Source organism: Halomonas sp. IOP_14 (genome assembly GCF_021021315.1).
Classification (GTDB): Bacteria; Pseudomonadota; Gammaproteobacteria; order Pseudomonadales; family Halomonadaceae; genus Vreelandella; species Vreelandella titanicae.
This window is the reverse complement of record NZ_JAINWD010000015.1, coordinates 1-56,230: the sequence shown is the minus strand read 5'-3', so window position 1 is coordinate 56,230 and position 56,230 is coordinate 1. Positions and strand designations below refer to the sequence as shown.

Annotated in this window: 50 protein-coding genes and 3 tRNA genes; 30 read left to right on the top strand and 23 right to left on the bottom strand. The window is 54.6% G+C overall.

Annotated elements, in window-relative coordinates:
• The first annotated feature begins 35 nt into the window (after positions 1-35).
• The 3 genes from K7H09_RS12885 (at position 36) to K7H09_RS12875 (ending at position 310) form a co-directional block, all read left to right on the top strand.
• Positions 36-112 (top strand) — tRNA-Val (locus K7H09_RS12885).
• 22 nt (positions 113-134) lie between these two features.
• Positions 135-211: transfer RNA gene (locus K7H09_RS12880), tRNA-Val, on the top strand.
• Between the two features lie 22 nt (positions 212-233).
• A tRNA-Val gene (locus K7H09_RS12875) sits at positions 234-310 on the top strand.
• Between the two features lie 93 nt (positions 311-403).
• On the opposite strand, the gene K7H09_RS12870 is transcribed toward K7H09_RS12875, so the two are convergent.
• The 4 genes from K7H09_RS12870 to K7H09_RS12855 all read right to left on the bottom strand — a co-directional run bounded on the left by K7H09_RS12870 (position 404) and on the right by K7H09_RS12855 (position 3,570).
• Positions 404-886 carry a GAF domain-containing protein gene (locus K7H09_RS12870; protein WP_027957467.1) on the bottom strand — a complete coding sequence of 161 codons (483 nt, stop codon included), beginning with the start codon at positions 884-886 and terminating at the stop codon, positions 404-406.
• Positions 887-983: 97 nt separating this feature from the next.
• Positions 984-1,775: a MetQ/NlpA family ABC transporter substrate-binding protein gene (locus K7H09_RS12865; RefSeq protein ID WP_007114419.1), complete on the bottom strand. Its 792-nt coding sequence runs from the start codon at positions 1,773-1,775 to the stop codon at positions 984-986.
• 102 nt (positions 1,776-1,877) lie between these two features.
• Positions 1,878-2,531 carry a methionine ABC transporter permease gene (locus tag K7H09_RS12860; RefSeq protein WP_022523240.1) on the bottom strand — a complete coding sequence of 218 codons (654 nt, stop codon included), beginning with the start codon at positions 2,529-2,531 and terminating at the stop codon, positions 1,878-1,880.
• Positions 2,512-3,570 (bottom strand): methionine ABC transporter ATP-binding protein, encoded by a 1,059-nt coding sequence (locus K7H09_RS12855; protein WP_022523241.1) that lies wholly within the window; start codon positions 3,568-3,570, stop codon positions 2,512-2,514. Before K7H09_RS12855 ends, K7H09_RS12860 begins: the two co-directional genes overlap by 20 nt.
• 565 nt (positions 3,571-4,135) lie before the next feature.
• On the opposite strand from K7H09_RS12855, the gene K7H09_RS12850 reads away from it, so the two are divergent.
• The 10 genes from K7H09_RS12850 to moaE all read left to right on the top strand — a co-directional run bounded on the left by K7H09_RS12850 (position 4,136) and on the right by moaE (position 12,019).
• Positions 4,136-4,765 (top strand): riboflavin synthase subunit alpha, encoded by a 630-nt coding sequence (locus K7H09_RS12850; RefSeq protein WP_230804825.1) that lies wholly within the window; start codon positions 4,136-4,138, stop codon positions 4,763-4,765.
• A gap of 228 nt (positions 4,766-4,993) precedes the next feature.
• Positions 4,994-6,292: an NCS2 family permease gene (locus K7H09_RS12845; RefSeq protein ID WP_009286934.1), complete on the top strand. Its 1,299-nt coding sequence runs from the start codon at positions 4,994-4,996 to the stop codon at positions 6,290-6,292.
• Between the two features lie 39 nt (positions 6,293-6,331).
• Positions 6,332-6,877, top strand: coding sequence for an adenine phosphoribosyltransferase (locus K7H09_RS12840; protein WP_022523244.1), 546 nt, complete (start codon positions 6,332-6,334; stop codon positions 6,875-6,877).
• A 6-nt stretch (positions 6,878-6,883) separates the two neighbouring features.
• Positions 6,884-7,363 carry a xanthine phosphoribosyltransferase gene (gene gpt, locus K7H09_RS12835; protein WP_009286932.1) on the top strand — a complete coding sequence of 160 codons (480 nt, stop codon included), beginning with the start codon at positions 6,884-6,886 and terminating at the stop codon, positions 7,361-7,363.
• 2 nt (positions 7,364-7,365) lie between these two features.
• The gene (gene ung, locus K7H09_RS12830) at positions 7,366-8,049 is read left to right on the top strand and encodes a uracil-DNA glycosylase (protein ID WP_009286931.1); all 684 of its coding nucleotides are present in this window, start codon (positions 7,366-7,368) and stop codon (positions 8,047-8,049) included.
• A gap of 95 nt (positions 8,050-8,144) precedes the next feature.
• Positions 8,145-8,774, top strand: a complete 630-nt coding sequence (gene upp, locus K7H09_RS12825; protein ID WP_009286930.1) for a uracil phosphoribosyltransferase — start codon at positions 8,145-8,147, stop codon at positions 8,772-8,774.
• 91 nt (positions 8,775-8,865) lie between these two features.
• Positions 8,866-10,098, top strand: coding sequence for a uracil-xanthine permease family protein (locus tag K7H09_RS12820; protein ID WP_009286929.1), 1,233 nt, complete (start codon positions 8,866-8,868; stop codon positions 10,096-10,098).
• A 70-nt stretch (positions 10,099-10,168) separates the two neighbouring features.
• On the top strand, positions 10,169-10,747 hold the full coding sequence (gene mobB, locus K7H09_RS12815; protein WP_035537673.1) for a molybdopterin-guanine dinucleotide biosynthesis protein B: 579 nt from the start codon (positions 10,169-10,171) through the stop codon (positions 10,745-10,747).
• A gap of 4 nt (positions 10,748-10,751) precedes the next feature.
• Positions 10,752-11,549, top strand: a complete 798-nt coding sequence (gene moaC / locus K7H09_RS12810; protein ID WP_009286927.1) for a cyclic pyranopterin monophosphate synthase MoaC — start codon at positions 10,752-10,754, stop codon at positions 11,547-11,549.
• Between the two features lie 2 nt (positions 11,550-11,551).
• Positions 11,552-12,019, top strand: a complete 468-nt coding sequence (moaE, locus tag K7H09_RS12805; RefSeq protein WP_223827940.1) for a molybdopterin synthase catalytic subunit MoaE — start codon at positions 11,552-11,554, stop codon at positions 12,017-12,019.
• Positions 12,020-12,062: 43 nt separating this feature from the next.
• On the opposite strand, the gene K7H09_RS12800 is transcribed toward moaE, so the two are convergent.
• Positions 12,063-13,673: a ribonuclease J gene (locus K7H09_RS12800; RefSeq protein WP_027957460.1), complete on the bottom strand. Its 1,611-nt coding sequence runs from the start codon at positions 13,671-13,673 to the stop codon at positions 12,063-12,065.
• 230 nt (positions 13,674-13,903) lie between these two features.
• Between K7H09_RS12800 and purU the strand changes: the two genes are divergently transcribed.
• Both purU and K7H09_RS12790 read left to right on the top strand, forming a co-directional pair.
• On the top strand, positions 13,904-14,758 hold the full coding sequence (gene purU, locus K7H09_RS12795; protein ID WP_027957459.1) for a formyltetrahydrofolate deformylase: 855 nt from the start codon (positions 13,904-13,906) through the stop codon (positions 14,756-14,758).
• Positions 14,759-14,797: 39 nt separating this feature from the next.
• Positions 14,798-15,469 (top strand): energy-coupling factor ABC transporter permease, encoded by a 672-nt coding sequence (locus K7H09_RS12790; RefSeq protein WP_009286924.1) that lies wholly within the window; start codon positions 14,798-14,800, stop codon positions 15,467-15,469.
• Positions 15,470-15,477: 8 nt separating this feature from the next.
• On the opposite strand, the gene lexA is transcribed toward K7H09_RS12790, so the two are convergent.
• A complete protein-coding gene (lexA, locus tag K7H09_RS12785; RefSeq protein WP_027957458.1) occupies positions 15,478-16,158 on the bottom strand; it encodes a transcriptional repressor LexA in 681 nt (226 codons plus the stop codon).
• 267 nt (positions 16,159-16,425) lie between these two features.
• On the opposite strand from lexA, the gene K7H09_RS12780 reads away from it, so the two are divergent.
• The 4 genes from K7H09_RS12780 to K7H09_RS12765 all read left to right on the top strand — a co-directional run bounded on the left by K7H09_RS12780 (position 16,426) and on the right by K7H09_RS12765 (position 19,398).
• Positions 16,426-17,118, top strand: coding sequence for a TetR/AcrR family transcriptional regulator (locus tag K7H09_RS12780; RefSeq protein WP_022523252.1), 693 nt, complete (start codon positions 16,426-16,428; stop codon positions 17,116-17,118).
• Positions 17,096-17,632 carry a L,D-transpeptidase gene (locus tag K7H09_RS12775; RefSeq protein WP_027957457.1) on the top strand — a complete coding sequence of 179 codons (537 nt, stop codon included), beginning with the start codon at positions 17,096-17,098 and terminating at the stop codon, positions 17,630-17,632. Before K7H09_RS12780 ends, K7H09_RS12775 begins: the two co-directional genes overlap by 23 nt.
• Positions 17,633-17,695: 63 nt before the next feature.
• Positions 17,696-18,733 (top strand): beta-N-acetylhexosaminidase, encoded by a 1,038-nt coding sequence (nagZ, locus tag K7H09_RS12770; RefSeq protein ID WP_041158503.1) that lies wholly within the window; start codon positions 17,696-17,698, stop codon positions 18,731-18,733.
• Positions 18,734-18,819: 86 nt separating this feature from the next.
• Positions 18,820-19,398, top strand: a complete 579-nt coding sequence (locus K7H09_RS12765) for a hypoxanthine-guanine phosphoribosyltransferase (RefSeq protein WP_009286922.1) — start codon at positions 18,820-18,822, stop codon at positions 19,396-19,398.
• Positions 19,399-19,438: 40 nt separating this feature from the next.
• Here the strand turns inward: K7H09_RS12765 and ppsR are convergent, their stop codons facing one another.
• Positions 19,439-20,272 carry a posphoenolpyruvate synthetase regulatory kinase/phosphorylase PpsR gene (gene ppsR / locus K7H09_RS12760; protein ID WP_022523255.1) on the bottom strand — a complete coding sequence of 278 codons (834 nt, stop codon included), beginning with the start codon at positions 20,270-20,272 and terminating at the stop codon, positions 19,439-19,441.
• 256 nt (positions 20,273-20,528) lie between these two features.
• Here ppsR and ppsA point away from each other — a divergent pair, with 256 nt between their 5' ends.
• Entirely contained in the window at positions 20,529-22,904 is a 2,376-nt protein-coding gene (gene ppsA / locus K7H09_RS12755) for a phosphoenolpyruvate synthase (RefSeq protein ID WP_027957454.1), read from the top strand.
• 110 nt (positions 22,905-23,014) lie between these two features.
• A complete protein-coding gene (gene ggt / locus K7H09_RS12750; protein ID WP_027957453.1) occupies positions 23,015-24,805 on the top strand; it encodes a gamma-glutamyltransferase in 1,791 nt (596 codons plus the stop codon).
• Positions 24,806-24,813: 8 nt separating this feature from the next.
• Here ggt and K7H09_RS12745 read toward each other — a convergent pair whose 3' ends face one another.
• From K7H09_RS12745 to acnB, 3 genes are all read right to left on the bottom strand, one after another.
• The gene (locus tag K7H09_RS12745; RefSeq protein WP_041158500.1) at positions 24,814-26,757 is read right to left on the bottom strand and encodes a glycerophosphodiester phosphodiesterase family protein; all 1,944 of its coding nucleotides are present in this window, start codon (positions 26,755-26,757) and stop codon (positions 24,814-24,816) included.
• A gap of 42 nt (positions 26,758-26,799) precedes the next feature.
• On the bottom strand, positions 26,800-27,294 hold the full coding sequence (rraA, locus tag K7H09_RS12740) for a ribonuclease E activity regulator RraA (protein ID WP_022523259.1): 495 nt from the start codon (positions 27,292-27,294) through the stop codon (positions 26,800-26,802).
• Between the two features lie 190 nt (positions 27,295-27,484).
• The gene (acnB, locus tag K7H09_RS12735) at positions 27,485-30,088 is read right to left on the bottom strand and encodes a bifunctional aconitate hydratase 2/2-methylisocitrate dehydratase (protein WP_009286917.1); all 2,604 of its coding nucleotides are present in this window, start codon (positions 30,086-30,088) and stop codon (positions 27,485-27,487) included.
• Between the two features lie 548 nt (positions 30,089-30,636).
• Here acnB and K7H09_RS12730 point away from each other — a divergent pair.
• The gene (locus tag K7H09_RS12730; RefSeq protein WP_022523261.1) at positions 30,637-31,320 is read left to right on the top strand and encodes a tRNA-(ms[2]io[6]A)-hydroxylase; all 684 of its coding nucleotides are present in this window, start codon (positions 30,637-30,639) and stop codon (positions 31,318-31,320) included.
• A gap of 27 nt (positions 31,321-31,347) precedes the next feature.
• Entirely contained in the window at positions 31,348-35,247 is a 3,900-nt protein-coding gene (locus K7H09_RS12725) for an AAA family ATPase (protein WP_027957451.1), read from the top strand.
• Between the two features lie 21 nt (positions 35,248-35,268).
• Here K7H09_RS12725 and K7H09_RS12720 read toward each other — a convergent pair whose 3' ends face one another.
• From K7H09_RS12720 to queC, 4 genes are read right to left on the bottom strand one after another with little or no spacing between them, the layout of a single operon-like run.
• Entirely contained in the window at positions 35,269-35,526 is a 258-nt protein-coding gene (locus K7H09_RS12720) for a YkgJ family cysteine cluster protein (RefSeq protein WP_022523263.1), read from the bottom strand.
• Positions 35,523-36,374 (bottom strand): 6-carboxytetrahydropterin synthase, encoded by an 852-nt coding sequence (locus K7H09_RS12715; protein ID WP_027957449.1) that lies wholly within the window; start codon positions 36,372-36,374, stop codon positions 35,523-35,525. The genes K7H09_RS12720 and K7H09_RS12715 overlap by 4 nt, the downstream gene beginning before the upstream one ends.
• Positions 36,374-37,030, bottom strand: a complete 657-nt coding sequence (gene queE / locus K7H09_RS12710) for a 7-carboxy-7-deazaguanine synthase (RefSeq protein ID WP_230804823.1) — start codon at positions 37,028-37,030, stop codon at positions 36,374-36,376. The genes K7H09_RS12715 and queE overlap by 1 nt, the downstream gene beginning before the upstream one ends.
• Positions 37,030-37,743 carry a 7-cyano-7-deazaguanine synthase QueC gene (gene queC, locus K7H09_RS12705; RefSeq protein WP_230804822.1) on the bottom strand — a complete coding sequence of 238 codons (714 nt, stop codon included), beginning with the start codon at positions 37,741-37,743 and terminating at the stop codon, positions 37,030-37,032. The genes queE and queC overlap by 1 nt, the downstream gene beginning before the upstream one ends.
• Positions 37,744-37,964: 221 nt before the next feature.
• Here queC and K7H09_RS12700 point away from each other — a divergent pair, with 221 nt between their 5' ends.
• Positions 37,965-38,381 carry an SRPBCC family protein gene (locus K7H09_RS12700; RefSeq protein ID WP_022523267.1) on the top strand — a complete coding sequence of 139 codons (417 nt, stop codon included), beginning with the start codon at positions 37,965-37,967 and terminating at the stop codon, positions 38,379-38,381.
• A gap of 37 nt (positions 38,382-38,418) precedes the next feature.
• Here K7H09_RS12700 and K7H09_RS12695 read toward each other — a convergent pair whose 3' ends face one another.
• The 9 genes from K7H09_RS12695 to K7H09_RS12655 all read right to left on the bottom strand — a co-directional run bounded on the left by K7H09_RS12695 (position 38,419) and on the right by K7H09_RS12655 (position 47,412).
• A complete protein-coding gene (locus tag K7H09_RS12695) occupies positions 38,419-38,658 on the bottom strand; it encodes a DUF2789 domain-containing protein (protein WP_027957446.1) in 240 nt (79 codons plus the stop codon).
• Between the two features lie 88 nt (positions 38,659-38,746).
• Positions 38,747-39,823, bottom strand: a complete 1,077-nt coding sequence (locus K7H09_RS12690; protein ID WP_009286913.1) for an asparaginase — start codon at positions 39,821-39,823, stop codon at positions 38,747-38,749.
• Between the two features lie 25 nt (positions 39,824-39,848).
• Positions 39,849-41,057, bottom strand: a complete 1,209-nt coding sequence (locus tag K7H09_RS12685; RefSeq protein WP_230804820.1) for a CynX/NimT family MFS transporter — start codon at positions 41,055-41,057, stop codon at positions 39,849-39,851.
• An 8-nt stretch (positions 41,058-41,065) separates the two neighbouring features.
• Positions 41,066-41,569, bottom strand: a complete 504-nt coding sequence (locus K7H09_RS12680; protein WP_138801483.1) for a hypothetical protein — start codon at positions 41,567-41,569, stop codon at positions 41,066-41,068.
• Positions 41,570-41,664: 95 nt separating this feature from the next.
• The gene (locus K7H09_RS12675) at positions 41,665-42,921 is read right to left on the bottom strand and encodes a DEAD/DEAH box helicase (RefSeq protein ID WP_009286911.1); all 1,257 of its coding nucleotides are present in this window, start codon (positions 42,919-42,921) and stop codon (positions 41,665-41,667) included.
• A gap of 272 nt (positions 42,922-43,193) precedes the next feature.
• The gene (locus tag K7H09_RS12670) at positions 43,194-43,700 is read right to left on the bottom strand and encodes a helix-hairpin-helix domain-containing protein (RefSeq protein WP_022523272.1); all 507 of its coding nucleotides are present in this window, start codon (positions 43,698-43,700) and stop codon (positions 43,194-43,196) included.
• A gap of 65 nt (positions 43,701-43,765) precedes the next feature.
• Positions 43,766-44,350, bottom strand: coding sequence for a PqiC family protein (locus tag K7H09_RS12665; protein ID WP_022523273.1), 585 nt, complete (start codon positions 44,348-44,350; stop codon positions 43,766-43,768).
• 10 nt (positions 44,351-44,360) lie between these two features.
• Positions 44,361-46,046: an intermembrane transport protein PqiB gene (gene pqiB / locus K7H09_RS12660; protein WP_039859017.1), complete on the bottom strand. Its 1,686-nt coding sequence runs from the start codon at positions 46,044-46,046 to the stop codon at positions 44,361-44,363.
• Positions 46,039-47,412 (bottom strand): paraquat-inducible protein A, encoded by a 1,374-nt coding sequence (locus K7H09_RS12655; protein WP_027957441.1) that lies wholly within the window; start codon positions 47,410-47,412, stop codon positions 46,039-46,041. The genes pqiB and K7H09_RS12655 overlap by 8 nt, the downstream gene beginning before the upstream one ends.
• Positions 47,413-47,757: 345 nt before the next feature.
• Between K7H09_RS12655 and K7H09_RS12650 the strand changes: the two genes are divergently transcribed.
• From K7H09_RS12650 to K7H09_RS12625, 6 genes are all read left to right on the top strand, one after another.
• On the top strand, positions 47,758-48,735 hold the full coding sequence (locus tag K7H09_RS12650) for a calcium/sodium antiporter (protein ID WP_141441030.1): 978 nt from the start codon (positions 47,758-47,760) through the stop codon (positions 48,733-48,735).
• A gap of 275 nt (positions 48,736-49,010) precedes the next feature.
• Positions 49,011-50,426 carry a cytochrome ubiquinol oxidase subunit I gene (locus K7H09_RS12645; RefSeq protein WP_141441031.1) on the top strand — a complete coding sequence of 472 codons (1,416 nt, stop codon included), beginning with the start codon at positions 49,011-49,013 and terminating at the stop codon, positions 50,424-50,426.
• A gap of 2 nt (positions 50,427-50,428) precedes the next feature.
• Complete coding sequence (cydB, locus tag K7H09_RS12640) at positions 50,429-51,430, top strand: cytochrome d ubiquinol oxidase subunit II (RefSeq protein WP_009286907.1); 1,002 nt, start codon at positions 50,429-50,431, stop codon at positions 51,428-51,430.
• 3 nt (positions 51,431-51,433) lie between these two features.
• Positions 51,434-53,107, top strand: a complete 1,674-nt coding sequence (gene cydD, locus K7H09_RS12635) for a thiol reductant ABC exporter subunit CydD (RefSeq protein WP_141441032.1) — start codon at positions 51,434-51,436, stop codon at positions 53,105-53,107.
• Positions 53,104-54,834, top strand: coding sequence for a thiol reductant ABC exporter subunit CydC (cydC, locus tag K7H09_RS12630; protein ID WP_141441033.1), 1,731 nt, complete (start codon positions 53,104-53,106; stop codon positions 54,832-54,834). The genes cydD and cydC overlap by 4 nt, the downstream gene beginning before the upstream one ends.
• Positions 54,835-54,861: 27 nt before the next feature.
• Entirely contained in the window at positions 54,862-55,854 is a 993-nt protein-coding gene (locus tag K7H09_RS12625; RefSeq protein WP_027957439.1) for an adenosine deaminase, read from the top strand.
• The last annotated feature ends 376 nt before the right edge of the window (positions 55,855-56,230 follow it).

Genomic DNA, 56,230 nt, shown 5'->3' with positions numbered 1-56,230 from the left:
CATCTCAGAAAGTGCAATAGAACAGATAGCGCAATAGAACCATAGCTCAGTTGGTTAGAGCGCCACGTTGACATCGTGGAGGTCGGCGGTTCAAATCCGCCTGGTTCTACCAGCCTTATGCCACACCTCTTTTCAGGACCATAGCTCAGTTGGTTAGAGCGCCACGTTGACATCGTGGAGGTCGGCGGTTCAAATCCGCCTGGTTCTACCAGCCTTATGCCACACCTCTTTTCAGGACCATAGCTCAGTTGGTTAGAGCGCCACGTTGACATCGTGGAGGTCGGCGGTTCAAATCCGCCTGGTCCTACCAGCTTTTATCAGAAACGCCCCAGGCAGTGATGCTTGGGGCGTTTTTGTGTGGGTGTTATATGGCGTTTTTTATTTTGTAGACTATGGCTTTTAACTAGCTCTTTTGAATTAGGTCGGGTAGGTCAGTTTGGCGCATAAACGTTGCTACCAGGGCCTCAATGCCTGCTTGGTCTTGTTGTGTGAAGCGCGCCTCCAGCGGGCTATCCAAATCCAGTACGCCCCATAGGTTGCCATCGACTACGATGGGAATCACCAGTTCAGAGCGAGAGTTGGCGTCGCAGGCAATATGGTCGGCAACCGCGTGTACGTCGTCCACTCGCTGGGTAGTTTGTTGGCGAGCAGCCGCGCCGCATACGCCTTTGCTAAAGGGAATCGGGTGGCAGGCGGGCTGCCCCTGAAAAGGGCCTAGACCTAACACATCAGGCTGGCGTTGAAGGTAAAAGCCTACCCAGTTTAAGTCGCTAAGCTGTTGGTGAATAAACGCACAGGTTTGCGCGCTGTTGGTGAGCCAATCACGTGTATCGAGCAGCGCTTCAAGCTGTCGATTGAGAAGAGGGTAGTCAACACTGTTTTGCATGAGGGATCCTTTGCTACAAACGCAACAGGCCGACACTTTTGCATTTGGGGTTACCTATGCGTGTCGGCCTGACGTCATCTATTGATGGCTTGCGGTATTACTCGATCCAGCCAGGAACTGCTGCGCCTTTGAATAGTTCTTCGGCTTTCTCGATCACTTCATCACGCTGATAGGCGTCGACCAGTTGACGAATCTCTTCACGCTCTTCGTCACCGCCGCGAACCGCGATCAGGTTGACGTAAGGAGACTCGGGGCCCTCTTTGATCAAGGCGTCATCCAGGCTTAGGCCAGCAGGCTGAGCGAAGGTGTTGTTGATGAACGCCATGTCGACATCGGGCAGCACGCGGGGGAGTTGGGCGGCTTCTATTTCGCGGAAACGGAAGTCGCGGGGGTTTTCAGCGATATCGATCGGTGTTGATTCGAGAAATTCTGGATCGTTAAGGGTGATCAGGCCTTCGTTGTGCATCAGGATCAGCGCGCGACCTTCATTTGAAGGGTCATTGGGCAGTGCGATTTGTGCGCCGTCAGGCAGGTCGTCGATACTGTCGTATTTTTCTGAGTAAGCACCAATCGGGTACACGAAGGTGTAACCAGCGATTGCCAGGTCATAGCCACGATCGTCGACCATCGACTGCAAATAGGGCTCATGCTGGTAGGCATTGGCATCTAGGCTGCCGTCTGCAAGGGCTGCGTTCGGGGTAACGTAGTCAGTGAACTCGATGATTTCTACATCAAGGTCGTACTCTTCTTTGGCAATGCGCGCTGCAACTTCCATCACTTCTGTTTCAGGGCCCGCAACGGTGCCCATTTTGATGCTGCGCGTTTCAGCATTGGCGACGTTAACGGCAAGCGCCAGGGCGGTAAGGCTGCCAATAATCAGTTTTTGCATGAATCTCTCCAGTGGCATTTTGATAGATGGTGCAATGATGCGGCAATAAAAAACTGTTGTCTAATGCATTTTAGTTATAATGGATGACAAATAAACGAGTGGCTACTTGCGATCGCTTTTGCGTACCAAGTAGTCGCCCAAGCTCTGAAAACCCTGCACCATGACGACCAAAATAACCACGGTAATCAGCATGATGGTTGGGTTGAAGCGGTTGTAGCCGTAGCGGATACCTAAGTCGCCGAGACCACCGCCGCCCACTGCGCCGGCCATGGCGGAGTAACTTACCAGCGTGACAACGGTAATGGTTAAACCCGTCATGATCCCGCCGCGAGCTTCCGGAATCAGCACCTTGCGAATAATTTGCCAAGGCGTTGCGCCCATGGCTTGGGCGGCTTCAATTAACCCTGGCGAGATTTCATTAAGTGCAGCCTCGACAAGCCGAGCGACAAACGGAATAGCGGCAATTGTGAGCGGTACCGACGCGGCATTAATGCCAATCGAGGTGCCCACCAACATGCGCGTAAAAGGAATGATCGCTACCATCAAAATAATAAACGGGATGGAGCGACCAACGTTGGTAATAATGCTCAGTACTTGATTAAGTACGGGCTTCGCCAATATTTGCCGTGGGCGTGTAACGTACAGCATTACCCCAAGGGGCAAGCCGACGAGGGTAGAAATAAGTCCTGAAACGGCCACCATATAAAGGGTATCCAGCGTGGCCTGTAAAATGAGATCAATCATTGCGCTGGACATGGCCGAGTACCTCCACTTGCAGTTGATGAGATTCGAGATAGTGCATGGCTTGCTGGGTTTGCGTCGGAGAGCCGAGTAGTTCCGCAATCATCAGGCCCAGGGTGCGCTCCTGAATCGACTCTACTTTTGCTTGTAAAATGCTGACATCGACCCCGCACTCTCGAGCAAGGCGGGAAATCAGCGGCGTCGAGACTGCATCGCCAGAGAAGGTTAGGCGTACCACAGGGTGGGTGTTTTCGCCTGGGGCATCAAGGAGTCTCTCAATCAGCTCTTTGGGCGGTGTTAGCTGGAGGAAGTCGTTAAGAAACTCACGACCAAGCTGGGTACGCGGAGCGGTAAAGAAGTCGCCGACTTCAGCGTCTTCCACCAGTTCGCCGTCCGAGATCAAACTCACCCGGTGGCAAATCGATTTGACCACTTCCATCTCGTGGGTGATCAGCAGGATGGTAATGCCCAGTTGGTGGTTAATATCGCGCAGCAGTTCCAGTATTGAACTGGTGGTTTGTGGGTCTAGCGCAGAGGTTGCCTCATCACAGAGCAACACCTGCGGCTTGCTGGCTAGCGCCCGGGCGATCGCCACACGCTGTTTTTGACCGCCGGAAAGCTGAGCAGGGTACTGGTTGGCCTTATCTGCCAGGCCTACCATCTCCAGGAGCGGAATAACGCGATCGCGGACGGTGTGGCGTTTTTGCCCCATTAGTTCTAGAGGCAGGGCAACGTTGTCGAACACCGTGCGTGTGGTCAATAGATTAAAGTGTTGAAAAATCATGCCAATACGGTGACGCGCACGATTAAGCGCGGCGTTACTCAGCTGGGTCATTTCCTGACCATCGACCGTGACGCTGCCGCTCGTGGGGCGCTCTAAGAGATTAACGCAGCGAATTAGCGTTGATTTACCTGCGCCGGAGAGGCCGATGACGCCGTGAATAGTGCCTTTGGGCACACTGAGAGTGGCATTTTTGAGTGCATGGACGGCATTTGCGCCGCTGCCCTTGTTGTTACTGAAATAGGTTTTACTGACGTTGCTAAGTTCAATCATAGCGTCTGCCTTAACGGTAGGCCGAAGACGGAGTGCGGGATGCGAGCTGGGGGAGGGCCAGTATCGAATAGAAAATAAAAAAGGCCACCCCAATGGGTGGCCATCAACGCTGGACACACCCGTTTAGCTGCACTTCACTCAATCAGTAGGCTAAATACTAAGCCATAGACTAGGTGGACGCCCGCAATCTGGGTACAAATCGGCGTCATTACATTTGCGGCAAAATTTTAGAGATAGGTCGCTGCCTTGTCAATTTTATCCATCTGATTTTATGTTGTAAGTCGCCGAGTCAGCATTATTTTCTGATTTTTATAAATATTTAAGTTTTTAGTTCTGTGCGTGCGTTTTTAAAGATGTGCAGCTGGATGAAGTTACCTTGAGTTGAAAGCAGCCATAGAAAAGTCAATGGCGTAGAATGGCGGGATCAAGAAACCCTCAAGGCAGAATGCACGGCGGTGAGGGAGCAGTAGGAAGCTTGCGCCATTCATTGAGCGCTTTTGCTACTTGCTCTTTACGACTTATTTGAATTACACGGCTTTTTTATTAGATGAGGAGAAAGCGCCTTATGTTTACTGGCATTGTGCAAGGGGTAGCCAGGGTTGTGGCGGTACGCGAGCTGGATGATTTTCGCGTGCATGTGTTGGAAATGCCCCCCGCGATGCGCGAAGGGCTTGAGGTCGGAGCGTCTGTTGCTCATAACGGCGTTTGCTTGACGGTAACGGCCATAGAGGGGGATAGCGTTAGTTTTGATTTGATGCGTGAAACGCTGCGATTGACTAATCTTGGTGCAATCACCCCTGGGCAATGCGTCAATATAGAGCGCGCGGCGCGCTTTGGTGATGAGATAGGCGGACACTCCATGTCAGGCCACATCATTTCCATGGCAGAAGTGGTGGCCATCGAAGAGGCGCCCAACAACCGTCGGCTATGGTTTTCGCTGCCGGAACGACTGCGCCGATTCGTGTTTGAAAAGGGCTATATCGGGGTGGACGGTATTAGTTTGACCATTGGGGATGTACGCCCCACTGAAAGTGGGGATGTGGAGTTCAGCGTCAATTTAATTCCTGAGACACTTTCGCGTACCACGCTTCAAGATCGAGCCCCCGGGGATCAGGTCAATATTGAAATTGACCCGCAAACCCAGGTGATCGTTGAAACCGTTGAGCGAGTGCTTTCTCAAAAAAGCGGCGTTTAGTAAGTGACGCGGCAATGGCAATAATCAGCTTTTTTGGTTAATGGGTTGACCGATCGGTTAGTTCATGGCCTAAAGATTGCTAGACATTAGGCGGCGGGCGATTTCCGCCAACATTGGTCGCTACGCTGAGGCGCTCGCATCACAGCGAGCGTTTCGGTAGTATGTGCGGCTTTTCTCAGCACCAGAACGCATACTCATGCGGCGTTAGCGCTAAGGATAAAAAGATTCATGAAACTTCTGGATAACTATTTCAAGCTCTCCGAGCACAAAACCAACGTGAAGACAGAAGTTATCGCCGGGATCACCACCTTCCTGACGATGGCCTATATCATCTTTGTCAACCCGAGCATTTTGTCTGAAGCGGGGATGGACTACGGCGCAGTGTTCGTCGCCACTTGCCTAGCGGCAGCGATTGGCTGTTTCGTCATGGGGATGTGGGCTAACTACCCGATAGCTCAGGCGCCAGGCATGGGTTTGAATGCCTTTTTCACCTACGGCGTGGTGCTGGGGATGGGCTATACCTGGGAAGCTGCGCTGGGGGCGGTGTTCTTCTCAGGTCTAACGTTCTTCTTGTTGAGTATTTTTAAAATTCGCGAGTGGATCATTAACTCCATTCCTATGACGTTACGGTTGGGGATCGCCGCTGGTATTGGCCTTTTCCTGGCAATGATAGCGCTTAAGAACGCCGGTATCGTGGTTGCCAACCCCGCGACCTTTGTTTCCTTAGGTGATCTTTCCCAACCCGCGGCTATTTATGCGCTGCTGGGCTTCTTTGTGATTACCGCGCTCTCTTACTTGCGAGTGACTGGTGCCGTCATGATCGGGATTTTGGGGATTACTATTGTTGCAATGGTGCTCGGCCATAATGAGTATGGGGGCCTGATGTCGATGCCACCCTCTATTGCACCTACCTTTATGGCGATGGATTTGATGGGCGCGCTGGATGTGGCGATGCTTAGCGTGATCTTTGCCTTCCTGTTTGTGGATCTATTTGATACCTCCGGCACCCTGGTAGGCGTTGCTCACCGCGGCAAGCTGTTGGACAAGGATGGCAAGTTACCGCGCATTGGTCGCGCCATGATGGCCGACAGCACCGCGTCAATGGCGGGTGCCGCCTTGGGTACTTCCACCACCACAAGCTACATTGAATCGACGGCGGGTATCGCTTCGGGTGGCCGTACTGGGTTAACGGCGGTAGTGGTTGGTGTTCTGTTCCTGATCAGCCTGTTCTTCGCTCCGCTGGCGGGTTCTATTCCGGCCTACGCTACCGCAGGTGCGCTGCTGTATGTGGCGGTATTGATGGCAGGAAGTTTGGCTCACGCGAACTGGGAAGACCCCACCGACGCCGCGCCGGTACTGATTGCCGCCCTGGCGATGCCGCTGACGTTCTCGATTGCCGAAGGTATTGCGCTTGGCTTTATTAGCTATGTAGCGATCAAGGCGTTGTCGGGCCGTTTTGCCGACCTGAATCCGGCGGTGATTATTTTGGCGTTGCTGTTTGCGACAAGATACCTTTTCTTGGTTTGATTGATCATTACCACTTTTTATTACTCAATGAGAGACGCGATGAGCATCTACGGCGACTACATTAAGTCCGTCATTCGCACGGTTCCCGATTGGCCTGAACAGGGCGTGAACTTTCGCGACATCACCCCGTTGCTGCAAAATAGCGCGGCCTTTCGCAAGCTGATCGATAGCTTCGTTCACCGCTATCAGGAAATGAACCTGGATGCCATCGCGGCCATTGATGCGCGTGGCTTTATTATTGGTGCGCCGCTCGCTTATGAGTTGGGTTGCAGCTTTGTACCGGTGCGTAAGAAGGGCAAGCTGCCTTTCAAGACCATCAGCGAGACTTATAAGCTGGAGTACGGACATTCAGAAGTGGAGCTGCACTCCGATGCGTTCCAGAAAGATGACCGTATCCTGCTGATGGATGACCTCATCGCCACCGGCGGCACCATGCTGGCCGCGGCCAACCTCATTCAGCGCAGCGGTGGTCAGGTGGTTGAGACCGCCACCATTATTGATCTGCCTGAGCTGGGCGGATCGCAGAAAATTCGCGATGCTGGTTTCAGTGTATTCGCAGTTTGTTCTTTCAACGAAGACGAGTAATGCCCCATGAGCAGCGATCGCTACCACCAACACTTCACTGTCTCCTGGGATCAGTTGCACCGTGATGTGCGCACCCTATGCCATCAAATGATCGAGCGTGATTTTAAAGGCATCGTAGCGATTACCCGCGGCGGTTTAATTCCCGCCGCGCTGATTGCTCGGGAGCTTAATATCCGGCTGATCGATACCGTGTGTATTAAAAGCTACGACCATATGGATCAGGGCGGTCTGGATATCATGAAGGGCGTCGATCATGACGGTGAAGGTTGGTTGCTGGTCGATGACTTGGTGGATACTGGCAAAACAGCGCGGGCAGTACGTAAAATGCTGCCTAAAGCTCACTTTGTGACTATCTATGCCAAGCCGGATGGTCGTCCCTTGGTGGATCAATACCTGACCGAAGTTGCCCAGCAGTGCTGGATTCAGTTCCCCTGGGATATGGGTGTTGCATACGTTGAGCCGCTTGTTGATCAAATGAAGAGGTAATAATGGCCAATCCACTTCCCGACGATTGGAGTCAGTGGCTGGGTAATGAGTTTCAGGCTGACTATATGCTGGCGCTAAAAGATTTTTTGGCGCAGCAAAAAGCTGCGAAGAAGATCATATATCCCCACTCAACGCAGTGGTTTCGTGCCTTTGAACTGACCCCGTTGAACGAAGTGAAGGTGGTTATTTTAGGCCAGGATCCCTATCACGGGCCCAATCAGGCTCACGGTTTATGCTTTTCCGTGCAGCCCGGCGTACCCGTGCCACCGTCGCTGGTCAATATCTACAAGGAGTTGGCCACTGATGTTGGTTTTACCCCCGTGCGCCACGGCCATCTGGAAGCATGGGCCAAGCAGGGCGTGTTGTTGTTAAACACTTCGCTGACTGTGGAGCAGGGCAATGCGGCATCTCATCGCGGTAAGGGATGGGAGCCCTTCACTGACCGCGCGATTGAAACCGTCAGCCAGCACGCGCCGCCGTGTGTGTTTCTGCTGTGGGGCAGTCATGCGCGCCAGAAGAAGGCGTTAATCGACCAAAGGCGCCATTTAATACTGGAAGCCCCGCACCCATCACCGCTCTCTGCGCATCGGGGCTTTTTTGGTACCCGGCATTTTTCCCAAGCCAATCAATTTCTTCAGGCGCAAGGGCGAGCACCTATCGAATGGCAATTGCCTGAAACCCCTTAACCTCGTAAGTGGTTGCGGGTAGAATACGCGCAATTTTGTGCCTAGCTGATGCAACCTTGGTTGCCATTCTGAATCCCCTGCAGTGAGGAAGTCCCATGAGTGTTTACGCCATTAACCATCCGCTTGTACAACATAAGCTGGGTCTGATGCGCGAAGTTGACCTGAGCACTAAGAGCTTTCGTGAACTGGCAGGTGAAGTCGCCAAGCTGCTGACCTATGAAGCAACTAAAGGTCTTGAGCTGGAAGATCATGAAATCCAGGGATGGAACGGTGAGCCGATTGCAACGCGCCGATTAAAAGGTAAAAAAGTCACCGTCGTACCGATTCTGCGTGCCGGGCTCGGCATGCTGGAAGGCGTAACGGATCTAATCCCGAGTGCGCGGGTAAGCGTTGTAGGTCTTTATCGCGATGAAGAGACGCTACAGCCGGTGCCTTACTTTGCCAAGTTTGCCAACGATATCGAAGAGCGCATGGCGATCGTGATAGACCCCATGCTGGCTACCGGCGGTTCGATGGTAGCAACACTGGATATGCTGCGTGAGCGTGGCTGTGAGCATATGAAGGTGATCGTTCTCGTTGCCGCCCCTGAAGGTATCAAGCGGGTGCAGGACGCTTACCCCGATATCGAAATTTACACCGCCTCAATCGATGACCGCCTCGATGAAAATGGCTACATCGTCCCCGGACTAGGTGACGCTGGCGACAAGATTTTCGGAACGCGCTAAGCATCGTTATTGACATTGCCCCTTACGCCCAGCGTCAGGGGCATTTTTTTGTATACCTGCTATCAAATCAATAATCACTAGGAATTCACTTATGCGTGAAGCTGCCAGTCAGGCTGAGTCGTGGCCAAAAGTCATTTTAACCGGCGCACAAATGCTATTTGTGGCGTTTGGCGCCTTGGTGTTAGTACCGCTTTTGACAGGACTCGACCCAAGCGTTGCGCTGTTCACGGCTGGGGTGGGAACCTTGGTATTTCATGGGGTCACCAAGCAGAGCGTGCCGGTGTTTTTAGCCTCATCGTTTGCCTTTATAGCGCCTATTCAAGGCTCTGTGGCGAGCTTTGGGGTTTCGGCGACCATGGGTGGGCTAATGGCGGCGGGACTGGTTTATGTGGCGATTTCCCAGGCTGTGCGCTTAAAAGGCACTGCCTGGCTGCATCGCTTGCTGCCCGCTGTGGTGGTGGGGCCGGTGATTATGGTGATTGGCCTGGCGCTGGCGCCGGTGGCGGTTAGCATGGCGACCGGTGAAACCAGTGACAATATCGGCTATGGCGCGGCGATTTTCTTATCAATGACCAGCTTGCTAGTCACGCTTGTGTTGGCCGTTTTTGGTCGCGGGCTACTTCGCCTAGTGCCGATTATGGGGGGCATTATCACCGGCTATTTTTTAGCGTTGCTGATGGGGGTAGTCGACTTTACGCCAGTGCATGAGGCGGCTTGGTTATCGATACCCAGCTTTACCGCACCCAGTTTTCACTGGGCTGCCATTCTGTTTATGATTCCGGTCGCGATTGCCCCAGCGGTAGAACACATTGGTGATATGGTGGCCATTGGTTCGGTGACCCGCAAAAACTACCTGGAAAAGCCTGGCCTGCATCGAACTCTGTTAGGCGATGGGCTGGCGACCAGCGTAGCAGCGCTGTTCGGCGGGCCGCCGAATACTACTTACTCGGAAGTCACCGGGGCGGTAACGCTTACTCGGGCATTTAATCCCAAGTACATGATTGTTGCCGCGATTATTGCCATTGTGCTGGCGTTTGTGTCCAAGCTTGGCGCGTTGCTGCAGACCATTCCTGGCCCGGTAATGGGCGGTATAATGACGCTGTTGTTTGGCTCCATTGCGGTGGTCGGTATGAACACACTGGTACGTGCAGGACAGTCGCTGACGGCGCCGCGCAACTTGGTCGTGGTTTCGCTGATACTGGTGTTCGGGATTGGCGGCATGCAGTTTGGTGGAGGCCAGTTTACGCTGCAGGGCGTTAGCCTAGCCGCTTTGGTGGGTATTGCGTTGAACTGGCTATTACCCCGTGAGCAAGAGGGCGAGTAGAGTCATCCTCTATAACGCTGTGTGAATCGTTAGAATGGTAGCGTGAGTGATCATCAGGAGTTTCGGCAGCATGGAAAACGAACTAACCGCACCTTTTCCCATACTGGGGATTGCTGCCTGGAGCGGTACCGGAAAAACGACGCTGCTAGAGAAGCTGTTGCCACGATTAGGGGAGTATGGCTTGAGCGTCGCTGTCATCAAGCATGCGCACCACTCGTTTGATGTCGACCAGCCCGGCAAGGATAGCTATAAGCTGCGTAGCGCAGGTGCCGCACCGATACTGGTGGCTTCCCGTCAGCGCTTTGCGCTTATGCAGGAAACCCCTGACCAGGAAGAGCCTGATTTAGCCCAGCTAATTGCCATGATGGCGCCGCACGATCCCGATTTGGTGATTGTCGAAGGCTTCAAGGCTTGGCCGATTCCCAAGCTGGTGCTATACCGCGATGGGATTGGCGATGCGGCTATTTTAACCGGCCGATGGGTTGAGGCAGTCGCGCTCAGTGCGCCACCGCCTATCGACCTGGCGGCTTCGGTGGCTCAGTTAGATCTAGACGATAGCGAAGCGGTTGCACAATGGGTAGTGACCTGGTTAAGCGCTAAAAACGATACGATGTCTTCAAAAAATATGTCTTCAAAACAGCAATGGTGACAACATGCATCTGACCCACCTTAACACCCGTGGCGAAGCCAATATGGTGGACGTCGGCGATAAGCTGGAAACCCGCCGCGAAGCAGTCGCCTCCGGGCGCATTATAATGCAGCCTGAAACGCTGAAATTGCTTAGCGATGGTGAACTGCCCAAGGGTGATGTGCTGGCCACCGCGCGTATCGCTGGTATTCAGGCGGCCAAACGTACTCATGAGCTGATTCCTCTCTGTCACTCACTGGCGCTCTCCAAGGTTTCTGTTGAGTTCGATATTGATGTGGCCGAATCCTGCGTTCATGTGACCTCGCTGTGTCGCTTGAATGGACGCACTGGGGTCGAAATGGAAGCTCTTACCGCTGTTTCGGTAGCCTGTTTGACGCTTTACGATATGTGCAAAGCGGTCGATAAAGGTATGCGTATCGAGGCTATACAACTCGACAGCAAGCAAGGTGGTCAGCGTGGCGACTACCAGCGTATGAGCACCCAGGCGCCGATTGTTACCGGTGACGGCGTAGCCGGAGAAGTCAGCTTGGGCGAGCGCTGCCCTTCACCCTGCGTGCGGGTTAAGTTTTTAGCCGAACTGCGCGAGCGGGTAGGCGAAAGTGAGACCGTCGTGAGTCTCGATCAACTGGCTAGCCGCGACATTAGTGGATTAAAAGCCGCGCTGGCCGAGCAGGATAGTCGCTTTAAACAACTCACCGACCAGCGTACGCTGTGTGCGATTAATCAGGTCATGGCCAATGACGAGGCGTTAGTGACCGATGATGACGAAGTGGCGTTTTTCCCGCCAGTAACAGGGGGGTGAGGGTGGATAATAAGCTGGATATTAAAGTAACGATTCAAGCAGCCCCGTTTCCAATGGACTACGGCTATGACGATGCCTTGGCGGGGCGTAGTGATATTGGCGCGGTGGTGTGTTTTACCGGCTTAGTGCGTGATTTTAATGAAACGCCGGACGTCACAGGGTTAACGCTGGAACACTATCCGGGAATGACCGAGCGTACGCTGACGGAGATTGGTGAACAGGCTTGGCAGCGCTGGTCGCTCCAAGCGGTGCGGATTATTCATCGTGTCGGTTACCTGGGGCCAGGCGATCCGATTGTGCGCGTACTCGTGGCCAGCGCACACCGGCGTGAGGCGTTCGAAGCCTGCGATTTTATTATGGATTATCTGAAAACCCAGGCGCCTTTCTGGAAGAAAGAGCACTCTGCCCAGGGCGAGTATTGGGTCAAAGAGCGTCACTCTGATCAACAAGATGCAGCGCGCTGGGAGTGAGACTGCCGCGTTGCTGCGCTTTTTTTCACAATAATGCGCAGCTCTAACGATTGGCGGCGTTGTCCAGGGGGATAGTCTCTGGCATTTCGGCGGCCATAATCTGTAGATGTACATCGGGCAGGTGCTGCATATGCTCCGCCAGCCACTGCACCATGCGAGGCTGTAATGCTTGGCGCAAGTCGGCAAGCGTCTCTGCTGCAATCTCCTCAAGCTGATCATCCAGCCAATCATTAAAGCTATCTTCATCCAGCGGGCTGGCCCCCGAGGCATCCAGCATCAAACGGCCAATACGCGCCCATCCAGTGTCAGTGGCCGTCACCGGCAGCGCTAAGTATAAGCTGCCGCGACGGGCCTTGTTGGCGTCGTGCACCTCAAGGCCAGGGTGGGGCACCACGCTGTTTTGACTGACTATGCAGGGCGGCTGCGGATAGCGCGACTCACAGCGCAGCCCGTGACTGTCAAAGCAAATTAGATCGCCGTTCACCGGCGTCAATGGAGCGCTAATGCCTAGCTGTTTGGCAATAGTCTGATGAGCCTGTTGGTGGCGGGCTTCGCCATGCACCGGTATGAGATGTTTTGGCCTGACCCACTGATACAGCTTGATCAGTTCATCCTGAGCGGGGTGCCCGGTAGCGTGCAGTTCAGGGTGGTTGAACTCGTCGTAGAGGTTGACACCTAAGTGCGCCAAACGCTTTTTAAGCTGTTCAATGGGGCGCTCATTGCCAGGAATGGCTTTAGCCGAAAAAATAACGTTATCGCCCGGCTGAAGATCCACAAAAGGGTGGCGACCCTGGGCGAGGCGCTGTAGCGCAGCTCGGGGCTCACCCTGGCTACCGGTGGCGATAATCACCACTTCATCCGGGGGAAGATAGCCTAAGTCATGATTGGGCACCAAAGGCGGTAAATCATCCATATAGCCGAGCCCCCGGGCAACGCTGACCATGCGCTCCATTGAACGGCCCATCAAGCTAATGCGTCGGCCACACTTCTGAGCGGCGCGCCCTATCGCTAACACCCGGGCAAGGTTACTGGCAAAGCAGGAGACCACCACCCGGCCCTGGCAGTTGCTGAGGGTTTTTGTCAGGGCGCGGGCGACGTCCCCCTCGCTGCCGGAGTGCCCGGGCATGGGGGCGTTAGTGGAATCGCCCACTACCAAGTCAACCGGGGCAAGCGCCTTGAAGAGGGCTGCACTGATCGGCGTGCCGATAATCGGTTCAGGGTCGAGTTTCCAGTCGCCGGTATGTAAAACGCGATAGCCACCGGCCATCATTATTAGCGCACAGCTTTCGGGAATGGAGTGGGTTAAAAGTAAATAGCGCAGCGTGAATGGCCCGCTCTCTAGGGCCTCGCCAGGTTCAATGACATGGATAGCCGCACCGCTAAGCTGATGCTCGGCAAATTTTAGCCGCAACAGGCCTGCCGCCAGCGGGGTGGCGTAAATGGGGCAGTTCCACATCGGCCATAGCCAGGCTGCGGCACCAATGTGGTCTTCGTGACCATGGGTGATAAATAGCGCTTTGGGCACGATCCCTAGTGCTTTCGGCGTATCAAGATTGGGTACCTGCAGCGGCGAGTTGGGAAGATCCTGGCGGATCATCATGCCGCAGTCCACGGCTATCCAGTGATCGTCATAGCCGTATAGCGTTAGATTCATTCCAATCTCACCGCATCCCCCCAGCGGCAAAATGCGCAGCGGTGGACGACGACGGGGACGAATTTGAACGCGTGGTGAATGCATCTGTTATGAAAAACCTAAAAAGTAGTGTCTTAACTATACGGGAAGGCAGGGGCAGCTAACAATCATCCACGGCCTTCCGATACACTATGCGACCTAAGCCGCTGGTTTGTCATAATTAACTTAGCAATAGGTCAAGAGTAGCTCACATGTCTCATTATTATCGTTTAGTAGTTTCCTGTCCTGACCGGGTGGGTATTGTTGCACGGGTATCGAGCTTTATTGCCCAGCAGGGCGGCTCCATTACCGAAGCTAGCCAGCACTCCGATTTAGAAACCGGCTGCTTTTTTATGCGCTACGAAATTCTGGCGGATTCGGTAGGTATGTCGGCGGAAGCGCTGAGCGCGGCATTTGAACCGATAGCCAGCGAATTCAATATGCAGTGGTCGCTGGTGGATACCCAGCAGCGTAGGCGCGTCGTGCTGATGGTGTCGCGGGAGTCACATTGCTTGGTAGATCTACTTTACCGCTGGCAGGCGGGGGAACTGGATTGCGACATTGTCGGGGTTATCTCCAACCATGATGATATGCGTTCGCTGACGGAGTGGTACGGTATTCCTTATCACCATGTACCGGTCGACCCCGACGATAAGCAAGCATCGTTTGCCAAGGTTCAGGCCGAAATCGACAGTGCCCGCGCCGACTGCGTGGTGCTGGCGCGCTATATGCAAATACTGCCCCCTGAGCTGTGCGCGCGCTATGCGGGGCGAGTGATCAATATTCACCACAGCTTTTTGCCCTCTTTTGCCGGGGCTAAGCCCTACCACCAGGCCTACCAGCGGGGGGTTAAGCTGATTGGCGCTACCTGCCACTATGTGACCGAGGAACTCGACGCAGGCCCCATCATCGAACAGGATATCCATCGCGTTAGCCACTGTCATACGCCTACTGATCTAGTCCGCTTTGGTCGTGATGTGGAGAAAGCCGTGCTCGCTCGCGGTTTGCGTTGGCACTTAGAGGATCGTGTGTTGGTGCATGGCAACAAGACAGTGGTATTTAGCTAAGTACTCTATAATGCCCGCCCATCAACCTGAGAGGCCGCCATGTCATTTGCGCAAAGTGTATTAGCGCCCTGGGCGCTGCTGCTCACCTGGCTACTCTCGTTAGCAGTGATCGCATGGGCGCTTTGGGGGCGGCCCTGGCAGGTGTTGATAGCGGATTCAGCGCTTCAGCACCGCTGGCTGGGTGCTACGCTGGCGGTGATGCTGATGTGGCAGCTTCGTGCCCAGGCTGTTGATTGGCTAACGCTACACCTTGTTTTTACAGTATTGATGACACTCGTTTTTAAAGCGCCATTAGCGCTGATTAGCAACGTGCTGATCAACATTGCCATGGTGGTGATTGGCCGCAATGAGTGGATGTTGCTGGGGGCAAATGTGCTGGTTACCGGGATCGTCCCGGCGGCCGTTATTGGCACGGTATGGCGGCTGGTAGATCGCCGCCTGCCGGATAACTTGATGGTATTTCTGTTTGCCTGCGGCTTTTTTGGCGCGGCGCTGGCAACGCTGGGAGGAGGCTTGGCGGCGGTAGTGCTGATTATCGTCGCGGGTACAGACCCTGAGGCGATCTATCTCGCCCAGGAGTATGCGCGTTTTTTACCACTGCTAATGCCTTCAGAGGCATTTATTACTGGCATGCTGCTGAGCATCCTGCTGGTCTATCACCCAAACTGGGTGGCCACCTTCAATGACCACCGCTATATCGACCTGCAGTAGCGGATTTATTAGCCGAGTGCCTGGCCGTTGCCACCACGAATTACGCCGACTCCAACGCCTTCAATATCGAGCGCTTGAGAGCGCAGGTCGATTTCAATGGGCGCAAAATCAGGGTTCTCTGCAAACAGCGTCACTTGATGCCCCTGGCGTTTGAAGCGTTTAACCGTTACTTCATCGTCCAGGCGGGCAACCACGATCTGGCCATCGCGAACCCGGTCAGTGCGATGAACCGCCAGTAAATCACCTTCCAAAATGCCAATATCCTTCATGGAAAGGCCGCGTACGCGCAGCAGATAGTCAGCTTTGGGAGTGAAGTACTCGGCCGGTAGCGGGCAGTAGCGATCAATATGTTCGGCGGCCAAAATGGGGCTGCCGGCAGCTACTTCCCCGATCACAGGCAGGCCAGTGGGTGGGGCTTCCACGTTGGTTGTGGGTAAGGCGGGGACTGCGCTATCCAGGACTTCTTGAGGTTCCTGGTTGGGCAGGCGGATGCCGCGAGAGGTGTTGCGGATAATGCGAATAACGCCTTTGCGTTCCAGCGCGCGCAGGTGCTCTTCAGCCGCATTGGGTGAGCGGAAGCCAAGTGCTTTGGCAATCTCGGCGCGGGTAGGAGGGTAGCCAAATTCGCCCATGGTCTTAACGATAAAATCAAACACGTGCTGTTGGCGAGCGGTTAGCGGACGCGACATACCAGACTCCATAAATAGTGAATAGACAGTAACAAGTTAAATGTCGACTTAATCAATAAGTGTTTAAGTATACAGTATGTTCCTCTGTCCAGTATATGGCTTGTCAGTGCCTATTGCCGATGTCTATGCAATTTTTCTAATCGTTTGAAACTAAGTTTCTGCTTATTTAATACGTCACATTTTGTCAATAAATCAAGCGTTGAGCCCGCCTACGTTATGGCATAGTATTTTGCTATGTTTTAAACACCTGTTTCCCTGGAGAGCGACATGGCTCAATCTGATACGGTGACCCGTATACTCGACACCGCCGAGGTGCTGTTTGCAGAGCGGGGTTTTGCTGAAACTTCGCTGCGCAACATCACTAGCAAAGCGCGGGTTAACTTAGCCGCTGTTAATTACCATTTTGGTTCCAAAAAAGCCTTGATTCAGGCCGTTTTTGCCCGCTACCTGGATCCGTTTAGTCAGCGCTTTCATACTGCGCTAGATGAGCTCGAGGGCCAACACGCCGGGCGCGTTATCCCGCTGGAAACACTGCTCGAGACCATGGCAACTACCGTTCTCGCGGTGCCCGCCGAGCGCAATAGTTTGAAAGTGTTTATGCGCCTGCTGGGTCTTGCCTACAGTCAAGCACAGGGACATCTAAGACGTTATATCCAGGAAGAGTATGGCGATGTGTTTACACGCTTCACCGAGCTTGTGCGCAAAGCAACGCCGGATCTGCCTGACGCCGAGCGTTTTTGGCGGCTACACTTTGTGCTCGGCACGGTAATCTTTACCCTGTCTGGCCTTGATGCGCTACGCGATATCGCGGAGAAGGATTACCACGAGCAGGTCTCTGTGCGTGATTTGGTCAGGCGATTGCTCCCGGTAGTGGTGGCTGCTATGAATGCGCCGTTACCCATAGCCCTTGACGGTGCCAAGCCAGAAGAAGGAAAACATGCGAACTCCTACGCTAGCTGAGCTACCTCCAACGGAACATATCTGGCTGGAGATTGATACTACCGAACAGTTGCTGCGCTGTTGGCGAGGGCCAAAAGTGCTCCATGAGTGTTCTATTTCATCCGGTGCTGCCGGAAGCGGGGAGCGCAATGGCAGTGGTAAAACCCCCCGCGGGTGGCACTATGTGCGCGCGGCCATTGGCGGAGATATGCCCGAAAATGCGGTGTTTCGAGGTCGCCGCTGGACGGGCGAGACATTTTCGCCCGAACTCGCCGAAGAGCATCCAGAGCGTGACTGGATTCTGACCCGCATACTGTGGCTGTGTGGCTTGGAAAAGGGCGTGAACCGCGGTGGTCAGGTTGACTCGCAACGGCGCTATATTTACCTGCACGGGACGCCGCCTGACGAGCCCATGGGCGTTGCTGCGTCCCACGGCTGTATTCGTTTACGCAATCCTGATCTGCTCTATATCTTTTCGTTAGCGTTGCCGGGTACCCCTGTTTGGTTGCACGGTGGCCGCCAGTCCTTTGATTGATCAGATTTTGACACCGCTAGACGATCGTCTAGAATCATCGCCCCTTTTCATGGACCTATCACGATGACTCAACCGTTAGGCCCGGTCATGCTTGACCTTGAAGGCCCAAAATTGACGGCTGCAGAAAAACGCTTGCTTCTAGAACCGACGGTAGGGGGCGTAATTTTGTTTGCCCGCAACGTTGAAAATGGCTATCAGGTTCGCAAGCTCTGCAGCGATATTCGCCGTGTGCGTGCTGATTTACTGCTTGCCGTGGATCAAGAAGGCGGTCGCGTTCAGCGCATAAAAGAGGGGTTAACACGCCTGCCTGCCATGGCGCGTATCGGCGAGTGTTACCGCGCTGCCCAGGGAGAGGGGCTGGCGTTAGCTAAAGATGCCGGCTGGTTGTTAGGGATGGAGATGGCTGCCTGCGGTCTGGATCTGAGCTTCGCCCCGGTACTTGATGTGGAGAGCGGTCTATCCAGCGTTATTGGTGATCGTAGTTTCAGCAGTGACCCACAGCACGTAGCCCAGCTGGGCAATGCATTTATTCAGGGGCTTCACGATGCCGGTATGGCCGCTGTGGGTAAGCACTTTCCCGGCCACGGTGGTGTCGCGGCGGACTCACACGTTGCATTGCCGATAGACGATCGCCCGCTAGAAGTGATGAAACAGCACGATCTTGTGCCCTTTACCCAGTTAGCTTCACAGTTAGATGGGATTATGCCTGCACACGTTATTTATAGTGCTTTTGATACGCGCCCAGCAGGCTTTTCACCCAACTGGTTGGGCATGCTGCGGGAATCGCTAGGCTTCAAAGGCTGCATTTTTTCAGATGACCTGAGTATGGCCGGCGCCCACGAGGCGGGAGACCCCAAAGCGCGTGCCCAGGCAGCGCTGGCAGCAGGCTGCGATATGCTGCTGGTATGTAATGACCGAGCCTCCGCGCTTGAAGTGATGGAGGCATGCCACGGAATCAATTCTAAGCGCCCCGCTAAGTTGCGCTATAGCCGTGCGCGCCCAGACCTAGATGCGCTGAGTGCATTGGGCCGTTGGCGTCGTACCCACGCTAAGCTGGAAGCGCTAGCGGATAAGCCCCAGTCCAGCGCGGAAGCCGAGTAAGCCCAGTGCGGAAGCAGAGTAAGCCCAGCGCTGAATAAATCTCTTACTTAAATAAATGAAGTTTTAACCCGCCGTGGAGTTGGTAGATGTCAAAGTTGGATAAAGAAGCATTAGAGTCGCTGGACTCGATGCGTGAGCTGATGGATAACGCCGACTGCCTAATTTCTCAGCAAGAGGTAGAGCGGGCGCTGGATCGTATGGCGGAAGAGATTACTCGGGATTTAGGCGATAAGCTGCCGGTTTTTTACTGCGTAATGAATGGTGGCTTGATTACCACCGGTCATCTGCTTACCCGCTTGGGCTTTCCGCTGGAAGTAGATTATTTGCATGCCACTCGCTACCGCAACGAGCTGCGCGGCGGCGAGCTTTTTTGGCGCGTTTCCCCTGAAGTGCCCATGGCGGGCCGTCACGTAGTGATTGTTGACGATATCCTGGATGAGGGAGCGACCCTGGCGGCCATTTTGGCTTACTGCGAAGAGGCCCAGGCCGCCAGCGTTACCACAGCGGTGCTGGTCGATAAACAGCACAACCGCAAAGCAGTGCCTGGGTTGAAAGCCGACTACTGCAGCCTGGAAGTTGCCGACCGTTATGTGTTTGGCTTTGGTATGGATTACAAAGGCTACTGGCGCAACGCGCCGGGAATTTTTGCCCCCAAAGGCATGTAATCCACTGGGGGCTTGCGTAGTTTTTGTAGTAGTTTTTACATTAGCGGGGCGAGAAACGCCTCGCTAAGCCGGTTTCAGCAATCATCCGCGTTGAAATCTCCTCCACCGAGAAGCGTGTCGCATCGATGAAGGGAATGTGCATGGTGCGGTAGAGCGACTCGGCCTGTTCCACTTCTTGTAGGCACTGATCCATCGAGCTATAGCGGCTATTGGGGCGTCTCTCGTTGCGAATTGCCGACAAGCGTCGCGCATCGATGGTTAACCCAAACAGCTTTTGCCGATGGGGCACGAGCGCCTTGGGTAGCTTCAGCATGCCATCTTCGTCTAAATCGTCTTCCGTCAGCGGGTAGTTAGCCGCCCGAATGCCAAACTGCAGCGCCAGATAAAGCGAGGTAGGTGTTTTGCCGCAGCGCGAGACGCCAACCAGGATGATATCCGCTTTATCGTATTGGTGGGTGCGTGCACCGTCATCATTATCCAGCGCGAAGTGGACGGAGTGGATACGATCCATGTAGACATCATCGCTGCCTATCGAGTGAGTGCGCCCAACGCTGTAGGAGGAGTGGGTCTCTAGTTCTTGCTCTAAGGGCTCCAGAAAGGTGGAAAAAATATCGACCTTAAAGCCGGACGCCTTACGAATAACGTCGCGTATTTGTTGATCCACAATGGTGTCAATGATAATGGGGCGATGACCATCCCGGTTGGCTGTCGACTCAATAATCGCTGCTAACGCCTGCGCTTTTTCCAACGTATCGATATAGGGCTTGGTCTGCATATCGATCTCAACATCGCTGAACTGGGCCAGCAAGCTACGTCCTAAACTTTCCGCCGTGATGCCGGTACCATCTGAAATAAAAAAAGCCGTACGTTTCATAACTAAGTCCACGGGTGAGTGATACGGCTATTGTGAGCCGAGCTGTTTGTCAGCACAACGTGTCATCATTGGGCGTTTTGGCGGGCTCAAATGTATCTGACTACATAAATAGCCCAAAAAGCCCTGCTGTTGTAAAAATCCTCCACTCTCTTCGCTATTAGACCAATGGCGAATATATTGGCGTGGTGCTAGGGTGTCTCAATCAATTATCCATGATCGTCAAGGTCATGCAGATATCTATGAGCGAGGGGGTTACGTGGAAGAGTACATTCTGTGGTTCGATCAGCTGGGCATGGCGGACGTCGAACGCGTAGGTGGTAAAAACGCCTCGCTGGGTGAAATGATTTCTAACCTGTCCGGTGCTGGCGTGACGGTTCCTGGCGGTTTTGCCACCACCGCCCACGCTTATCGTGAATTTCTCTCCCACGAAGGATTAAACGAGCGCATTAATGCCACCCTGGCCCGTCTGGACGTCGATGACGTTAAAGCGCTGGCTGAGGCGGGCCGCAATATACGCCAATGGATCATCGATACGCCGCTACCTCCTACCTTTGAATCGGCCCTGCGCGATGCCTACGGCCAGCTGCAGCAACAGCACCCGCAACTGAAAGTAGCCGTGCGCAGCTCAGCCACCGCGGAAGATCTACCCGACGCTTCCTTTGCAGGCCAACAGGAAACCTTCCTGAATATCGAAGGCTTCGACAATATCAAGCGTGCAGTGCACGAGGTTTTTGCCTCGCTGTTTAACGATCGTGCGATCTCCTACCGAGTGCACCGTGGCTACGCCCACGAAAATGTCGCCTTGTCGGCGGGCGTTCAGAAAATGGTGCGTTCAGAGACCGGTGCGGCAGGCGTTATGTTTACCCTGGACACCGAATCCGGCTTTAAAGACGCCGTTTTTGTCACTGGCTCCTGGGGCTTGGGCGAAACCGTGGTGCAGGGTGCAGTCAATCCCGACGAGTTCTACGTGCACAAGCCGACCCTGGCGGCGGGCCGCCCGGCGGTGCTGCGCCGTAATTTAGGTTCCAAGCTGATCAAGATGGTTTATGGGCAGGATGCCAGCGCCGGTAAATCGGTTGAGACCGTCGATGTGCCCCATGCCGACCGCGGCCGCTTCTGTATCAACGATCAGCAAGTGATGGATCTGGCCCGTCAGGCGATGACTATCGAGCAGCACTACCAGCGGCCCATGGATATTGAGTGGGCGTTAGATGGCGATGATGGTCGGCTTTACATCGTCCAGGCGCGTCCTGAAACGGTGGTCTCTCAGCAGGAGGGCGGTAAACTCGAGCGCTTCCAGCTGCGTGAAAAGGGTCGTACGTTAATAACCGGCCGAGCGATTGGTCAACGTATTGGCCGGGGTACCGTCAAAGTCGTGCTCAGCCCTGATGACATGGATAAGATCCATGATGGCGATATCCTGGTCACCGATATGACCGACCCGGATTGGGAGCCGATCATGAAACGTGCTTCCGCGATCGTCACCAATCGCGGTGGGCGTACCTGTCATGCGGCGATTATCGCCCGTGAGTTGGGTATTCCCGCTGTCGTTGGCTGTGGTGATGCGACTACCCAGTTAAAAGAGGGTATCGATGTCACGGTTTCTTGTGCGGAAGGCGATACCGGCAATGTGTATGAAGGGCTGTTGGAGTTTGATTGCAAAGTCTCCAGCGTCGATGCGATGCCGGAAATCCCCTTTAAAATTATGATGAATGTGGGCAACCCTGACCGCGCCTTTGGGTTTGCCAGTCTGCCTCACGCAGGCGTGGGTTTAGCGCGTTTGGAATTTATCATTAACCGCATGATCGGCGTCCACCCTAAAGCGCTGTTGGAGTACGACACGCTGCCGGTTGATTTACAGCAGGTGATCGATTTACGTACTGCGGGTTACACCGACCCGGTCAGCTTCTATGTCGATAAACTGGTTGAAGGTATCTCCACGCTAGCGGCAGCGTTTCATCCCCAGCGCGTCATCGTGCGGCTGTCCGACTTTAAATCCAACGAATACGAAAACCTGATTGGCGGCAAACTCTATGAGCCGGGGGAAGAGAACCCCATGCTCGGTTTCCGGGGGGCATCGCGCTACATTTCAGAGGCGTTCAGGCCCTGCTTTGAACTCGAGTGCCGAGCGCTCAAGCGGGTGCGTGAAGAGATGGGCTTCGAGAATATCGAAATCATGGTGCCCTTTGTGCGTACCACCGACGAAGCACGTGAGGTGGTAGAGCTGTTGGCGGCTAATGGCCTCGAACGTGGCGGCCCCACAGGGCTTAAAGTGATTATGATGTGCGAGCTGCCCGCCAACGCACTGCTGGCCGATGAGTTCCTTGAGTATTTTGATGGTTTCTCCATTGGTTCAAACGACCTGACCCAGCTAACGTTAGGTTTGGATCGTGATTCCGGCATCGTGGCGCATCTGTTTGACGAGCGTAATGGGGCGGTTAAAAAGCTCCTGGCCATGGCCATTCAAGCCTGTAAGGCGAAGGGCAAATATGTTGGTATCTGCGGACAGGGGCCGTCAGACCATCCTGACTTGGCTAAATGGTTGATGGAGCAGGGTATCGATTCTGTATCACTCAACCCCGATGCGGTGCTGGAAACCTGGTTTATGCTGGCAGGGCAAAAAATCGACTAATCGAGCCTACCCTAGTTTTTACTTTACGCCCGGCCATTGTGCCGGGCGTTGATGTTTTAATAGGCTACTCTTTTGGAGTGGTTTTTTAACTTGTCATGGAGAGCGCTGAGATGTCACCAAAATCGGTTAAGTATGCGCTACCTGTTCTGCTGGTAGCGCCATTGTATAGTTGGGGGTTTAGCTATGAGACACCCTCCATTTCCCCTGAAAGCGAATCGGGCTATGAAGAGAAGCCCGGCTGGGAAGCCGAGTCATTTGCGGTGGCAGCAGCTAACCCGCTCGCCACCGATGCCGGTTACCAAGTACTTAAAGCCGGTGGTAACGCCATTGATGCGGCCATTGCGGTGCAGATGGTGTTGAACCTGGTTGAGCCTCAGTCCAGTGGTATTGGTGGTGGTGCTTTTTTGATGTACTTCGATGGCGATGAAGTGCGTGCCTACGATGGTCGTGAAACCGCGCCCCAAGGCGTTAACGGTGAGCTGTTTATGCAGGATGGCGAGCCGCTGGCGTTTAATGAAGCAGTGGTTAGCGGCCTCTCAGTGGGAGTGCCAGGCACGCTGCGTATGCTTGAGAAAGCCCACGCTGAGCACGGTGAGCTGGCCTGGGAAGAGCTGTTTATCCCGGCAATCACCCTGGCCGAGGAGGGCTTTGAGGTTAGCAATCGGTTGCATACCAGCTTGGCTGGTGATGAGTTTCTGCGCCAAGACCCAGTAGCGAGCCAGTTTTATTATGATTCAGACGGTGAGCCTATCGCCGTTGGTGAAACGCTCAAAAACCCAGCGTTGGCAGCCGTTCTTCGCCGCGTCGCTGAGCAAGGCAGCGTCGCCTTGTACGAAGGAGCCGTGGCACAAGACATCGTTGAGCGCGTTCAGAACCACCCTGAGCGTCCAGGCAGTTTGACGCTTGAGGATATGAGTGGCTACCAGGCGCTTAACCGAGAACCGCTGTGTACGCCTTGGCAACAGTGGGAAGTATGTGGTTTCCCGCCACCCTCATCGGGTCATCTGACCGTGATGCAGATTTTAGGCATGCTTGATCAGCAGCCACTGCTTGAAGCCCCGTTAGACAGTGGTGCTGCAAGCAGTGGGTGGCTGCATCAATTCTTGGAAGCCTCACGCCTGGCCTTTGCGGATCGTGGCCGTTACATCGCCGATCCTGACTTTGTCGAGGCGCCGGGAGGCGATTGGTCATTGATGCTAGCCCCGGAATACTTGGAGCAGCGCAGTGCACTTATCGAAGAGATGAGCATGGGCGACAGCGCTGAACCGGGTAACCCTGGGGAGCTTGACGTGAGCTGGGCTAGCCAGCCCGAACAGCCCGAGTACGGTACTAGCCATATCAGTATTGTCGATGAGGAGGGCACCGCGGTGGCTATGACCACCACCATCGAGCAGGCGTTTGGCTCGCGAATTATGTCCGACGGTGGCACGGGGCTAGCGGGTGGTTTCCTGCTCAATAACGAGCTCACCGATTTTTCATTTACCCCTGAAGTGGATGGCGAGCCCGTAGCGAACCGGGTAGAGCCCGGCAAGCGTCCCCGCTCCAGCATGAGCCCGACCCTGGTATTTGATCAAGAAACCGGCGAGCTGGTAGCCAGCTTGGGCTCCCCAGGTGGCGCCGCCATTATTCATTACACCGCCCGTACATTAGTCGCACTGCGCGACTGGGGGTTAAGCGCTCAAGAGGCGCTCAACCTTCCCCATGCTATTACTTTGGGTGGGGATGTCTATGTGGAAGAGGGGCGTTTTCCTGAGGCAACCATAGAATCACTGCGTGAGCGTGGTCATACGGTCAGCGAGCGGGAGCTAACCAGCGGCCTTCAGGCCATTATGCGCCTTGAAGATGGCACTCTGTTTGGTGGTGCTGACCCTCGGCGCGAAGGGGTGGTAATGGGCGATTAGTCCAACCTCTATTGGCGAAGCCAGTTGCGCAGCTTCACTAGCATTAGTGCACCGTCGCTTAATTCGCGGCGGACTTGAATAAGTTCGTTTAAACGATCTGGGTAGTCGGTGATAATCGCATCGACCCCCAGATCAATCAGCGTTGACATACGAGCTCGGTCATTGACGGTCCAGGCGTGTATTTCGTAACCATATAGTCGCGCTAAGCGAACTTCCCCTTCCGTGATGCGGTTATGGCGTAGCCCAAGGGCATCAAAGTCACGCCGGTTTAGCGTGCCGGGCAGTATAAGCTGGGCCAGTAAGGTAACGCGCAATTCAGGTGCTTGGGCTTTGATATGTTTAAGTAATGATGGGGACATGGTAGCCATGCGCATATCCATTAGCGCATTGGGAAAACCGCACGCTGTATAGCCGTCAAAAGCGCTTTGTTGGGTTGCCCAGCAGCGATAGCGCACGTCACTCTCTGCATTCAAAGTCTCGATAACGGCATCAGCTAGCGCCTGTTCTTGCCCCGGCAGAGGCTTGATGTCGATCATTAGTCCGGCTTTTCCGCGCACTCTTTGCAGCGCTTCATCCAAGCCTGGAATGTTCTCACCTTGATAAGCATCACCAAACCAGCTTCCTACATCGAATTGGCTGAGTTCTTCTCTGGTTAGCTCGCCAAACTCACGAGGATCGCCGGTTAGCCGCGCCATGCTGCGATCGTGGTAAAGCATAACCTGTTGGTCACGGCTCAAGCGTACGTCTATTTCGATATAGTCGGCGCCATCAAGTAGTGACTGCTCCAGCGCGGCAAGGGTATTTTCGGGGGCCTCCATGGAGCTTCCACGGTGGGCAATCACCGCGACGTTGTCATGTATCTCAAAGCTATTGAGTATCCACCATGCTTGAAGGCCGGCAAAAATGAGTACGCTAAGCTCTACCGCCCAGGCCAGTTTGCCTGCATTAAAATCCTCCGGTGGCGGTGCGGGTCGAGCTTCTCTGTGGGCCAGCTGCATATAGAGGCAGGCGGAAAGCAGCGCATTGGTGGCAATACCGATGAAGGTAATGGCCAGGGTGATCAGCACATAGCCGAGTAAGTAGGCCAGCATGGCTGGGATGAGCACGGCATTATGCTCAGGCAGCCACCACAGAAGTGGCGTGAATAGGCGGTCAAAGAGCAGTGTCACCAGTAGCGGCAGGCTAACGATCACGACCAATAGCAGAAGTACCGCAGCGCCAATGGAGCGGCGCCAGCCGCGGGTTAAGCTAACGCTTCGTTTAAGTGCCTGCCAGGGGTTACAGCTTTCCAACGCAACGAGGGGGAGCGCCAATAGCCAGCGCAGGTAGAGCCATGACGCTACCCATACCCAGGCAATAATCAGTGGCAGCGCGCACGCCATGAAATACCACAGTGCAGGGGGACGCACGCGCTGAAGATAGTAGGGGTCTATACCACTCAGCCAGAAATCGTAAAGCCACGCGAGCCCAGCCATAAAGGGCACGAGCAGTAGTAAGTGGGTGCCTACCTGGAGTATGACAAGACCCGCGAGGGCAGGTAGCCGACGGGTGCTTAGCCAGAGTGCTTCAAGGGCCAGCCGATAGTGATTGTCACGGGGCCTGACGGCGACCTGCAGCATGCCTGCCTGCTGCCAGTAAATAATCAAAAAAGCGAACCCAAGCCCTACCAGCATGCCTACCAAACCCAGCGGGCTAAACAGTAGTGCGATCAATTCATCGTTGGTGACCACTGTACGGTTGAGTTGGGCAAGCAGCCAGCGTGTCATCCAGGTGATCGCTGGCAGCAGCAAGGCTGAGGCAAGCAGGGTAAAAAACAGGTGGTAGGCGATCAGTGGGCGAAGATGATCGCGCAGCGTGCGTAGTAAGGCAGAGCCAAGGTAGGTCAAAGGCTGCATCGTCATTAAACGGTAAGAATGAGCCACCAGGGTGGCAGTAACCGCCACACCTGGCAAGAGGCTCTTTTAAGACAAATTTAATGACTACGGAGGTCTTTGTTAGGAAAGTGGCAGCTCTTGCTCGGCAACAATAATGCCGTTGTTATCTGCATACAGCCACTGTCCAGGCTGAAGAGTAACACCAGCAAAGGTGACGTCAATATCGCGTTGTCCTTCGCCGCGTTTTTCGCTTTTGCGCGGATGGCTGCCTAGCGCCTGAACGCCAATCGGCAGGGCGGCGAGTATATCCACATCGCGCACGCAGCCGTACATAACGATCCCTGCCCAGCCGTTGGCGACGGCCTGCTCGGCGAGCATATCCCCCAGCATGGCGCAGCGGTGCGAACCACCCGCATCCACCACCAGCACCGCGCCGTTACCCGGCTCGGCAACGGCCTGTTTCACCATGGAGTTATCTTCAAAGCATTTGATTGTACGAATAGGGCCATAGAAAGCTTCAAGCCCGCCAAAATTGGCAAATAACGGGTCAAGCACCGCAACCTCTGGATGCGCATCGCAGAGATCGGGCGTCACTATATCAATCGACTTCGTCATCACAAGCTCCTAAGGGTAAACACTGTTGGATTACCGGACAGTTTAGAAAGGTAGAGCATAAAAAACGCCCCGCCCTGTAAAACAGTGGCGGGGCGTTCGGTCATCGACTCAGAAAATGCAACGTGTCACATCTTCTGCGATGGTGCGAGCATCGGCGATGGGGCGGTCTATCTCAAGTGCTTAACAAGCGTTAGGCTTCTTGAGCGACCGGAATCACGTTTGAGGCTATCTTTTGATACTCCTCAATCTCGTGAAAGTTCATATAACGATAAATCTCGCCCGCCATAGCGTCAAACTCACCCATATAGCGTTGATACTCTTCAACGCTGGGTAGGCGTCCTTCTACTGCGGCAACGGCCGCCAGTTCCGCAGAGGCGAGGTACACATTGGCACCGTCACCCAAACGGTTCGGGAAGTTACGTGTAGACGTAGACACCACGGTGCTCTTAGCGGCAACGCGGGCCTGGTTACCCATACACAATGAACAACCCGGCATCTCCATACGGGCACCGGCACGGCCATAAATACCGTAGTAGCCCTCTTCGGTCAGCTGATGCTGATCCATTTTCGTCGGTGGTGCCAGCCACAGCCGGGTTTTTAAGCTACCGGCAGGCTGCTTCTCAAGCAGTTTGCCAGCAGCCCGGAAGTGGCCGATGTTGGTCATGCATGAACCGATAAAGACTTCGTCGATTTTCTGGCCAGCGACTTCAGACAGCAGGCGCGCATCGTCCGGGTCATTCGGTGCACAAAGAACCGGCTCTTTAATTTCAGCCAGATCAATTTCAATAACTTCGGTGTACTCGGCATCCTGGTCGGCACGCATCAAGCTGGGGTTGGCCAGCCACGCTTCCATGCCTTCAATACGACGGCTAATGGTGCGTTCATCGCCGTAACCGTTGCCCATCATCCACTTCAACAGGGTGATGTTGGACTTCAAGTACTCGGCAACGCTCTCTTCAGACAGCGTAATGGTACAGCCAGCGGCGGAGCGCTCGGCGGATGCATCAGAAAGCTCGAAGGCTTGTTCAACGGTTAAATCTTCAAGTCCTTCGATTTCCAACACACGCCCGGAGAAGGCATTTTTCTTGTTGGATTTATCAACGGTCAGCAGGCCTTGCTTGATGGCGTAAAGTGGAATGGCGTGAACCAGGTCACGCAGCGTAACGCCAGGCTGGCGCTTGCCCTTGAAGCGCACCAATACCGACTCCGGCATGTCCAACGGCATAACGCCGGTGGCAGCAGCAAACGCTACCAGGCCTGAACCGGCCGGGAATGAGATGCCGAGCGGGAAACGGGTGTGCGAGTCACCGCCGGTGCCCACCGTATCAGGCAGCAGCATGCGGTTGAGCCAGCTGTGGATGATACCGTCACCGGGGCGTAGCGAAACACCGCCACGGTTCATAATGAAGTCGGGCAGGGTGTGGTGAGTATCCACATCTACGGGCTTCGGGTAAGCCGCGGTGTGACAGAACGACTGCATGACCAGGTCGGCTTGGAAGCCAAGGCAGGCAAGGTCTTTCAGCTCATCACGGGTCATCGGGCCGGTGGTGTCTTGCGAGCCAACGGTGGTCATCTTGGGTTCGCAGTACATGCCGGGGCGAACGCCCTCTAAACCGCACGCTTTACCGACCATTTTCTGCGCTAAGGTGAAGCCTTTGCTGGTATCTTTAGGCTGGTCAGGTAGGCGGAAAACGTCAGAGGTGGGCAGGCCCAGTGACTCACGCGCCTTGCCAGTCAAACCACGGCCAATGATCAGGGGAATACGGCCGCCAGCGCGTACTTCATCCAGAATCAGCTGCGTTTTAAGCTCGAAGGTGGTGATTACCTCGTCGCTATCGTGCTTGCACACTTTACCTGCGTAGGGGTAAACATCGATGACATCGCCCATATTCAGGTTGGTGACGTCCATCTCAATCGGCAAGGCGCCCGAATCTTCCATGGTGTTAAAGAAAATAGGCGCAATTTTACTACCAAAGCAGAAACCGCCAGCGCGCTTGTTAGGAGCGTAGGGGATATCGTCGCCGAAGAACCACAGTACCGAGTTAGTGGCTGACTTACGCGATGAGCCGGTGCCGACCACGTCGCCTACATAAACGACGGGAAAGCCTTTGGCTTTAACGTCTTCGATCTGCTTGAGCGGGCCAGTGGTACCTGGAACCACTGGCTCAATGCCGTCGCGCTCATTTTTGAGCATGGCGTTGGCATGGAGCGGAATATCCGGACGTGACCAGGCATCCGGCGCGGGAGACAGGTCATCGGTATTGGTTTCGCCCGGGACTTTAAACACGCTCAAGGTGATTTTTTCAGCCAGTGCCGGCTTAGACAGGAACCACTCGGCGTCTGCCCAGGACTGAATAACCTCTTTAGCGACGCTGTTGCCGTTCTTGGCGCGGCTTTCCACATCATGGAAGGCGTCGAACATCAGCAGTGTGTGCTTGAGCTGCTCGCCTGCTTCTCGGGCAAGCTCCTCGTTATCGAGTAGCTCTACCATTGAAACGATGTTGTAGCCACCCTGCATGGTACCCAGTAGCTTGACGGCGTGAATCTTGTCGATCAGCGGAGAGCTCGCTTCACCTTTCGCAATGGCGGTGAGAAAGCCTGCTTTTACATAAGCTGCCTCGTCAACGCCCGGCGGAACGCGGTTGGTGATTAAGTCGAGGATAAACTCCTCTTCACCGGCCGGTGGCGTCTTCAGCAGCTCAACCAGTAAGGCTACTTGTTCGGCGTTTAGGGGTTTGGGCGGGACGCCCTCAGCTGCACGTTCCTCGACATGTTGGCGGTAAGCTTCAAGCACGTTGGGGCCCTCTCATTCACGTTTCATTTACTTTATGGTGATGGCCTGCACGGTGCACGGTGGTGGCCGCGCAGTGGGTGTAGAGTGGGGCCGATCACATATGACATACGCTTGACAAACAGCGTGTGGTTGGATGGCTGCGATTCTACGGCAAACTGTCGACAATGTTAAGCTGGCAAGCAAAGACGACTCTTGTACTTTATGTTGATACCTTGATTTAAACGGATCAAAAAAACGCTTTTTATTAGTCTATTGGCGTAAAAACAGGAAAGTTTTTTCCCCATTTACGGGCTAACCACAGGTTGTGCAGGTGTGATTGTCTTTACAGCGCGTTACCATAGTCCTCACTTTATGACCCTAGTGCTATCTAACTGCTGTGGTACTTACGTAAGCGAGCTGATTAAAAGTGTGTGGAGCATTTTTAAGCGCGCAACTACATTAGTAATAAGCGATTCAGGGTATGAAGAACGCAATTCAACAGGGAACTGTAAGCGCCTTGCGCGCTTATATGTTGTACAATAGTGAGATATAAGCTCGGTAATGGTGTTATGTTGATACAACCCGGTACACTTCCGCCCTCTAAACAAAAGAATGCCTTACAAACGGCAGATCATGCGGTGAAAGCGGATGATCTGCTGCCGGAAAGTTTGCACCAGTTTTTGGCCTGTGCAACACCTGAGGCGTGGCTGCAATGGGCGTTAGAGAATCCTGAAACGCTGCTGGTCGACCATGCTCAGTGTGAAAAAAAAGCCGCTTCCACCGCCATGAGTTTGCTCTATCGCTACGTTGATCAGCCACTTCTGCTAAGCAAAATGTCGCAATTGGCGCGCGAAGAGTTGCTCCATTTCGAGCAAGTGGTTGCGCTCATGGAGGCGCGTGGGGTGACCTACCAACACTTGACCGCTTCACGCTACGCGGAAGGCCTTAGGCGACACCTGCGCAGCAATGATCCCGAACGGTTAATCGATGTGCTCATCATTGGCGCCCTTATCGAAGCGCGTAGTTGCGAACGATTCGCTTGCTTGATTCCGTATTTAGATGAAGAGCTCGCCAAGTTTTATCGCACCCTGGTGAAGTCAGAAGGCCGTCACTTTGAGGACTACCTATTACTGGCTCGCCAGCAGACATCGGGCTCTATTGATGAGCGGATCGCTTTTTTTGTAGCGCGTGAAGCGGAGCTGATTACTACGCCCGATACGGCTTTTCGTTTCCATAGCGGTGTGCCAGCTTAACCCGCTTAGCCCGGCAGGATGTTTATCATGCGCGATGCTCGTGAGACAGACCAGTTAACTCTCTTTGGTCACTTTTCGCTTACCCAGGGCGAAGACGTATTAACCCACTTTAGCTATGACAAAGTGAAGGCGCTGCTCGTTTATCTGCTGCTGCATCGTCAGCCGGTTAACCGCGCCGCGCTGGCGGAACTGCTGTGGCCTGACCAAGGGTTATCCTCAGGCAGAACTAACCTGCGTCACGCGCTGCACTGTTTACGCCAGTCGTTGGGGGAGAGCGCCGACCAAGTATTAAGCGTCTCACGGCAAACGATTGCCTTCCAGCTTCCGGCCAATTGGAAAGTCGACCTGCATACACTGCAACAACTGCTTGAAGGGCCGCGCGACTTGGATACCCTGGAAGCACTGATGACCTGTTACCAAGGTGACCTGATTGAAGAACTTCAATTGGCCACCTGTAGTGAGTTTCAGCGCTGGTTAGTCCAGGTGCGGAATGAGTGGCGCCAGCGCGTCATTCGTTTTGCTGAACAAGTACTCGAAGCACATACCGATGTGCCTGACCTGATCCTGGAAACACTGGTCAGTCGCTTTTCCGGCTATGGCCCGTTTCATGAGCGCTTGGTTCGCCAACTGGCTGAACAGAATCAAATGGCCGCCGCGCACGAGCAGTATAATAGCTACTTGCAGCTACTGGCGTTGTCAGGCCAGCAGCCTGAACCTAGCTTCTTACAGTTGGCAAGCTACTGGTCTGACGGCCACCATGACCCCCGGATGATGAGTCCCCAGGGCGCGTTTTCCCGCGCGCTGGCGGCAGACAGTAAACCGCTGCGTGAAGATGAGATTGAGCTGCGCCAACTTTCCGTGATGGCTATCCGGCTGCGCCTGAAAGGGGAGTGGCAAGACCGAGCCGCGACCCGACATTGCCTCACTCTGCAGTTAGAGCTGTTGCGATGGCTAGAGCAGCAGTGCCATCACTTGGGCGGCTTCTGGCTGCCTGGCGCCACTGGTGGCTTGGGGCTGGCGTGTTTCGGTACCCATGGGCCTGCTCACCAACTGGCTGAGTTAGTGGCGCTCTATGAGCACTGCCGTCAGGCGCTTCCCCAGGAGAGTGCTCGCCACTGGTCTGGCGAAGGCGAAGTGCCGCAATTTGAGTTAGCTGCTGGTTTGCACAGTGGGCAAGTCGTCTACTTGCCCGAGCGGCAATTGGCGGATCCGCTGGGGCAAGTCACCCAAACCTCGCTGGAGCTAATGAGCGCAGCTGAAGGCAGTGAGCTGGTTATCTCACAAGAAGCCAGTCAGCACATGCCGCCCGCGCTTGATCTACAGCCACGCTTGGTATCGCGTTTGGTGGCTAGCGACGGTCGCGTTCGACTGCGCGCTTTAGTGCTGGGCCTAAACGAAGGCGGTCGCGATGCACTGCCGCCTAGCCTGGTCGGGCGTGAAACCTCGCTGCGTACGCTGCGCGACGCGTTGGCGCGGGCAGGTATAGGTTTGCGTCAAAGCGTGTTAGTTCGCGGGGCATCTGGCATGGGCAAATCGGCGCTGATGGTCGGTTTCCGCCAGTTAGAACTTAGTCGCGATGCGGCAATTTGCTGGCAGCCCACCACGAGGCTGTCGGTGCTAGATCCCTACGGCGTTGCCCGGACTCTGGTGGGCTGGTATCTCAAGCAACCGCTGACTATCGAGGCGATTCACGAGCTACAGGCAACGCTTGAGTTTGACCAGCTTACGCCCGAGCGTCAGCACCTGTTGGAAGAGGCGCTTGGGGTGCACGAAGTTCAGGAGATCACCCAGCTTGCCCAAAGCGGTGAAGCCGTTGAATTGGTGGTGATGTTGCTGCACCGCTTAATCGAGCGCCAGGCGACCACTCATACCCTGGTGCTGATGGTCGATGATTTACAGTGGCTCGATGAGCCTTCGTTTAAAGTGCTCGCTGGGTTGCAGGCACGTTTACCTATCAATACCGCCTTTATGTTGGTGGCTAGCCACCACGGCCGAGAACTGCTGCCGGTGAAGCTGCATTGGGATCAGCAGATTAGTCTGGGGAATCTGGATCCGCAGCAGTCCTCACGGCTATTGTCACAGCTGTCACGGCGCTACCGCATTCATTTGAGCCCACGGTTACGTAACCAGATTATTGAGCGCTGCGATGGCGTGCCGCTCTATATGCAGGAAATTTGTCGGCGTCTGGATATGGATCGTCGCGAAGGGCGTAGTGTCCAGTTCGATGAACTGCCCAAAGGATTGTTAGGGTTGCTGGCAAGCCGTATTGATCAGCTTGAGGGTGACCGCGAAATTGCCCACGTAGCGGCAGTGCTGGGTAAGCGTTTCCGGTTGGATTTCCTACTGGAGTGTAGCGGCTGGGAAAAAGGGCGACTTAACCAGGCGCTCGAACATATGCGGGCGCTGGAGATTGTCGAGCCGGTCGATAAAGAGAGCGGCGAGCACGAATATCAGTTTAGCCACCAGTTGCTGCAAGAAGCTGCCTACCTTTCTTGCCCGCGGGATGTGCGGGTCAAGCTGCACCAACAGGTAGTGACCCTAATAGAGGAGCGCTTCCCTGTCTGGATTAGTCGCCACCCCGGCGATTTTGCCACTCACCTGCGCCGGAGCGGTCATTATGCCCGTGGTGCACGCTATTTCGAATTGGCCGCCCGTGAAGCGCTCAAGGTGAGCGCCAACCGAACCGCGCTACGCATGGCCGATTTCGGTTTGGCGAGCTTGCGCCACGTTGAGCATGAGATTGAGCGTGAAGTAAGTCTGCTCACCGTGCGTGGTCAGGCGGCGTTCTCACTTGAGGGCCACGGCTCGCCTACCGCTCACGAAAGCTTTGTGCGTGCGAGGGAACTGCTGCGCGAATCGGGTACCGATAGATTGGAGGATCCAGAAGATCTTGAGCAGATATTCCTAGTCAAATGGGGGCTTTGGGTGGGGCGTAGCCAGCGCTATGCTCATGCCGATGCCTTTGCACTGGCGTCGACGCTCGCTGATCTTGCTTCACGCCTTGAAGACCCTCGCTATCGTCGGTTGGCCGATTATGCCCGGGCCAACTGTGAGTACTGGGCGGGTCGCATTCAGCAGGCTCACGACCATTTAGATGAAATCGATCCGCTCAATGCGCAAATGATGATCGAGTGGCTACCGTTCTCTGATCATCCACAAGTTTCAGCCGCCTGCTTTCAGGGCTGGGCGCTCTGCCTGCGTGGTGATTATCAGCGTGCCGAGCGGCAAGTTTCGGCGGCGATTCGGCTGGCGGAGAAGATTGCTCACCCCGGTACCTTGGCGCTGGCGCTGCTATTTGCCGCTGCGCTCTATCGTCAGCTAGGCCACGTCCATTTGGCCGCGCGGCACGCGGAGCGGGCGGCGGCAATGACCGGAACGCCCGATTTACAGCTGTGGCAAATATCCAGCCAGTGTATTCTTGGTTGGCAACGAGCTTTGGCAGGTGATACTACCGGGTTGACTCAGTTACGCGAGAGCCTGGATCAGATGGCGGAGCTGAACGGCCGTGACCGCTACCAGCGGCCGGTGCTGTGGTACTCGGATGCCTGCATTGAACTAGGCGAGTTAAATGCCGCAGAGGAGTACCTCGATCAGTGCTTGGTGATTGCCCGTGAGCGTACCACGCTATTTTTGCCCGAATTAGCCACCCAACTGGCTAAAGTGCGTGATCTGCTTGGACACCCCGCCAATGAAGTCAAGGCATTGGCTGAGATGGCGATAAACCAGTCCCGCGAGCACGGCAATCGCCACCAGGAGCTAGCGGCCCTTGAACTATGGCTGACGCGTATTGAGCCCAACGACCAGCAGGCGAAAGAGAGTTTTAGGCAGTTATTGAGCGAAGTCAGCCACAGCGATGCGCCGGTGCTAACCCGTTGGATCAGCTTGTTGGATCGCCGTTTGCCTCGGCCGGTAGGCGCTGAAGGTTGATAAGCTAAAGCAGGGTGCTCTTTAACGGGTGTCCTGCTCCAGCCACGTCAACGTGGCGAGCGCCTCTTCCCGGTTCTCGCCGCACACACTAGCGTCAAAGTTAAACCGCTCGCAGACCCTGGGGCGGCTCGGATCCCCGAACAAACGGCACAGGTTATCCTCGTCTAACTGCACGCAGCGAACGCCCGCCGGCTTGCCCTCAGGCATGCCGGGGATAGCTGAGCTAATTGAAGGCGCGATGCAGCAGGCGCCACACCCCGCACGACACCCTTCACTCATAGCCTAGCACTTGGACTAGGTGAACATACGGCAATCGCGCCCTTGTTGATGCCCTCAAAGGCCTGGATACGCGTGGTTACGCCGCTTTGCGTGGCAACCTCTTTTGCCAGCCAGGCGGCGATATTTTCTACCGTGGTGGGGCCGGGGAGGACTGCGCATAGCGACTGTGGCAGCGTAATGGAGAAATCACCTTGGGCGGCGCGATAGCCGCAGGTAAGGAAATCGTTATCCCGTGAGGTGATATCCGCCTCTTCAAGCAGGTAGCGATTTTCCAGCCATGCGGCCCACTGTTGTTCGAGCGTAGGTTGACGCAGCTCTTGCTGAAAGATGTGTAGCCGTGAACGGTGGCCGTGAGCGATACGCTGGCAGTTGCCTAAATGGCGCTTCAGGCCGTGCGAGTAGCCATAGGCAGCGCCATCGATGGCCTCGTCGCTAAGCGTAAGGGTAACCTGATGGACATTCTCAGGCCGTTCTTCAGTCAGCTGCTGACTTAAGTGCTCCGCGACCGTGTCAAGCTCAATGGTTTGCCACGGCAGCAGGCTAAACGCCTCCTTGGGGCCGCGCACTTCCATCGGATAGGGCGTGGTGGTTCGCACGCACACACCTTCGGGGCATCCCGTCACCGTGACCCCAGGCGCCTGAGTAGGTACCAGCAGAGTATGATCGAGGCCGCTGTCTAGCGTGCGCTTGATCCACGGCTTGACTTCCCCAAAATCGAACAGCATGCCATCTTCGCCCAGCTCGCCATCCAGCACTGCGTCCACCTGCCAGCTGCAGCCTACTAGGCCGCGCTCGGAACACCAAAGGGAAACGTCAATATGGGTCAGTTGGTTCACGAATAGGGACATTAATCAAAACCTGCTAATTTGTGCATTTGTAGCGATAGGCGCCACTGGGGGTTAGCCATACAGTAGGCGGTCGCTTCAGCCACGGTGGTCTTATCCTGATTGAGAGGGGCAAGATCCATCGGCTGTAGAAAGAAGTGGCGAAACCCTAGGCTTGAAAACTGCTCCGGGGGAGCGTCCACCTGAGGGTAGACAAGCTTTAACTCGTCGCCTTGGGTAACGGCTAGCGGATTGCTGCCCTTAGGGCTGACACACAGCCAGTCAATACCTGGTGGCGGAGCCAGCGTACCGTTGGTCTCGACGGCCACCTCAAACCCATGGCTATGCAGTGTGGCAATCAGCGCTGCGTCAAGCTGCAGCAGCGGCTCGCCGCCGGTAAACACCACATAGGGCGTCGCGTGCGACTTGGCATCACCGAGTTGGCTGGGCCAGAGCCCGGCAATGTGTTCAGCAAGGGCGGTAGCAGTAGCAAACTTGCCGCCATTGATGCCGTTAGTGCCAATAAAGTCAGTATCGCAAAAGGTGCATTTAGCCGTCGCCCGATCAATTTCACGGCCCGACCACAGATTGCAGCCGCTGAAACGACAGAAAACGCTCGCTCTGCCCGCTTGAGCACCTTCCCCCTGGAGGGTGTAAAAGGCTTCTTTGACCTGATACATCAGCGCCGACCTACTGCGCTGTCTACGCTGTAAGCCAATGGATCGGTAACACCGTTGGCGGCAAAGGCGTCCAGCCGCTCGCGGCAACTGCCGCATACGCCGCAGGCAAGTTCACGGCCTTCGTAGCAGGTCCAGGTATGGCGGTAATCCAATCCCATTGCCAAGCCTTCACGCAGTATGTCGGCCTTGCTTACTTTGAGATAAGGGGCGTGTAGCTTCACTGGCTCGAAGTTGGCGATGCCCGCGACATGGTTCATTGCTTCGACGAATTCGGGGCGGCAGTCGGGGTAGAGAATGTGGTCGCCGCCATGGGCACCGTAGTCGACTCGTTCTGCGCCAATGTTCACAGCCTTGGCAATCGCCAGGGAGAGCAAGATCATATTGCGATTGGGTACGACGGTAGCGCGCAGGTTGTCCACATCATAGTCGCCCTGGGGCATTGCTTGATCTGGATTGGTGAGCGCCGAATGATCAATCAGGCCGTGTATGGCGCGAATATCGACTACTTGATGGGGTAGCCCCAGCGAGGCGCACACTTGGCGTGCAGTGTCGAGTTCGCGAGCATGCCGCTGACCATAGTCAAACGAAAGCGCGTGTACGCTAAGCCCTTCTCGCAGCGCGCGATGAAGCACGGTAAAAGAGTCCATTCCACCGGAATAGATAACGACGGTTGTGGTGGCTGTATCAGCCGCCACTGGGGGTATTGATGACATGAGAAAACACTCTTTGTCGGAGAATTTATTAATCGCGAGCAGCGTTTAGCTGACGCGGCGTTCCGGGGTCCGGTCCGGAAGGGCGGCAGTTTACGCAATAGCCGTTAGTCTGACCAGTTCTAGCGCTTACCATGTACCTGATTGAAGTAAAAAAGTGCGTAGGCGGGCAGCATGAATATCAACATGCTACGCTATCCATCCATGTCGTTAGAGGCGAACCAATGGCAACTATTGAACATAGTGAAATCATTAACGCTCCGCCCGAACGAGTGTTTGAACTATTGCGTCGTGTCGAGGATTTTGCCGATTACTCGGATCTGATTCGCTCAATAGAAACGCTGGGCGAAAACCGTTACCGCTGGCACGTACGTGCCGTGGGCATGGACTGGGCGTTTGATGTCATGGTTACCGAGGTTCAGCCGCCTTATGTGCTTGCCTGGGAGTCCTTGGATGGTGTGAAGAACCAGGGACGTTATCGCCTTCGCGAGGTGCCAGAAGGTACCGAAGTGGCATTAACGTTGAGCTATGAAATTCGCAACCGGTTAATGGAGAAAGCCGTCAACAAAGCGGCCAAGCCACTAGTCGGCAAAGTCAGCCGACAAATTCTTGAGCGCGTTGAGGCACGTTTAAATCAGTAGCGCCGCTTAGCAGCGCCTTGGTGATCAGGCCACCGACTTATTGTGGTTTATGCATTGAGGCGTCAAGGTGGTCAACGACCTCTGCCCAGTCGGCATCGTCATCTACGGCTTCTTTCAGAAATTCTGCCTGGCCCTCGTTCCAGCAGGGAGCTTCAGACAATGGCATCGTTTCCGGAAGTGGGGCGTTGCGCTGGATAAAGCGCTCGATTGAAGCTGCATCAGACGCCAATCCCAACTGCTCGAATAGTTCGCTGAAATGGTGTACCGGCTTTTCCATAATCTGTTGCTCCTTCAAACGGTTAGAATGCTCCCTATAACATAGCTTGATTCTCAGTCTGCGCCAGCACACAAAAGCCTTTGTTTGATCAACGTTCGCCAACCAGTGGTGTTAAAAAGCGCTGTCGTTGATCTTCTAACGCGAGTGGCTGGGCCAGTAAATGGGCTAGCTTGGTGAACGCCGCCTCCGGCGTCATATCATCGCCTGCCACAACGCCTGCATCGCTCAGGCCGTGACCTGCCGCATAAGCACCCAGGTGGACACTGCCCTGCGGGCACTGGCTAATGGCGGCAAGCAGTTTGCCTTCGCCGGTGGCTCTGGCAAGTACGTTAAGCAAGTGGGGATCGTCGGGGAGGTTACCCGCGCCCCAGAGCTGAAGTAACGCCCCTTTTACCCGTGAATCACTCAACCAAGCATCCAGCTGCCAGGCTGCTACGCCCGGCCAAAGAGCGATGCGCACGATCTCTCCCTGATTGACCAGGCGGTAGTCGGGGAGCTCGAAACGTGGCGCGCCACGCTGCTGCAGGCCAAGCCCGCGGCTGGGGTAATAAACGAAATCATCGCCTACCCGCTCACCGAGCAGTGGGTAGTTGGGGCTTGCGAAGGCGTTGGCTGCTTCGCTGTGCTGCTTAATGGCGCGGGCACCCCGCAGCAATTGCCCTGCAAAGTAAATCGCCACTTCTTGGAGCTCAGGCTTGTCAGCGAACTGCAGCGCGCCGTGCAAATTGTGCAAGGCATCGCTGTCGGGCGATTCTAGTGGCAACATCGAGCCCGTGACGACCACTGGCCGATCTAGCCCCTGGAGTTGATAGGCGAGGCTGGAAGCGGTCCAGCTGAGTGTGTCAGTGCCGTGAATAATCACGAAACCGGCGAAGGCCGTTAGCCGGTCGTCGATATCCTGGGCGAGCTGTTGCCAAGTGAGCGGGGTGGCCGCACTTGAGTCAATCAACGTGGTGTAGCTGACGACCTTATAAGGTGGAAGGGATTGCTGTTGGGCAAGCGGTAGCTGGCTCAGGGCCTTTGCCATGCGAGTGGCAAAGTCACCGCTAGGCGCAAGCCCTTCAGCATGCTGTTGCATACCGATGGTGCCGCCGGTGTAAATGACTAATATTCGCTCTTGGGCGGGAACGCTGCTGGCAAGAGGGGAGTGAGGGATCATCGCCATCTCCTGGGGCTTTGTGCGAAACCTGCTAAGTGGGTCTTACGCGCTGTATCAAAAGTTCGCCGCTCTGGTCATCTAGACGCTGATTACGGCCCGCCAGTAGCGCAAAGCCACAACAAACCGTGATCAGAATAATCAATAACCAAGCGATTTGTGATGTGTTGGCGCCTGTTTGCAGCATAACTCCCACACCAAAAGGCCCAAGTGCTGCCAGTGTATAACCACCGCCCTGAACCAGCCCAGAAAGCTGACCGGCAAGGCGGGAGTTGGCCGTGCGTAAGACGAGTAGGCTCAGTGCCAGGCTAAAGCTGCCGCCTTGACCGATACCCAGTAAAGCGGCGCCTGGCCATTGCCACACTAATGGCGCAATAAGTAGCATCCATAGGCCAATGGCGGTGCTAAGCAGCACAGCCAATAGCGCGGGACGCTGGTCACGCCCCATTCGTGCAAGCCAGGGCGCGCCTAGCGCGGAGGCTAGCTGGCACATAATCGACACCGCCATTGTCCAGCCCGCATCGGCCTCGTTATAACCGCGATCAACCAGCAGAGTAGGCAGCCAGCCAAATACGATGTACGCCATGGACGATTGAATGCCCATGAACAGCATGACGTGCCAGGTAAGCGGTTGCTTAAGAAGCCGTAAAATACCGCTTTTGGGCGCTGTCGGCGTGTTGGTCATTGTGGTTCGGGGCATTTGGAAGTGCCAAAGCACCAGTGCGAACAGCGCCAGCAGTGACCAGCTCATCAAACTCGCCTGCCAACTGCCGAGCAGTTGCGTTAATGGGACGCTAAACCCAGCCCCTAAGGCGCCACCTAAGCAGAGTGCCATGGTGTATAAACCGGTAAGCAGGTCGGCACTATCGGGAAGTTCACGCTTAACCAGGGCCGGTAGCAGGGTGCCGCCAATGCCGATCGCACAGCCTGCCATCGCCGAGCCAATAAAGAGCCCACCGGGGAAAGGTAAACCACGTAAAACCAACCCCGCAGCCAGTAGTGCCAGTGCCGAACTTAGCGCCCGTTCACTGCCTATACGTCTAGCCAGGGCAGGGGCAAGCGGGGCGGAGAGGCCTAAAAACAGCACGGGCAGCGTGGTGAGTAACCCCGCAGCGGTAGCGGAAAGCCCCGCGCTTTCTTGCAGGCGAGTAAGCAGTGGGGCAACCGAAGACATGGCGGGGCGTAAATTAAGCCCCACCACGACCATCAGCAAAATAAACGTAACCGAGCGACGCGTTGCCATACTAGTGCTTATTTGAGGTGGGGACGCAAGTCTCCGCGAACGGCATCGAGTAGCGTAATGAAGTGGTAATCCTGGGGAGTATCCAGGCAGTCGACCCTGACGTTTGTGCGCATGCCTTTATCCATATTCAACTGGTCAAATATTTCTAAAGTAAGCTTGCGAGCAGGTTTATCGCCCGGCGCCATGATGCCATCTTCAAGGGTAAAAGTTTCAAGCAGGGTGACACGTACGCGGGTGCTATTGCCTTCGCTCAGTACTCGGCGTACAAAAAGCCAGCCTTCGCAGGGGAGGGCGTGGTTGTCATCCCGTTGACGCAAGAAAATCGTGCGGTAGCAGGCCCCTTCGGTCGAGGCCTTTTCAGCCATACTGCGGTAGGCTTGAAGCACCTGATTAGCTGACGCACGGGCGTCCTCTAAACGCTGCACGATCCCTTGATGTTCGCGGCTGAGCTGCTCTTGACGTTGGAACGTCAGCCATTGGCGATACTCGGCCATCAGTTGAGAAGACGCCATAATCACTCCGTGAAAAGTATTGGCTAAAATAGCTGCTGGAAACAGCGGCTTGGAATATGCAAAGGCGACACCTTCGCATATTCCTGCGCTCTGAGCTAGCGCCGCGCGCGGCGTTTACGCTCGCCGCCGGTATTGGCACTCTGGCCTTCGGGCTTGCGTTTGGCGCGAGGCTGACGTTGGTTGCGTCGACCATTCTCGATGGGCTCAGGTTTGATACTGGGGTCGGGCTCAAAGCCAGGTTCAATGTGCTTTGTTAGCTTCTGCTTGATTAGCCGCTCAATATTGCCCAGCAGGGCATCTTCATCGACACACACCAACGAAACGGCTTCGCCATTGCTGCCCGCACGGCCGGTGCGGCCAATGCGGTGGACATAATCTTCCGCCACGTTGGGTAGGTCAAAATTGACGACGTGGGGCAACTCATTGATATCCAGGCCGCGAGCAGCGATATCGGTGGCCACGAGTACCTGCAGGTCGCCGCTCTTAAATGCCGTTAGCGCGCGAGTGCGAGCTCCCTGGCTTTTATTGCCATGGATCGCCATGGAAGGGATGTCCTGCTTGGAGAGCTGCTCTGCAAGGCGGTTAGCGCCATGTTTGGTGCGCGTAAATACCAGAACCTGGAACCAGCCGTTCTGTTGAATTAAGTGAGCCAGCAGTTCGCGCTTCTTCTCGCGGTCGACACGGTAAATAGCCTGCTCAATTTTGTCGGCTGTGGCATTCCGTGGCGCTACCTCAATCATCGCCGGGTTATCCAGCAACTGTTGTGCCAGGGTTTGGATCTCGTTAGAGAATGTCGCCGAGAACAACAGGTTTTGGCGCTTTTTAGGCACCAGGCGCAGCAGGCGCTTAATGTCGTGAATGAAGCCCATATCCAGCATACGGTCAGCTTCATCAAGCACTAAAATCTCAACGCAGGAGAGATCCACATGCCCCTGCTGGTGAAGATCCAGCAGGCGGCCAGGGGTAGCTACAAGTACATCCAAACCGGCTTTTAGGGCATCGATTTGAGGCTGCTGGCCAACGCCACCAAAAATAATGTGGGAGCGCAGTGCCAGATGTTGACCGTAGGTCGACACGCTTTCGCCTACTTGAGCGGCAAGCTCACGGGTAGGGGTTAGCACCAGTGCACGTACCTGACGCTTTGTAGGTCGTTTGCCGGTATTTAGACGTTGCAGCATTGGCAGCGTAAAACCAGCGGTTTTACCCGTGCCGGTTTGGGCGCTGGCCAGCATGTCACGACCTTCTAGTACGACGGGGATAGCCTGTCGTTGTATCGGGGTAGGCTCGGTGTAACCTTGCGCTGTAACAGCGCGTAATAAATCGGCGTGCAGGCCAAGTTCAGAAAAGCTCATGCGTTCTCCGCAGTCACCTAGTGAGTTAATACCGGTAAGTGGCTGTTATCACTAGATGTAATGTTCAAAAAGCGAGGTTGATTCACCTTCGCGGCAGCGAAGTGTGCCAGATAATTCAGTGTGCCGCGATGGTCGTTGGGTAGCCGTGGATGACCGTGACAGGAGACGTGAAGGTTATAGCGCCAAGCAGCACTATCATTCTGGTGTGCACGGACACACCAGAAAACTACGTGTCAGTAATAAGCCGAGTAGTGTAACACGGTTATAGGGCCTCAGCTTGTTTCGCTGAATCGTTCCAGCGATGGGGCCTGGGCATGCAGTGGGATTAACCGCGCTAAAGTAGCCGCAGGCAAATCAAGCTGGGCCACTTCCTTGGGGGCTAATGTAAAAAAGTGCTCAGGGGTGAAAACACCAAGTTGAAACAGTTGGCGGGCCGTGGCTGGTCCTATGCCGTCGAGCCCCAGTAGTTGTCGCGCAAAGAGGGTGAGAAAACGACTGTTTTGCTGTTCATCAAAATCGACGCTAGCCATTTGATAATAGTGCCCAGCTTGAATAGTAATAAACTGCTCAATGCGCTGAAGCGCGGCTAGCGTTGTGGCATCGTGAGCCTGGGCTGCTAACTGATCGCGCAGAGCATCGTGGCTATTTAAAGCCGTTTCGAGGACTCCTTGAGTCGGTTCGCCCTCAAGCAGTGCCGTTACGGTATGCATTAGGGCGTTAATGGCATCGCGTAGTTGTTCAGCGGGCAGACCCGTGGTCTGGCTTGGTTCAGCTGGCATATTGACATCCCTGAGAGGGTTAGCATTAAGCGTAGTGCAGCAAACTCAGTTTAGAAAAGCACTGATTAATCAAAATAATCGCCCTGACGTATTTTAGTGGCGATAAGTTCGGCAGCTTGATCCCAGCTATCACTTAATGCACGCACCAGGGCGGGATAGCCATCTTCTGCAAGAGGCGTTTCGGCATAGAAAGTTTCCATCTCTAACAGCTCGCCGGCATCGTTTAGCAATTGCCATTGGCCGCTAGCCACGGCGATACCATCAAAGCGGCCCTGGAATTGATCTACGTTCAGGCGCAGGGTGAGGGCGTTGGATTGATCACCTTCACCACGCATAACCCTAAGTGTTGGCAACGCTTTGGATAGATTGGCGCGCACTCTCCGCTCTAATTGCCTGCCTAAGCCTTCTGCCCACTGGTGTTCCCGAGCGGCATTCAGTGTAATGTCGTCTAGCTGCATCACAATGCCGTCGACATCCAGGTAGTGGGCTAGCCGTGGTGCGCTCACTATAAGCGTACCCTCGGGCTGGCGGGGTGTGCTAGCCAATGGGTCGCTTGGCAGCATATAGCGAGCGGGGGGCGTGACACTGCTGGCGCAGGCGGATAGCAACAAGCAGATCAGCAGCAGTGAATATCTCATCCATGTAAACATCGTTCGCTCCTTAATCACGTGGCGCACGCGGTATGGGGTCTTGAGCATCCAGATTATCAAACAACAGTGCTCTGGGATTGTCGTTGAGCGTGCGAGTCAAAGGCTGCAGGTCACGCATCAAGCGATCCAGTCGCTCAATGGCGGTTGTCAGCTCTTGATAGGCCGGCGATGACGGCGATAGCCCCTGTAGCGTGCTGCGCAATTCCTCCAGGGTTGCGTTGAGGTTGCCGCCCACAGCCTGGGTTTCAGGATCATTGAGCAATTGATTAAGAGAGGCGCTCACGTCGCGAACCTCATTCAGCATGCTCTCAGAAGCTTGAAGGTTACTATCCAAACCGGTTAACAGCGGTTCAACCTCAAGGGCGTTTAGTTTCTCAAGTAGATCGGTTACCTGGGCCTGTATCTGAGCAAAGCCGCCTGCTACGGTGGGGAAGACATCTCGATCTGAGAAGCGCTCGGCGACATACTCATCGGCAAGGTCGCGGTGGAAGTTCAAGTCTACAAACAGAGCGCCCGTTAACAGGCTGCCACTTTTTAGCGAGGCGCGTAGTCCGAGGCCGAACATGCGTTGGAATCTCGCCTTCCACTCTTCCAGGTTAATATCGCTATTTTCGATCCCTAGGCGCTGAGGTTCGACTCTGATCAGTACGGGGATGGCAAAGCGTGCCCGTGAGTCGGGCTGCGGAGCGGTAAAGTTCCAGGGTACGGCGGCAACGGTGCCCATGCGTACCCCGCGAAACTCTACCGGTGCGCCTTTGGAGAGTCCGCGTACCGTTTCATCGACCAGCAGTACATACTCCAAATAACGATTAAAGGTTCCTTCCCGAGCGGCATCCTCATCAGCGTAGAGAGTGAACCGTGTGTTGGCTTCAACCGGCTGACCCATGGGCAGATCTTCGGGCACGCCGAAAGTAACGCCGCCACCCAGCAGCGCTTCCAATGACTCAACGTTAACCCGAACGCCGTCGGCGTCTAAGCGGAAATCGACACCACTAGAGGTCCAGAAGCGAGTGCTGTCGGTGACTAAGTCTGTATATGGCTCCTCAATAAATAGCTGATGTTGCATGGTGCGTGACTCAGGCTCGAAACTATTTTCTTCGATGCGTCCCACGGTGTAGCCCTGATAGGAGACCGGGTCACCGACGCGTAGTGAGTTACCTAACTGGCTCGTCAAGCTAAGACGCAGTCCCGCTTGGCCAGCGGGTGCAACAGGGGGGATATCGCTAACGGGGAATTCTCGCCGTGGTGCTTCCTCTGTGCCTGGCTCAAGCTGTATATAAGCGCCAGAGAGCACGGTACCCAACCCACTAATACCTTCACGGCCAATGCGCGGTTTAACCACCCAAAAGCGGGTATCTTCGCGCAGAAGGTCCTCCACTTCCGGCTGAATACGAGCGGTCAGCACTGCATGGGAAAGGTCGTCAGACAGGCGCACGCTTTGTACGCGGCCTACTTCAACATTACGGCTGCGAATCAGCGTATTGCCCGCCTCAATGCCCTCAGCACTCTCCATGGTCAGCGTCACCTGGGTTCCACGACTAGCGTAATTGTCGTAAACCAGCCATAACCCAATAGCAATCGCGACGATCGGTACCACCCAAATGGGCGATAATCTGGTCTGGTGCGATATTTTGGCCTTATTTAGCTCCTGATCGTTAATCGGGTCAGTGTTTGACGATTCTGTTTCGTTAGCCATCAACAGGTTCCTTGGTGGCCGCTTTACGGCGAAGAAGAGGGTGACGATGTGGAAGAGGGGTATCCCAAATTAAGCGCGGGTCAAAGGTCATTGCTGCAAGCATGGTTAACACAACCACGGCGCCGAAGGCGAGCGACGCAGGGCCTGGCGTAATTGACATCAGGGAGCCAGCGCGAATCAGTGCCACTAAGATAGCCACCACGAAGACATCAACCATTGACCAGCGACCAATAAATTCTGTTAGACGATACAGCCGCGTGCGACTTTGAGCATTGAGCGCACTGCTACGCTTAACCACCAAACAAAGCCAAGTTAGCGCAACGAGTTTGCCTACAGGTACGATAACACTGGCGATAAAGATAACCGCTGCGATTGGCCAGGAGCCCATCTGGATCAGTTGAACAACACCGCCAATAATCGTTGAAGGCGAGGAGTTGCCTAGGCTAGTAGTGGTCATAATGGGGTAGATATTGGCTGGAATATACATAATGGCAGAGGCGCCCAGCAGTGCCCAAGTGCGCTGCAAACTGTTAGGAAGACGCTGGTGAAGCTTTTCATGGCAGCGAATGCAATGCCCACGGCCCTGGGGCGATAGGCGGTTAATCAGTCCACAGGTTGGGCAGCCGGTCAGCCCTTGTTCACCAGCGGGTAGGCCTGTCCGGGTACCTTCGGGAGCCAGTGGTTCTCCCTCAAGCGAGAACCACATCCAATCGGCATCCAGGGACTGACTTGTCATCAGCAGCAGCAGCGCAAATGCACAAAACGCCCAGAAGGAGATACCTATTTCCACATCGGCCAGGCCCGCTATTTTTATCAGGCTCACCAAGGCGCCAATAATAAAGACATCGGCCATCATCCACGGCGTTAAATGCGCCAGTGAGCGTGCAATATCGCGACTAAAGGGCAGGGGGCGATCGCGAAGTAGTCCAAATTGAAGCCAAAGAACGCCAAGCAAATACACGGCTGGCAGCACCACTATGGTCATAATAACGGCGATAGCCACCACGGGTTGGTGAAAGCCAATCAGTGTGGTGGCGGTCTGGGTCAGCTCGATGCGGTTGCTTACTCCGCTGACCGTAAAGCTAATAAACGGAAACGACACTGCCAGCATTAGTGCGACAAGCGAGGCGATGGCCAGGGCCATACTGCGCTGAGCGGGGTAGCGATGGCGCTTAACCAACACGTGAGAGCAGCGTGGGCAGCTTGCTTTCTCGCCAGAATTTAACGGCGGTAGCGCGGATACCCAGTCGCATTCGTGGCAGGCACGCAAACGCCGTCGCTGAGTTCTAACCTCAGGCGGCAAGCTGTCAACAAGGGGGGCGTTGACGGGCAGTGGACGGCGCTTAATCAATTTTTGTGGGCGCAAAAACCAAAACTCTCAGTGCGAACCCCTAGCAAAACTACTAGGATGTGGCGGATTAAGCATGTCAAACACGCATTTTAGCAAGTCTATGTCACTGAAATAATGTTTAAAAACATAGTCTGGCCGCTTGACCAATGGGTTAGTTTAGACAACGATGCTGCGGCGCAATGGCGAACAGTTAGATTCGACCTGATTGGCCGCGTACTTCCGCGTCAGGTTTACGTGCTAGTTTCGCCATATAGTGGCAGGCATTGCTAGTAATAGCATCTTACTGCCGTTGCAATGAAGTGTTGCTCAGAAGCACAACCTATAAAACAGTACCGATCATTATGTCATGAAGGAAATGAAATGTTGCTTCCCACATTAGCAGTTGTAGTTGGATTGATCTTACTGGTTTGGAGCGCTGAGAAATTTATCGACGGCGCGGCGGCAACCTCTCGTTGGCTTGGTTTGTCACCCCTATTGATCGGTATGCTGGTGATTGGGTTTGGTACTTCGGCGCCGGAAATGATGGTATCCGTGCTGGCGGCGCTGGATGGAAATCCAGGTTTGGCGGTGGGGAATGCTTATGGCTCAAATATTGCCAATATCGGTTTAATTCTCGGCTTGGTAGCCCTTGTTGCACCACTGTCGGTGCACTCTAGCGTTATCCGTAAAGAGATGCCGATATTGATGCTGGTCATGTTAGCAACGGGCCTAATGCTGCTGGATGGATTCGTCGCGCGTTGGGAGGCCGTTTGCCTGTTGCTGGCATTGGTTGTCTTTATCGTTGTGAGCATTCTGCGTTCTCGCAATCAGTCCGACGATGCGCTGGTATCTGAGGTCGCTGAAACCCTGGATAGCAAGCCGATGTCTCGCGGTAAAGCCATCATGTGGACGCTGGTGGGGTTGGTGCTGCTTATCGCTAGTTCGCGGCTTCTGGTGTGGGGAGCCGTTGAAATTGCACTGCGCTTTGGTGTGAGCGATTTGATTATTGGTTTGACCGTAGTCGCCATCGGGACGTCGCTCCCTGAGCTTGCTTCCTCGATTACTGCCCTGCGTCGAAAAGAGCACGATATGGTGCTAGGCAACGTGGTTGGGTCTAACCTGTTTAATAGCTTGGCGGTGGTCGGCCTCGCCGGTGTCATTGCGCCGATTGAGGCGGGGCGAGAGGTGCTCGTGCGCGACTGGAGCGTGATGACCGGTATGACGCTGCTGATGATCCTGTTTGCGTTTTCTTGGCGTGGTCGCCCGCGGCGCATTAATCGCTTGGAGGGGGGGATTCTGCTGGCGCTGTTTGTCGCGTACACCAGCTATATGGTCAGCGTCGTTATTATGTCGCGATAGTGCCTACTTTGCCATACCGCACCGCAAGGGTAATTGGTGCGTCAATGCGACCCATCTTGGACATCCGGCTACTGTAATACAATGGCTGTCCAAGAGGGGCGCTAGTGACGGAAGCTAAGTTGCGTGAAGCAAAGTAACGCAGGAATAGTAGTGTAAAAAACTAGCGTAAAGAAATAAGCTTAGTGCTTATAACTAAAAGTGCACTGCCATAAAGGCTCAACTAAGCTTGTGTTAGCCCATTGATGGGATATCGATTCAGGTCTTAGGAGAGTGAAATGGAACTTGATCCGCTGGTTTTATCGCGATTGCAATTTGCATTCGTTGTGTCGTTTCACGCTATCTTCCCCGTATTTACGATTGGTCTAGCGTCTTATATTGCGCTGCTCCATGGTCTGTTCTTCACAACGAAGAACCCTGCATGGGATCGCCTCTCGCTATTCTGGACAAAGGTGTTTGCCGTTGTCTTTGGGATGGGGGTGGTATCAGGCATCGTTATGTCATTCCAGTTTGGCACTAACTGGAGCAACTTTTCCCAGGCCTCTTCGAATTTCCTCGGCCCCATGCTCAGCTATGAAGTTGTCACCGCGTTCTTCTTAGAGGCAGCCTTCCTGGGCGTCCTGCTATTCGGCCGCGGTAAGGTGCCTCAAGGGGTTCATTTATTTGCTGCCATTATGGTGGCGGTGGGCACCTTTATTTCTTCTTTCTGGATTCTATCCGCTAACAGCTGGTTGCATACCCCTGCGGGCGTAGAGTTAGTTGACTTCCGCTTCCACGTGACCTCCTGGAGCGAGGCGATCTTTAATCCGTCGTTTCCTTACCGCTTTATGCATATGGCCGTTGCATCATTCTTGACCGGTGGCTTCGTTGTCGCTGGGGTGAGTGCTTGGTTTCTGTTGCGCGATCGAGACCCGGAAGCGAATCGCCGAGCTCTCTCTATGTGCCTCTGGCTGCTGCTTTTTTTGGCACCGACTCAGGCCGTCATCGGCGATTTTCATGGCATAAACACCCTGGAGCACCAGCCGACTAAAGTGGCTGCCATGGAAGGGCACTGGGAAACCTCTGGCAATGTGCCGCTGCTGCTGTTTGCCATTCCTGACCAGGAAGCACAAACCAACCACTTTGAGCTGGCTATTCCGAACTTGGCCAGCATTATCTTGACTCACTCTGTTGATGGGGAGGTGCCGGGGATTAGTGAAGCGGCGCCTGAAGAGCAGCCGCCAGTGCTAATCGTCTTCTGGGGCTTCCGAGTTATGGTAGGGATTGGTCTGCTAATGATTGCGGTGGCGCTGACGGGGCTGGTGTTGCGCCGCAAAGGGCGTATCTATGACAAACGTCTATTCTTAAAAGGCCTGACGGCAATGATTCCCATGCCGTTTGTGGCTGTTTTGGCGGGCTGGATCGTCACAGAGTCAGGCCGTTCTCCTTGGTTGGTGTACGGCATGATGACCCATGCCGAGGGCTTAACCCCGTCGCTCACCGGCCCTATGGCGCTGTTTACGCTGATTGGCTATGCCTTGGTCTACGGCGTGGTGTTTTACGCGGGCATTTATTACCTCACCCGTGTGGTGCGTAACGGCATGCTGCCGGAAGAGGAACGCGAAACCACCGACGAGAACTTCAAGCGCCCCATGCGGCCTATGTCGGCGGCGCATACACCTTTTGATGATGACGTTGACCCGGTGAGGAGCTAGACATGGAAATGTTTGATCTAACGTTAGTTTGGGCCTTCATTATCGGTTTCGGCATCATGATGTATGTGCTTATGGATGGGTTTGATTTGGGGTTGGGTATTCTCTACCCCTTTGCTCCGGATGAAGATGCTCGGGATGTGATGATGAATTCGGTGGCGCCAATTTGGGATGGCAATGAAACATGGCTAGTGCTCGGCGGGGCCGGACTATTAGGCGCCTTCCCGCTGGTTTATTCGGTGTTTTTGCCTGCACTTTACATCGGCGTTTTCTTAATGTTGGCAGGCTTGATATTCCGTGGCGTTGCCTTTGAATTTCGTTTCAAGTCACGCCGTAACAGGCGCTGGTGGAACCGCGCTTTTTGCTGGGGGTCGGCGGTTGCCGCCTTTGCGCAAGGTGCCGTTGTAGGGGCCTATATCCAGGGTTTTCCGGTTGAAGATTTTGCCTATGTGGGCGGCGCCTTTGACTGGCTAACGCCTTTCTCTGTGCTAACGGGGCTTGGCTTGATGGCAGGTTATGCGCTGTTAGGGGCGACTTGGCTGATACTGAAATCAGAGGGACATGTACAGGACTGGGCTTATAAAATCACTCCGCTGCTGCTGGCGCTGGTACTGTTTGTTTTCGCCGTGATTAGTCTCTGGACGCCGTTTGTGAATCCTCTGGTCTGGGAGCGCTGGTTCGGCAATATTCAATTGATTTGGGTTTTTCCATTTGCTGCCTTGGCTTGTGCTTTTGTGGTTTTTCGTTCGGTGCAAAAACGGCGTGAAGGGGTGCCTTTCCTGGCCACTATCGGCATTTATGTCTTCACCTATTTAGGCCTGATCGTCAGTAAATGGCCGGTGATCGTGCCGCCGGATTATACGCTGTGGGATGCGGCTTCTTCGCCGGAGTCACAGCTGTTCCTGCTGGTAGGTATGGTATTCGTTATCCCGATTATATTGACCTATACCGCCTGGACCTATTGGGTGTTCCGCGGCAAGGTACGTGTAGGCGAGGGATACCACTGATTCATGGTAACTGAAGACACGCTTTCTCTTACGCCGCGCAGTTGGCTGCAAGCGTTGGCTAAGGGAGAGCGTAAACGCCTGCTTGGTTCAGCGCTTTGTGGCGTGTTGGCAGGTAGTCAAACGATAGTCGTGGTGGTTGGGCTTGCGTGGCTTATTGATCAGCTAGTGGTGCATCATCGATCACCCATTTCTCTATTACCGATATTTTCCCTTCTGGTGGGCAGTGTGCTGTTACGCGCTGCCTTTCAGTGGGGGCATGAAACATTAAGCCTGGAGGCGAGCCTGCGAATTCGACAGCGTGCCAGAGCTCAGCTGTTGGATAAACTGTCTGCCTTGGGCCCGGTGTGGCTTACCAATCAGCATAGCGGCTCGCTGGCAAATCAGGCGGTTGAGCATATAGATGCGCTGGAAGGTTATTTTGCGCGTTTTTACCCTCAACTGCGCATTACGTTCTGTTTGCCGCTATTGATTCTGGCGGTGGCGGGTTGGCTGGATTATCTGGTGGCGCTGTTCCTGCTGCTTTCTGCACCGCTTATTCCACTTTTTATGGCATTGGTTGGCATGGGAGCTGAGCGCCTTAATCGCGACCAGTTCGTTGCGGTATCGCGATTGTCAGCGCATTTTATTGACCGTGTGCGCGGTATGACCACACTGCAGCTTTTTGGCCGTACGTCAGCCGCACAGCAGGATGTTTGGTATGCCACGGATGGTTATCGGCGTCTTAGCATGCGTACCCTTCGGTTAGCTTTTCTCTCATCAGCGGTGCTGGAGTTTTTTTCCTCGGTCGCGATTGCGGTTGTGGCTATGTATGTCGGTTTCGGCCTGCTGGGCTATATCGAGTACGGGCCGGCAACATCGTTGACGCTTTTTTCGGGCTTAGCGGTGTTACTGCTCGCGCCTGAATTTTTCCAACCGCTGCGCACGCTTTCTCAGCATTACCATGATCGCGCGGCGGCACTCGGTGCCGCCGAGAGCGTGGTGAATATCCTCAATCAGCCAAGTTTGGTGAGTGGGCATCACTATATGGCTCCGCGGTCAGATAGGTCGGCCATTGAGTTAAAGGCTGCTTGCGTTGCTTATCCTAGCCGTGGGCAAGTGATAGGCCCTATCGATCTCACCATTCAGCAGGGTGAGGTAGTGGTGCTTAGCGGTGTCTCCGGTAGCGGCAAGTCAACGCTGTTAGCGCTGCTCGCGGGCTTTATCGCCCCAAGCGCTGGCAAGTACCTTCGACAAGAAAGTAGCCGCTATGCCTGGCTGGATCAGCAGCCCTGTCTCTTGCACGGCAGTTTGATCGATAATCTACGTTTGGCGGCCCCCGAAGCTTCCCGTGAAGAAATGCTCGCCGCACTGCATCGTGCTGGTTTTGGGCTGCTGTTAACTCAGCTACCCGAGGGTCTGGATACGTTAATCGGCGAGCGTGGGGTAGGGTTATCGGGTGGCCAAGCTCAACGCCTTGCCCTCGCGCGAGTGTATCTTAGCAATGCACCGTTGGTGCTCTTAGATGAGCCGACGGCGAGTTTAGATCAAGAGACAGAGCAGTTCGTGATGGCTGCTTTGCTTGAGCTTGCCCAAGAGGGGCGCACCCTGGTCATAGCGACCCACCATCCGGCCGTGATTGCCGCCGCTCAACGCCATCTAGCTTTTGAACAGGGTGAACTGGTAGAGGTGGCCTCATGATGACTATTTACCGTGACTTCCGCCCTTGGCTGCTGCTCTTAGTGCGCCGCCGCAGGCGCTTTTTGGTGGGCGCCTTGTTGGTTTGGGTCACCCTGATAGCCGGGCTTGCGCTGCTGGGGTTGTCGGGTTGGTTTATTACCGCCAGTGCTCTGACCGGTATCGCCCTGGCTCTGGGTATTCCCGCGCGACTTGATGTTTATATCCCCGGTGGCGGCATTCGCTTCTTCGCTTTGGCGCGCACCCTTGCGCGCTATGTCGAGCGTCTCTATAACCATAATACGGTGTTAACGCTGCTTGCCGACTTGCGTTATCGGGTATTTGGCCATTTAACGCGCTTTGACGATGCTCGCTTGCACGGTGAGCGTGCCAGCGACTTGCTGAGCCGTTTAACGGCTGATATCGACACCCTGGATAATTTTTATCTGCGACTCTTGGTGCCACCATTGGTGGCGCTGCTTGGTGTAGTGACTGTGTCGCTTTTTGTGGCTATTTGGTTGCCCGGTATTGCCGTGCTGATGGCGGTGACGCTGGGCTTGCTCTGGCTAGTAGCGACCTTGTTAGCGGCTGCCTGGGGATTTTCGCAAAGCTATCAGCAGGTGGTTGACCAGCAGTCGCTGCGCCGCCTAGTGGTCGACCAAGTACAGGCCTCGGCCGAGTTGATGAGCTATCAAACGACCCAGTGGCACCGGACGATGATTGCGACTCAAGAGCAGCAAGCGTTCGGCAATCAGCGCCGCTTGGGGCGTAAGGCGGCGCTAATAAACTGCCTGGTGAGTGTCATAAGCGGATTAATGGTAGTGGCAGTTGTGTGGTTCGCTAGCCTGGTATTTAGCCAGCAGCTGGTCACGGGCCCTGTTTTGGTGATGGTTGCATTGATAGTGCTGGGGGTGAATGAGGCGTTTATCGCACTACCTGCTAGCTTTATCAAGCTGGGCGCTAGCTATGCAGCGGTGCGTCGGTTAAATGCGCTAACCAGCGATTCATCGTCGGCTGCCCCTGTTGTTACGCTACCTGAAGATGTTGATCTCAGCGTTCAGGTTAATCAGCTCTCTCTGCGCTATGCGCAAACATTAGAGCCCGCGCTAAGGTGTATTAATTTTCAACTACCCGCTGGAAAGCGAGCGGTGATTACCGGCAATTCTGGTGCCGGAAAATCGTCTTTAGCCAGTGTGTTGATGGGACGCTTACAAGCAACTCAGGGTGAGGCGATGGTGGGTGGCGTGCCAGTGTGGCAGCTCTCGGTCGAAAGCCGTGCTAATCACTTTGCTATGCTCACTCAGCAGGTGGATCTGTTTGATGCCTCTATTGCTGAGAACCTGCGTATTGCCAACCCCACCGCAAGCGATGAAAACCTCTGGGAGGTATTGAAGGCCGTTGCCTTGGATGGTTGGGTTGAGCAACTGCCGAAAGGCTTAGCCACGTCGGTGGGCGAAAAAGGCCAGCAGCTATCGGGTGGTCAAGGTCGGCGTTTGGCATTAGCACGGCTAATGCTTTGCAGTCCTCAAGTGGTGATTCTTGACGAGCCATTTGCAGGCGTTGATGCGGTGACGGCAAACCACCTTGCAGCTTCCCTGGATCAATGGCTGCTTAATCGAACGGTTATATTCTTTGTCCATCAAGTTGGTTCACTGAACCCATTGCCGGGGGTCGAGTACCACTGGCATTTAGATGCCGGTAGACTTAGCCAGTTCGCACTTAAAGAATCGGTAATGAGCGATATTGATTAATTGATAAGAGATAGCCAGGAGCCCTCCATGCACGAATTTTTACGCAATCTTCCTAAAGTAGAGCTCCATTTGCATATCGAAGGCTCGCTGGAACCAGAGCTAATGTTTGCACTAGCACAGCGTAATGGGATTGAGCTGCCCTATACGACAGTTCAAGAAGCCAAAGATGCTTACCACTTCAATGATCTGCAGGGGTTCCTGAATCTCTATTTTCAGGGCATGAGCGTGCTGCGTAACGAGGAAGATTTTTACGACCTGGCGATGGATTATTTCAAGCGCGCGCGGGAGGAGGGTGTTGTGCATATCGACATGCACTTTGACCCCCAGGCGCACCTACAGCGTGGTGTGCCGCTTGAAGTGGTAATGGCTGGGCTATTAAAAGCTAAGCAGGAGGCAGAGGATAACCTCGACCTCTCTATCGGCATGATTATGGCTTTTCTCCGCGACCGTCCCGCAGAGGAGGCGTTGCATGTACTTGAGCAAGCCGCTCCCTATTGGAAAATGCTAGATGCCATCGGTCTGGATAGCGCTGAACAAAACAACCCACCGGTAAAATTTGTTGAGGTGTTTAAGCGCGCTAAGCAGCTTGGGCTTGTGCGCGTGGCCCATGCCGGGGAGGAAGGCCCCGCAGACTATATTAAAGAAGCCCTGGATATCCTTGATGTTCAGCGCATTGATCACGGGGTGCGCTGTTTAGAAAGTGATGTGCTAGTTGAGCGTTTGCGCAGTGAACAGATTGTTCTAACGGTTTGCCCACTTTCAAACGTCAGCTTAAAGGTAGTAGAGGATTTGCGTGATCATCCGCTGCCCAAGCTTTTGGCTGAAGGGCTCAAAGTAACCATTAGTTCGGATGACCCCGCCTATTTTGGTGGCGGTATGTTGACCAATCACATTGCTTGTGCCGATGCGTTTGACTGGGATGAGGCGGTTTTTCGTCAGATAACCCGCAACGCCATTGAGGAAGCCTTTACTAGCCCAGGCCGACGCGAAGAACTTCTCGCTCGTTTAGCTGGGGTATAGCATTACAGCGCCTAGTCACACAGACTAGGCGCTGTTTTAATCAGATGCAGTGCTAGGTTTTTACTCATAAATATTCAAATCGCTGTTGACCCTGGCGGTGAATCGGGTAGTATACGCACACGTCAACGGGGCACGGCCTCATCGACTAGCTCTTTAACAATTTGATCAGGTAATTCATGTGGGCGCTTGCTGATGTTGGTGACAAATCACCAAATATCAAGGCAAGCGGTCATGAGAACGACAGTTTTTAAACGAAAGTTTTTAAACAACAGTTGAATGAATTCGTTTGAACCTTGAGCCAAGTTTGATCCGCTTTTGTTGCCCTCGGGTGACATGTAAGGATCACATAGATCTTAAACTGAAGAGTTTGATCATG

Bases quoted from the DNA above. Each gene is read 5' to 3' on its own strand.
- K7H09_RS12870 (WP_027957467.1), bottom strand. From the start codon at position 886: ATGCAAAACAGTGTTGACTACCCTCTTCTCAATCGACAGCTTGAAGCG.
- K7H09_RS12865 (WP_007114419.1), bottom strand. From the start codon at position 1,775: ATGCAAAAACTGATTATTGGCAGCCTTACCGCCCTGGCGCTTGCCGTT.
- K7H09_RS12860 (WP_022523240.1), bottom strand. From the start codon at position 2,531: ATGTCCAGCGCAATGATTGATCTCATTTTACAGGCCACGCTGGATACC.
- K7H09_RS12855 (WP_022523241.1), bottom strand. From the start codon at position 3,570: ATGATTGAACTTAGCAACGTCAGTAAAACCTATTTCAGTAACAACAAG.
- K7H09_RS12850 (WP_230804825.1), top strand. From the start codon at position 4,136: ATGTTTACTGGCATTGTGCAAGGGGTAGCCAGGGTTGTGGCGGTACGC.
- K7H09_RS12845 (WP_009286934.1), top strand. From the start codon at position 4,994: ATGAAACTTCTGGATAACTATTTCAAGCTCTCCGAGCACAAAACCAAC.
- K7H09_RS12840 (WP_022523244.1), top strand. From the start codon at position 6,332: ATGAGCATCTACGGCGACTACATTAAGTCCGTCATTCGCACGGTTCCC.
- gpt (WP_009286932.1), top strand. From the start codon at position 6,884: ATGAGCAGCGATCGCTACCACCAACACTTCACTGTCTCCTGGGATCAG.
- ung (WP_009286931.1), top strand. From the start codon at position 7,366: ATGGCCAATCCACTTCCCGACGATTGGAGTCAGTGGCTGGGTAATGAG.
- upp (WP_009286930.1), top strand. From the start codon at position 8,145: ATGAGTGTTTACGCCATTAACCATCCGCTTGTACAACATAAGCTGGGT.
- K7H09_RS12820 (WP_009286929.1), top strand. From the start codon at position 8,866: ATGCGTGAAGCTGCCAGTCAGGCTGAGTCGTGGCCAAAAGTCATTTTA.
- mobB (WP_035537673.1), top strand. From the start codon at position 10,169: ATGGAAAACGAACTAACCGCACCTTTTCCCATACTGGGGATTGCTGCC.
- moaC (WP_009286927.1), top strand. From the start codon at position 10,752: ATGCATCTGACCCACCTTAACACCCGTGGCGAAGCCAATATGGTGGAC.
- K7H09_RS12800 (WP_027957460.1), bottom strand. From the start codon at position 13,673: ATGAATCTAACGCTATACGGCTATGACGATCACTGGATAGCCGTGGAC.
- purU (WP_027957459.1), top strand. From the start codon at position 13,904: ATGTCTCATTATTATCGTTTAGTAGTTTCCTGTCCTGACCGGGTGGGT.
- K7H09_RS12790 (WP_009286924.1), top strand. From the start codon at position 14,798: ATGTCATTTGCGCAAAGTGTATTAGCGCCCTGGGCGCTGCTGCTCACC.
- lexA (WP_027957458.1), bottom strand. From the start codon at position 16,158: ATGTCGCGTCCGCTAACCGCTCGCCAACAGCACGTGTTTGATTTTATC.
- K7H09_RS12780 (WP_022523252.1), top strand. From the start codon at position 16,426: ATGGCTCAATCTGATACGGTGACCCGTATACTCGACACCGCCGAGGTG.
- K7H09_RS12775 (WP_027957457.1), top strand. From the start codon at position 17,096: ATGCGAACTCCTACGCTAGCTGAGCTACCTCCAACGGAACATATCTGG.
- nagZ (WP_041158503.1), top strand. From the start codon at position 17,696: ATGACTCAACCGTTAGGCCCGGTCATGCTTGACCTTGAAGGCCCAAAA.
- K7H09_RS12765 (WP_009286922.1), top strand. From the start codon at position 18,820: ATGTCAAAGTTGGATAAAGAAGCATTAGAGTCGCTGGACTCGATGCGT.
- ppsR (WP_022523255.1), bottom strand. From the start codon at position 20,272: ATGAAACGTACGGCTTTTTTTATTTCAGATGGTACCGGCATCACGGCG.
- ggt (WP_027957453.1), top strand. From the start codon at position 23,015: ATGTCACCAAAATCGGTTAAGTATGCGCTACCTGTTCTGCTGGTAGCG.
- rraA (WP_022523259.1), bottom strand. From the start codon at position 27,294: ATGACGAAGTCGATTGATATAGTGACGCCCGATCTCTGCGATGCGCAT.
- K7H09_RS12730 (WP_022523261.1), top strand. From the start codon at position 30,637: ATGTTGATACAACCCGGTACACTTCCGCCCTCTAAACAAAAGAATGCC.
- K7H09_RS12725 (WP_027957451.1), top strand. From the start codon at position 31,348: ATGCGCGATGCTCGTGAGACAGACCAGTTAACTCTCTTTGGTCACTTT.
- K7H09_RS12720 (WP_022523263.1), bottom strand. From the start codon at position 35,526: ATGAGTGAAGGGTGTCGTGCGGGGTGTGGCGCCTGCTGCATCGCGCCT.
- K7H09_RS12715 (WP_027957449.1), bottom strand. From the start codon at position 36,374: ATGTCCCTATTCGTGAACCAACTGACCCATATTGACGTTTCCCTTTGG.
- queE (WP_230804823.1), bottom strand. From the start codon at position 37,030: ATGTATCAGGTCAAAGAAGCCTTTTACACCCTCCAGGGGGAAGGTGCT.
- queC (WP_230804822.1), bottom strand. From the start codon at position 37,743: ATGTCATCAATACCCCCAGTGGCGGCTGATACAGCCACCACAACCGTC.
- K7H09_RS12700 (WP_022523267.1), top strand. From the start codon at position 37,965: ATGGCAACTATTGAACATAGTGAAATCATTAACGCTCCGCCCGAACGA.
- K7H09_RS12695 (WP_027957446.1), bottom strand. From the start codon at position 38,658: ATGGAAAAGCCGGTACACCATTTCAGCGAACTATTCGAGCAGTTGGGA.
- K7H09_RS12690 (WP_009286913.1), bottom strand. From the start codon at position 39,823: ATGGCGATGATCCCTCACTCCCCTCTTGCCAGCAGCGTTCCCGCCCAA.
- K7H09_RS12685 (WP_230804820.1), bottom strand. From the start codon at position 41,057: ATGGCAACGCGTCGCTCGGTTACGTTTATTTTGCTGATGGTCGTGGTG.
- K7H09_RS12680 (WP_138801483.1), bottom strand. From the start codon at position 41,569: ATGGCGTCTTCTCAACTGATGGCCGAGTATCGCCAATGGCTGACGTTC.
- K7H09_RS12675 (WP_009286911.1), bottom strand. From the start codon at position 42,921: ATGAGCTTTTCTGAACTTGGCCTGCACGCCGATTTATTACGCGCTGTT.
- K7H09_RS12670 (WP_022523272.1), bottom strand. From the start codon at position 43,700: ATGCCAGCTGAACCAAGCCAGACCACGGGTCTGCCCGCTGAACAACTA.
- K7H09_RS12665 (WP_022523273.1), bottom strand. From the start codon at position 44,350: ATGTTTACATGGATGAGATATTCACTGCTGCTGATCTGCTTGTTGCTA.
- pqiB (WP_039859017.1), bottom strand. From the start codon at position 46,046: ATGGCTAACGAAACAGAATCGTCAAACACTGACCCGATTAACGATCAG.
- K7H09_RS12650 (WP_141441030.1), top strand. From the start codon at position 47,758: ATGTTGCTTCCCACATTAGCAGTTGTAGTTGGATTGATCTTACTGGTT.
- K7H09_RS12645 (WP_141441031.1), top strand. From the start codon at position 49,011: ATGGAACTTGATCCGCTGGTTTTATCGCGATTGCAATTTGCATTCGTT.
- cydB (WP_009286907.1), top strand. From the start codon at position 50,429: ATGGAAATGTTTGATCTAACGTTAGTTTGGGCCTTCATTATCGGTTTC.
- cydD (WP_141441032.1), top strand. From the start codon at position 51,434: ATGGTAACTGAAGACACGCTTTCTCTTACGCCGCGCAGTTGGCTGCAA.
- cydC (WP_141441033.1), top strand. From the start codon at position 53,104: ATGATGACTATTTACCGTGACTTCCGCCCTTGGCTGCTGCTCTTAGTG.
- K7H09_RS12625 (WP_027957439.1), top strand. From the start codon at position 54,862: ATGCACGAATTTTTACGCAATCTTCCTAAAGTAGAGCTCCATTTGCAT.